We start from the raw sequence: 57,671 nt of genomic DNA, 5'->3' as shown, positions 1-57,671 counted from the left end.
CACAGGGCAGACCTTTATATAAGCTAGCCGATACCAAGAATATGTTTTTGCGTGCCTACATTGTTTCCACACAACTGGAAAGTATCAAAATCGGGCGAGAGGTAACCGTTTTTATCAATTCGGCTGATGATACTCAAAAACCCTATAAAGGAATTGTTTCGTGGATATCCGATAAAGCGGAATTTACACCTAAAACCATACAGACACAAGATGAACGGCAGAATCTGGTATATGCAGTGAAAATTACAGTGGAAAATACTGATGGATTGATAAAAATAGGCATGTACGGCGATGTGGATTTCAAATAATGAGCCAATGTGCCAATTTGAAAATTAGCAAATTAGCAAAGCGACAAAAGCTAATGGCTAAAATAACTTGTAACTATTATAAAAATGAAAACAACTATATCCATCAATAATATATCCAAAACTTACACAGGCAAACAACCTGTTCATGCATTGGATAATATAAACCTGCGAATAGAAAAAGGTGAATTATTCGGGCTGATAGGTCCCGACGGAGCCGGAAAAACATCCCTTTTCAGAATATTGACCACTTTATTGCTTGCCGACATGGGAACAGCTACTGTCGATTCTACCGACGTAGTGGATGGTTTTCGTGAAATACGCGACAAAATAGGTTATATGCCCGGACGCTTTTCCCTTTATCAGGATATGACAATAGAGGAAAATCTTAACTTTTTCGCAGATGTTTTCAATACCTCTGTCGAGGCTAACTATAATCTTATAAAAGATATATATATACAGATAGAACCTTTCAAGAAGCGGCGCGCAGGCAAGCTATCGGGAGGAATGAAGCAAAAGCTGGCTTTGTGTTGCGCCTTGATCCATAAACCGGATGTTCTATTTCTGGATGAACCGACAACCGGGGTAGACCCTGTATCACGCAAGGAATTCTGGGATATGCTGAAGAAGCTGAAAGAGCAAGATATAACAATAATGGTATCCACTCCGTATATGGACGAGGCCGGTATGTGCGACCGCATAGCGCTGATACAAACAGGCAAAATATTATCTGTAGACACACCTCGACAAATAGTCGCCAACTATCCGCATAAGTTGTATGCAGCCAAGTCAAAGAATAATTATCATCTATTGGAACAATTGAAAAGTCAACGAAACATCAACCTATGCTATATATCGGGTGAATATCTGCATGTTATTTTCAACGGGGATGATATCAACATAGATTTCCCTGACTATGAACTGAAAGAGATAGAACCGACTATAGAGGACTGTTTTATACAACTGATGAGCCATGAAAGTAATTGAAGCAAAAAACTTAACAAAAAAGTTCGGTAGTTTCAAAGCCGTTGACAGCATCTCTTTCGAGGTAGAACAAGGTGAAATATTCGGTTTCCTCGGAGCTAATGGCGCCGGAAAAACTACAGCTATGCGGATGCTATGCGGATTATTGAGCCCGACATCAGGCGAAGGAAGTGTAGCAGGATATGATATATACAAAGAGGCTGACAATATAAAAAAGAACATCGGCTATATGAGTCAGAAATTTTCCCTTTATGAAGACTTGACAACACGGGAGAACCTGCGGCTTTTCGGCGGAATATACGGGATGAGTGATAAAGAGATTAAAAATAAAACCGAAGTCGTAGTCAATGATTTGAATCTCAAAACCGAACAGAATGCTTTAGTTAGTTCTTTACCTTTAGGAATAAAACAAAAAGTCTCGTTTGCCGTATCTACTTTCCACTCTCCTAAGATAGTGTTTCTGGACGAACCTACCGGAGGTGTAGATCCAATGGCGCGGCGAACTTTCTGGGAAATGATATATAAGGCCTCGGACGAAGGTATTACTTCTTTTGTGACAACGCATTACATGGATGAATCAGAATATTGCAATCGTCTTTCTATTATGGTAGACGGACAAATACGGGCATTGGGTTCCCCTTCCGGACTAAAAACAGAGTTTAAAGCAGAATCGATGGATGAGGTATTTCAAGCCTTGGCAAGAGATACAAAAAGAAACGGAGAATGAAACAACTCATCAGCTTTATAAAAAAGGAAGTTTATCATATTACGCGTGATCCGCTGACATTGATAATCATGTTAGTACTTCCGGTTGTCTTACTGATGATATTGGGTTTTGCCGTATCAACAGAGATAAAGAATACGCCATTTGCCATATTGGACGAATCGAAATCGGCAGAATCCCATAAGTTGATAGAAAAAATCAGTAATAATAAATACTTTAGTTTGACCGGTTATTTGAATAGTGCAGATGAAATAGAAAAAACATTTCAGAAAGGGAGCTGCAAAATGGTCATCATCATTCCTTCACAATTCAGCAACGATTTATTGCATACAAATAATACAGATATACAACTGATGGTAGATGCATCGGATCCGAATGAGGCCTCTACCCTGGTTAGCTATTTCCAAATGGTCATGATGCAATATCAACAAGAAATATCTAAAGGAATGCAAAATGCCCAATTTATTAATGCAGAAGTAAAAATGCTATATAATCCACAGATGAAGAGCGCTTATAACTTTGTACCGGGCTTAATCGGATTGATCATGATGATTATTTGTGCAATGATGACATCCATATCCGTTGTCAGGGAGAAAGAATTAGGAACAATGGAAATTCTGCTGGTATCGCCTCTCAAACCGACCACTATTATTCTGGCCAAAGCTGTGCCTTATCTTATCATTTCCATTCTGAATGTCATATCCATCCTTCTTATGTCATACTTCATCCTCGATGTGCCTATAGCAGGTAATGTATTCCTGATTATGCTGTTAAGCATTATATTTACTTTTTCGGCACTTGCTTTGGGTTTACTCATTTCGTCGGTAACGCAAACCCAGCAAGCGGCAATGATTGGTTCGGCAATAGGGCTCATGTTACCGTCAATGTTATTGTCCGGATTAATATTCCCTATTGAAGGAATGCCTGCCATACTCAGGGGCATATCGTATATTATCCCTGCCCGATGGTTCATCGAAGCACTTCGGGACGTAATGATAAAAGGATTAGGATTCAGCGCCATTTGGGTGCAATTTTCAGTATTATCGGTTATGACTATTATTTTGCTGACTGTAAGTATCAGGAAATTTAAAAACAGATTATGAGAAGATTAAAATATTTACTGCAAAAAGAGTTTTTACAGATAATCAGAAATAAAGTTCTGCTGCGAATGATTATTGCTATGCCGGTAATACAACTTCTTATTCTGCCATGGGCTGCTACATTCGAGCAACGCAATATTTCTTTGAGTGTTGTCGATAATGATAAAAGTTCCTATTCTCGTAATTTACTGGAAAAAACTACTTCTTCCGGATTTTTCCAATTGACCGATTATTCAGCTTCATATAACAAAGCTATAGATGCAATAGAACAAAACAAAGCGGACCTGATCCTCGAAATTCCTCAAAATTTTGAAAAAGATTTTGTAAATCGACAACCACCCACCCTTATGTTATCCATCAATGCTGTAAACGGGCAGAAAGCCGGTCTGGGGCTTTCTTATATTACACAGATTATAAACGATTATAATTCGGAAATTCAAAATACTGAAATATCAGGCGGAATAAGTATAAAACCGTACTACAGATATAATACGACAATGAACTACCGTAACTTTATGGTTCCCGGAATATTAGTTATTCTGGTAACTCTGATGGGTGGAATGCTTTCTTCAATGAATATTGTACGTGAAAAGGAGGTAGGTACTATGGAACAAATAAACGTAACTCCAATTCCCAAGTTCATTTTCATTTTAGGTAAATTGATTCCATTTTGGGTTATAGGGCTGTTACTTCTGACGGTAGGGATGATAGTAGCCTGGTTGATATATGGTTTAATTCCCCTCGGGCATATGATCAATATTTATATATTTGCTTTTTTCTATTTGCTGGCTTTCACAGGCTTTGGACTGATGATATCCAACTTTGCCGGCACACAGCAACAAGCTATGTTTATGATATTTTTCTTCCTTATTATATTTATTCTTCTTAGTGGTCTGTTCACCCCTATTAGCAGCATGCCTAAATGGGCACAAATAGTTACATTCTTTAATCCATTACGTTATTTTGTAGAGATTATTCGTATGATATATATGAAAGGAAGCGGATTTACAGATATATTACCAAATCTTGCCAAGATCATAGGTTTTGTAGTTGCTTTCAACATCTTTGCCATACTTAGTTATAAAAAAACAACGAGTTAATTCTTTTTTAAATTAAAAAGCCCCTAATCTTCAATTAGGAGCTAACATATAAAACCTAGTAGAATTTCAATAACTTATTTACAATAGAAAATAAACCACTATGGATTGGAAATCCATAGTGGTTTAGTTCACCTGATTTGATAAATTCGTTCAGCCGTTCCTTTGTCAGTACCAGGGCCATCAGGTTCTGTTCAATCGAATCCTCGTAAGACACAAAATGCACCTGTGTCCGGTCTCTGGAATCGAGCCGGATAAAGCGGAAGTAAAACTGTTCCATCTTCGGGATATTCCATTGCAGGGATTCGAGTATCACATCGTTGCAGGTCGGGATATTCGCCGAACTCTTCAGCGATTGCTGCGTACAGATAAGGATGCCGTTCAAAGTATCCTCAAATTCGGTAATAATATTTTGCCGTTTTTTGAATGTGACATCACCCTTGATGATAAATACGGGCCTGCCGGGAAATTGTCCGGATATATACTGCCCGTACATATCCAAAGCGGCCAAAGTAGTACATCCGACAGTAACCTTGCCGGGTATCGCCTTTATCATATTCCGGATATACCTTGTTTTGTTCGGATACGGGTCGCCGAAGTAGCCGTCTATCAGGTTGGGAACGGAACAGGCTTTAATCAATAGTTTTATTTGCCTCATCAGGCGCAATCCGGCTTCCTTTTTTGTGTCTCCGGTACTGTTATAGTATAATTCGCATATCCGGCAGAATTCCTCGACAATGACGTGGTAGACCTCCCGTTCACCATCGGTCGGGGTTACGGAATGGGTTTTTACCTCATATTTCTCCCCGGCAAAGTCCTTGAACTTGCGGGTAATAATTGTTTTTCCGATCAGCTTGAACAGTTCCTCCTTATTGTAAATATCCTGGTTCTGTTTCTCAATACCGAATACACTGGCCTTGCCCGGACAGAAGCAAGCCTTGAACAGGTTATGTCCCTGGTATGCAGGAAAGGGTTCGCCGTAACAGTCATTGACCTTTCTTACAATATCCCCGCCTTTATCCTGGTGATAGATCCTGTCGCACCAACACATCATATTGATGGAGTTGTTATACAGCAGCTCAAACTGGCTGTATAACTCGGTGATGTGGTTCCGGGTGGTGGTTCCCGTATCGAGTATTTTGTAATTCAACCTTCGGAATATACTCAGCGCCGCTTTGGTCCGTTGTGATACCGGATTGGTGATCTCATCCGATTCGTCGAATATCAGGCAAAGTTTTTTGGAATTCTGCTTTATAAACCGGCTCAAATCCCGTTTCAGCTTACCGAGCATGGATATACTGACCACAAGGAAAACTCCTTCGGGGATGTTCCTGAAGTCCTTATAGCTCCGCAAGGTATAATACCGCTCCCTGTTCACTTTCAAAAATGTTTCCCATGTGAGATTGGTTGCTATTGCCGGGGCCAGCACGATCGCATTCCTTACTTTCCGGTATTTGAGCAGGTATTTCGCATAATGGTATACTGCCGCCGTTTTACCCGAACCCTGCTGCCAGTTCAACAGGGAGTATCTTTTTTGAAGGATCAGGTTCAGGTCATGTTTCTGTAAATTAGTAAACCGGCAAACCTCCCGTTCCTTATTGATAAACCTCGCGTTATCCAGATAGTGTTGAATTTCGGGATCGGTATCCATTTCAGAGAATATACGGCTCTGAATCTCATATTCCCGTTGCTTTTTACGAATCAGCTTTTTTGCGGCTTTTATCTGCTTTCTTATTCATTATATAGTAGATTTAGAAATAACAATTCTATATATTTGTAAAATGTTATCCGATGGGGAATGCAAACGATAGCAAACCTCAGTCAGAAGAACTGTTACTAAATCATTACCTCTCTAAATTTTGCTCTCCGTAATCCATTGATAAAGAGTGATAAAATTCAACAGAGCTGCTATTTGAAAGAAATTACAACGATATGCGGAATTGATAAGCCTGTCACCTGCCACGTTGCCAGACATAGAATTCAGTCTTTCATTCTGATAACAAGCAAGCTATAGAAAATATTTTCTTGATAAGTAACGATTTAGAAACGAGCTATCATTATTCGCTGATTGGCTTCGTTTTCAACAATATATTAAGAGCGACTTAATAGATACAAAGATACGCAATTATCCCCATATTGCCAATATTCTTATACTAATGGAATTTTCCCCCTACTATTGAGGAATATATTCTTTTATTTCCCCCTTCAATAATTTTCCTTACAATAGATATTATATAGAATAAAGATTTATGGATTTCATAAACAATAAATTAACCACAGAGTTTACGGAGTTATGGTTCACGGTGTATCACGGTGTAACTCCGTGATATTTAACTCGGTGCAACTCTGTGGTTAAAAAATCAACTATGTATAAACACCTGTAAATAAATAGAATAATCTTTTATTAAATATAAACTCTAATATATACAAGGGAAAACAGGGACATATAAGCAGTCCCTCTTTTTATCTTTACATTTTCATACATGGCAATCACTTCGGGCAATAATTTGACACCTTTTGCGTAGTCCGTTTTCTTTCCCGCTTATTTGAGCCACAGGCTGCCCTCTTCATCCGTAAACAGCAAAGGTTACTAATCCAAAATATGTCAAATATAAGAATAAGGACATCTGTCAGATTGTTTGCTTTGCTATTAAACATGGAAATAGACAGAATACTCAAAATAAGGAATTGTATTTATGAAATAAGGCGCAAGCCCTGCAACAACGAAGTTTTCTCAATTAAACAGCTTATTGATATTGGCTTCAAATGACGCTAACTTATCCACTTCCCCGGCAATCCATACTACATCGTTTTCATGAAATACAAAGCCCGCGCTGAAATTCGTTATGGATTCATTTCCCCGGTCTATCCCTATAACCATGCATTCGGTTTGCTCCCTGACACTTAGCCGGGCGATACTTTTATCTATCATTACCGACCCTTCCCCGACAGGATATTGGGAAAGGCTGATATGATGCTGTACGGCATCGCTCATTGCCGGTTCTCCATTATTCCGGTTCTCGACCGATTCTACAAACCTCATTATTTCGTCGTCCGATCCGCAAATAATAATCCTGTCGTACGGATACAGGCATGCTTTGCCGTCAGGAATATTTATTCTCCTGTTTCCCCGTATGATCGTGATAATATTGACGCCCGTGGTTTGCCGGTAATTGAGTTCGGACAAGGTCTTGCCTACGCTTGGCGAACCGGGCGACACTTCAATTTCTTCGATATGTATATTTTTGGATAACAGCCCTTTTGCTACCGCGGATGATATTGCCGCGTTTTTTTCCTTACTGTTGAAGTTGTCGATAAACCTTTTCTCTATCCTGCGTGACTGGATTTTCACCCCTTTTATGAAAACGATAGCGGCAAGGTAAACGATAGCAATGATTATTGCCGTTATGGATGAAGACGGGAACAGTATATGCAATTCGAATATGACGGCAAAAAAACACAAGGCCACACGGAATATGATGAGGATAACCAGGGCCACACGGTTCGTAAACTGTTTGTTCCACAATTTCCGAAACTCATCCGACCTGTTTTTCTTCATTATTATAGCACGTAGTAACGGGGCCATGCATGTCAGCGTTAACGCGGCAGCCAGAACTTTACCCCAAACACCCGGAATATGTTCTATAATGAACGGGTTTATAAACAGTTTGAACAGTTGTATGACGGCTATGCTTATCATCAGGTACACGGCGACAAATGTGAAAACTTTTTTCAGAAGGGCACTCCATGCTTTTTCCTCTGTAACTGTATTGTAAGCCGATGATGCATAGCCTTCTATCAGCCTTTCCCATTTAGGCGGTATCCGTTTTATTATCCAGTCGGCAAAAGGATCTGACATTTTCAGCATGTATGGAGATATGAAAGTCGTAATAACCGCTACCGCTACAATAATAGGATAAAGCGCTTTGCTTATCACTCCCAGACTTGTACCCAATGTAGCGATAATGAACGAAAATTCTCCGACCAGAGCCAGGCTGCACGCGGCTTTGACAGCAACCTTCAATCCTTGTCCCGACAATAAAATACCGATTGTGGAGAACAGGGGGCGTCCGATAAGGATCACACAGGTAAACAGCGCTATATACACCCCGTATTCCGCTATTACCTTAACCTCGATCATCATACCGACCGATACGAAAAAGATAGCCCCGAACAGATTCTTCAGAGGCAGCATCATATGTTCTATATGCTTGCCTTCCAATGTTTCGGATAAAATGGACCCCATGATAAATGCGCCTAATGCGGCCGAAAACCCAACGTATGTGGCAAACAATACCATTCCTAAGCATAAACCGACCGATATGATAAGCAAAGTCTCGTCATTGAGGTGTTTTTTCAATTTCTTCAGGAATGTAGGGATAAGGTATATACCGCCCACAAACCATATAACAATAAAAAAAGTGAGTTTAAAGATTTCGTATATCAGCTGAGTCCCTTCGAAGTGTTTGCTTACTGCTACCGTACTCAGCAAGACGAGCATTAAGATGGCGGCAAGGTCTTCTACGATGAGCATGCCGAAGGCAATACCCGCAAACCTTGTTTTCTGTAAGGACATATCGTTGAATGTCTTAATAACAATAGTCGTAGAAGACATGGACAGCATACCTCCCAGAAAAAGGCTGTCCATATGCGACCAGCCCAACAGCTTGCCGATGGTATAGCCGACAGTTACCATACAGGCCATGTTGAATAATGTTGCAATGGATGCCGTCCCCCCTACATCCATCAATTTCTTGAAACTGAATTCAAGCCCCAGCGCAAACAGGAAAAAAATAATTCCGATCTCCGACCATGTATGTACACTTTCCAGGTCAGTTATAGATGGAAAGAATGTTATATGGGGGCTGATGAGAAGCCCGGCAATGATATATCCCAATACGACAGGCTGTTTGAGCCATTTACATATAATAGTGGCTATCCCTGTAGTGATAAGGATAAGAGCAAGATCGTTCACAAATCGTGGTAAGTGTTCCATTGTTGTAATTATTTAGTTTATGTTATGCCGCACTTCGCAACCTAAACCTGTCATTTTCAGTTTCAAAAAGAATACAAATGTACCGATAAAAATGAAGTCCATTGCAAACTGGAATCCAACATCAAAAATATATACAGAATTTGAAATTCCGGCAAACTTTTGCTGTGATTTTTCAGGAAAATTATCAAAAGAAAAGACTAACTCTCTTCCAGTTAAATAGTATTTTTAGCAGCTAATAAAAAAGATGATCAGAAAAGATGTCTGAGAATATCCTTGAAAGAAACCTGTGAAAATTAGCACAGCCCCATTGCAGCGTTTAAACTTTCAATAATCCTCATTTCCTCATTATGTCCATCGGTTGATAATCTAAGCAATGGAAGCCTGATAATTTCTAAAATATGATTTTTCTTGTTATCTCTTTCCTGTTGCAGCTCATTGTCATGGAATGACATACCATCCACCTCAATAGCTAAAATAGGAGTCTTGTCTATTTTGTTGTACAACAAAAAATCGATTCTTGAATTATTCTTTATGAACCGGATTTCATCTTCAGTGAATGATTCAAAATTCCGGACTAGGTCTCTAAGCCGGTATTCTCTAACCATATCAATGGATGAGAATTGAGCATTGTTTTTCAATATCTTTTCATTCAATAGCTTATCAATAATAATCTCTGCGGCAGATCCTTTTATATTTTTGTTTGATGAAAGAAACGAAATAAAGACTTTGTTGTATTCTTTGTATAGAAGGTCAAAAACGGAACAGATGCTACCTTTAACAATTGTTTCATCCGGATCGGTGGTATAACATATATAGCGTATCATATCACCAATATTTGTTCCGTGAGGAAGCTCCATCGATTCAGGTTTTACCACAATAAATTCGTTAACAGCTCTTGATACGGCAACATTTATAAGATTAGGATTATCAATAAACTCCCCTATCTTGCTTCTGACCGTATTGAATATAATCACATCTTTCTCACGCCCCTGAAATTTATGTATGGTGTCGGCTTCCGCACCATCCGGCAGTTGCTTTTGCAGCATATCGGCATGCTTTCTATAGGGAGCGACAACTCCGACTTTCGTATAGTCCGCTGAATAGTTTTCCCGAATATAGAAATCCGTTTCATCTATCTGTCTTTGATTGTAATTATCTCTCCCTCCTGATATGCTTGTCTCAATGATTCTGAACGGATGATTATTCCCGTTAGTCATAACAACCAAATTGTTATTGTAGTACTTCTTATTACAAAATCCAATAATAGTAGGATGGCATCTGTAATGTTCTTTTAGCAGAACTGACTTTACTTTATGCCCATACAAGCTTTTCAGAGAGTTCAGAATATTCTGTTTGACATAATCATATGCAGGAGAAATGTTGTACTCAATTAGAAATTGTTCCGCTGCTTCTTGACTTTGTTTATCTACAATATGAGTTAGTTGCATGCTATCTCCGACAACAACCACATTTCGACAACACGAAAAACATACGGCAGACTTTATAATATCTACCTGAGAAGATTCATCTATAATCAGATAGTCGAAAAGATACCCTTTGGGGATACTTGTGTGAAGCGACAGCGTAGAACTCAGGATTACCGGATAACGCCTTGTAAAATCATCAAACTGCTTACGATAATCTTCAACATTAAACGTTGATTTTCCTAAACGGTTATATTTTTTAAATAATACACCATTGAATATCTCTTTAGATGTTTCGATAAAATGCTTAAGATTAGCCTTTTCATTATTATAAGTTAACCAATTTTCAATGTCCGAGATTTCGTTTTCTATTTTTGCTATGTATAATTCATAGAATTTGTGATTTGCATAAACGGGGAATTCTTCACTATACTGGCTAATACTATTCAGATCAAATAAGCCATATTGTAAAACAAACCGCAACTTGTTTATGATTGACAGCTTGTTCTTAATATCAACGAACGATAGTAAATCTTTCAACTTCAACGTCTTGCTAAAATTCCACTTACGATGGAACTTCTTATCGAGTATGGATTTTATGTTTGGCTCGAGTGGCTGTTCTGCTTCTATATGGCTAAATTCTATCTCGGCATCCGATAATTCCGTTTTTAAGGTGGCTAATTTATTCCGGTACTGAAAGCACTTCGTTAATGTGGAATCTAATTCCTGAATCTCATGCTTTATTCTTTTTAATCGCTCTTCCGAAATCTTAAAATCCGGATTGATTGTTTGCTCTTCAATATTGTCGAAGAATGAAGCCTTATTTTCGTTATTACCAAGTGATGCGACAACCATTCCATAGCCATATTTCTCTAACTTCTCCCGCACATTGAATACTGCAGAGTTGTTGTTCGAAACAATTGCTACCGTTTTATTCTGTACTATTAGATTGGCTATTATATTCAGGATTGTTTGTGTTTTGCCTGTTCCTGGGGGACCTTCTATGATACTTATGCTATTTCTTAGCGTAGTTTCAACTGCCAGTTTCTGGCTTTCATTGCATCCGAAAGGGTAGATAAGGGTTTCTTTAGAAGTGCTAATCGCAGGGTTAGTTCCATCAATATAGTTAGATAGTGCCGACCTTGATTCGAATACATCTATACCCTCAAGAGCCTTGAGCAATATTTCGGAGCTTATTTGATTTGGATTTTTATTTTCTGTTTCTTCTGCTGGAATGTCAAACGATACTCCTCCTGATTTTTTCAATATATCTTTAAAATAATCGATAATTGATTCCGCTTGAGCTGTGTTCTTTTTTATATCACAGATTTCAATATCAGCATTATTTTCAATTGGATAAGAACAGTTGTCGCCATCCCGAAAAATCAAATAACGACCATAATTGTCTACTGTATTATACGTCTTATTTAGTTTGCTATTTTCATATATGCGAACATCTTTTCGTGTTGAAATAAGCGGATAGTATTGTACTTTATCATCTCCGTAATTATAGCTTCTTCCATTATTAAATGTAATACGATATCCATTGTCGGTACGAACAACAGTTGAAACATCGCTTTTGTATTCGAACTTCAGTGATGTTTTATTTTTTAAGTATACTATGAACGGGAGCTTCATCAGTCTCTCTTATTATGCTACTACATATCATCCATAGATAAACCCCTTAATTCAACATCATATTTCGCAAGTTCCTTTTTTATTGAACCGACTTTCACCTGAAGCAAATTCTTATCGATTTTCTTCGGATTACGTTTTACTTCTGCGACAATAGCTGTTTTGTCCAAATCATTCAGAGCGATCAAATCTATTTCATTTTCACCTTTACTATCCCAGTAGCTACCGATAGCGGTTATCCTTTCCTCTTCCGCTATTTTTGCCCGAAAATATTTTTCCAAAATGGAACCACTGTACTGCTCATAGTTCTTATCAATATATTCACGAAGCAATTCGTATTTTCCCATTTCAATCAACGACTGGTTTGGAAAAATGAAACGGAACCAGAAACACAGATAATTATCATTTAGACTCCAACGGTTTTTCCGACTTTCCGGTTTTGAGAACATGGGTTTGTTTTTTGTAATAAGGGAGTATTCCTTCTCTAAATTTACCAGATAAGCCCCTGTGTTTTTCTCTATAATGGAATCTATTTCACTTTGGGTAGTTTTTCCGGAAGCAATTAATTGCAGGATAGAAAAGTAGGTTCCATACTCTTTTCCGAACTCGGAAATAAGTAATTCTTTGCCCTCTCCAATAAAAGGAGAATCAGGGCGTGTAGCCATATCCAGTATTTTATCCTTGGTTACAGCTCCGGCCTCCATCAGCAGGTCAATGTATTTGGGAACTCCACCTGTCAGCATGTAGAGACATAAAAGATCTTCCGATGTATATTCAGGGTTATAATCGTTCAGGATTTCTTTTATTACGCTAACAGTGAAAGGTTGCAATGTTATTTTTGAGGTAAGCCTACCGAATAACGGCTCTTTCCTATTCTCAAAAATCTTCATCATCATTGAATAAATAGAACCGGAAGCAATAAAGTTGATTTTAGTTTTGTCTTTATATTGATCCCAAAGATTTTGAACGTCACTAAATATAGATGGATTCACATTGTCAAATTCCTGAAATTCATCAATAATAAGTGTATAATGTTCTTTTGTGGCAAAAATCAATAACTGCTCAAAAAGGTCTTTAAACCGGGTGATTGTACCGAAAATTTGTAATCCTAGTACATCTGCCGCATTTTTTTGAAATTGCTCGCAAAGAAGTGGTTCGCTTTTGCGTGAAACAAACAAATAAAGATATTTCTGCCCTTTTACAGATTCCAGTAAAAGGGAGGTCTTACCAATACGGCGGCGGCCAACCATAACTGTAAAGCAAGAATTTTTCTTCGATTGCTCCAATGTACGGGCTAATATCTCTAACTCCTTTATCCTGTTATAAAATTTCATACTTTATATTATTTAATGTACATTATCTTAATGGTAATTACAAAATTAAAACAATTTATTTAATTCGACTCAATTGCCTTGAATTAATTTAACCACAATTAAAATAATTGTCATTAAAATATAAACAAGGTGGAAAATACAAATTTTATACATCATAAGATATATTCTCATTATCCGGTCGGTCATACTAAAGGTTAATACGTGAGTCATATCTATCGCGAGCCGAACCTTTTATAGTTGAAATGCGTTAGAAAATAAAACAATGAATTATAGCGAATAGAAAACATGGAAACAAATTCAGGATACACTGCCAGAAGAATATCATTTTACAACGGATTTCTCACCTGAGTAATCATAGTGGGACTACCGAGGGGCATGAAACAAGTAGAAACCCAAAATCGAAAGTTTCAACAACCGAAAGAGAATCAGCGGAATAGCCTAACTGTGGTGGAAAGGTTAGAAAAAGAGACTTCATAACATACATGCTTTTGTTGTACAATTGTTAGACCAGGGAACCAAACCCAAAACAATTGACAAGAAGATGAAAGCGACACTAAAAATCTTACAGAGAAAGAATTACCGGACAAAAGAAGGTAGATACCGGATTTGCCTGAGATATATAGCCTATAGACGTCCTACGTTTGTAGGCTTTAATGTTTCAGTACATCCCAGAGACTGGAATGAGAACAAGAAGCAAGTAAAAGCAACGGAACCCCGCCATATCCTTTACAACAGACTCATCAAAGAACAATACCACAAAGCCGAAAGCATCATCTTGGATAACTATCTGATTCCTTTAACAGCACAAGAGTTTATAGAAAGATTTAAGGATAAGCATTCCGGCAATGCCGACTTTTATGTCTTTATAGAACATGAATTGGAACTCTTGAAATCTACCAGAGCCAAACAAACTCTCTCCAACTATCGCAATCTGATTAACAAAATGAAAGAATGGAAACCTACTTTAACCTTCAAAGAAATTACCTTGGAATATATCCAACGTTTCCATGACTATGAAATCAAGGCAGGCAATCTGCTTTCTACCATCTATAAGAAACATGCCAATTTTAAATTCCTGCTAGGACTAGCCATTGATAAAGAACAACTGGAAAAGAACCCTTATGATAAGTTTGAGATTAAGAAGATCACGAAGGCACAGAATAACGATATACTGACCGAAGAGGAACTCGATACACTGCAACAAGCTTACAACAGCAACACATACACCGGAGGCAAGAAAGAAGTGTTAAGGGAATTTCTTTTTAGCTGTTATACCTCATTATCCTATGCAGAATATCATCATGTGACTTATGGAGATTTAAAACCCATTACACTAAAGGAGAAAGCAGATGATAACAAACAAAAGCCAGACCAAAGCCAAAATATAAATACTACAATCCACTATCTTCTCTGCAACTACGATTCAGATATTCGCGTATGCGCTACGGCTGTTTCTTTCCCGCCACAAAGACAGGGTAGCTCTCAATATAGAGATACCACTCTTTGCGGTCTTCAACTTTGCGAAGCCTTACAGTTACTTTGGTGTTCGATAACTCTTTCATTTTCTTGCGGATATTTTATCTACTTGTTCTTTAGGTACATAAACGAATTTACCTGCCTGCCTCTTGGGTATGGGTATGCTATTACGACGAATGGTATTGCTCACTGTTGAAAGAGAAACGCCGAATTTTTCTGATACTTCAGCAATGGTATAACATTCATTTGGCTCATATTGTAATTTGACAGGCTGCTGCTTCTACGGTTTCTCTTCCGGCAGCGCAACAGCGGTAAACATGGATTCTATATGTGTACGGCTTACCCTTGTAAGACGTTCGCCCAAATTAACAGCAGGGATTTTACCCGCTTTAATCAGGCGACGGATAGTATCTTTAGAAATGCCAAACATGATAGTTGCTTCTGATATAGAAAGAAAAGGCCGTGTTTGCATTTGTGCAATTTTATCAGCCGATTGTTCTAAAATAGTTTGCTTGTGTTCGGCTTCCTTCGCTTGTTGCTTTTTCTCCTTTCCTGATTTATTTGCACAATTAGGACTGCAAAAGCGCGTGATAACGGTTTTAGCCTCAAAAGGCTTTTCCGCAATGCTCACATACTTTCGATAATTTCAATTTACTAACTCCCATATTGTTTTCTTACATCCGTTACTTTATCGTCAATTAAGGCACGTTAAGACATAATAAGCATGAATAAGACTCACTTTATCGCCAATTAACGCGCATAATAAATATGGTACATATGTATGATAAAAAACAATAGAATTCAATAATTTACTCAAAACAAAATAGGCTGTAAACACTTGGTATACAACCTATTTTGCTAATTATTGATTATCGTTTCTAACCCCCTTTTATTTCACTTCCTCAAAATCCACATCTGTAACATTATCACCACCATTATTGGATGGTTCGGATTGCTGATTTGGATTTGGCCCAGCCTGTTGCTGTTGATTGTACATTTCCTGACTCATTGCGTGAAGAAGTTTTTCCAGTTCGCCCATTGCAGTATCTATAGCCGGAATATCCTGTGCTTTGTGAGCATCTTTCAGTTTATTCAAGGCTTCTTCAATAGGAGCTTTTTTGTCAGCAGGGATCTTATCTCCCAACTCGCTCAATTGTTTTTCTGTTTGGAAAATCATCGAATCAGCATGGTTCAGCTTATCTATTCTTTCTTTTTCCTTTTTGTCCGATTCGGCATTTGCAGTAGCTTCATCTTTCATCCGTTGGATTTCGGCGTCGCTAAGACCGGAAGAAGCCTCGATACGGATCGATTGTTCTTTTCCTGTTGATTTATCTTTAGCCGATACGTTCAATATACCATTCGCATCTATATCGAAAGTAACTTCAATTTGAGGCACTCCACGTGGAGCGGTAGGTATACCATCCAGGTTGAATACTCCGATTTGCTTGTTATCTCTAGCCATTGAACGCTCACCTTGCAATACATTTATCTGTACCGATGGTTGATTATCGCTTGCTGTAGAAAATGTTTCACTCTTCTTGGTAGGGATTGTTGTATTAGATTCAATCAATTTGGTCATCACACCACCCATAGTTTCTATACCCAAAGAAAGAGGAGTTACATCAAGTAAAAGAACATCTTTCACTTCTCCTGTTAATACCGCACCTTGTATAGCCGCGCCTACAGCAACTACTTCATCCGGATTCACACCTTTAGAAGGAGTTTTTCCAAAGAATTTTTCTACTTCAGCTTGTATGGCAGGTATACGGGTAGATCCTCCTACAAGAATTACTTCATCTATCTCAGAAGCTGAAAATCCTGCATCGGACAATGATTGACGACATGGATCAATACACTTGCGGATCAGACTATCTGCCAATTGTTCAAACTTAGAACGGGTCAAAGTTTTCACCAAGTGTTTTGGAATGCCATTCACCGGCATGATATACGGCAGGTTAATCTCGGTAGAAGTTGTGCTTGAAAGTTCAATTTTAGCTTTTTCAGCAGCTTCTTTCAAACGTTGCAACGCCATTGGATCTTTACGAAGGTCTAAACCTTCTTCTTTTTGGAATTCTTCAGCCAACCAGTCTATAATAACCTGGTCAAAATCATCACCACCCAGATGCGTATCACCATTTGTTGATTTTACTTCAAAAACACCGTCTCCAAGTTCTAATATAGAAATATCGAATGTACCTCCACCAAGGTCAAATACAGCGATCTTCATATCTTTATGAGCCTTGTCCAACCCATAGGCAAGCGCTGCTGCTGTTGGTTCGTTCACAATACGTTGAACTTTCAGCCCTGCAATTTCTCCGGCTTCTTTTGTAGCCTGACGCTGAGAATCGCTAAAATACGCGGGTACTGTAATTACCGCGTCAGTAACTTCCTGACCAAGATAATCTTCGGCAGTTTTCTTCATTTTCTGAAGTATCATAGCCGAAATTTCCTGTGGAGTATACAGACGTCCGTCTATATCTACACGAGGTGTACTGTTATCTCCTTTTACCACTTTGTATGGCACACGTACAACTTCGGTCTGTACTTGATCCCAAGTTTCACCCATAAATCTTTTTATGGAGTATATTGTTTTTTCAGGATTAGTTATTGCCTGACGTTTTGCGGGATCACCAACCTTACGTTCGTTTCCTTCAATAAAAGCAACAACCGATGGAGTTGTCCTTTTTCCTTCATTATTGTTGATAACGATTGGCTCGTTACCTTCCATAACGGCAACACAAGAGTTTGTGGTACCTAAGTCTATTCCGATTATTTTTCCCATTTTATATTATTTATTTATTTGTTATTCTTCTATTATTTATATTTTTCCACCTTTCGGTGACACTACTATTTCTTCAAATGCTATGCCAAAAATGACCTGATATATGAGATATGACAAAATATGACTATTTGGCAGCATTTAAAAGACATCTATTTTCATTCATCAGCTAATATCTATTTAACGGCAAAGCAAAAAATAACAAATTATAATTATATTTGAAAAAAATAACAACTATGAAAAAGGCAAATCTAATGCTATTATTACTGATAGCAGTATCCAGTTGTACATCAAACAGGTATCTTCTATCTGACACAGGAAAAGATAAAACTTTCTTAGCCGATTACATTAATGAGTTAGCTAAAAGCAAACAAATAACTAAAAAACCAATGATTGTAATTGACGGAAAAGAATACAAGTACGATATAGAGCTAAAAAAAGAAAAATTACCTATATCCAAAAATGATATAGACAAAATAGATCTATTGAAAATGGAAAAAGCTTAAAAAATATATAGCGGTGGTATTCTATTGATAACAACGAAATCAGGCAAAGATAAAAAATCTAACTAGGCAGATATTAAGCATCTAATAGACAAAGAAAAGGATGTGTCTCAAAAGCGAGATGCCTTCTTTTTTTGTCAGCAGTGTCGATTCTTCTTATATTTGAGATGATATGATGATTAGTTCTTTTGTTATTCATAAAAAGTCTACAAAGGGACAGTATTTTAGTCAAAAGTCGATTAAAGACAGCTGTATTCGTCCATTTTCTCAAGTTATGAGCAATAGGCACCAGAGTAAACTCTAATTTCACCTTCTGTAATCCTCTTAACCTTAACCTGTTGAACTGATGATTGTGTTTTATCCGGGCAAATACCGCTTCGGGTTCTATACAACGCTTACCGCGATGGTAAATCCCCTGTTCGGATAAGAGACGTTCCCTTGCTTTCTTTTTATATTCATTCAATTTGCAGTTTATTTCCATGACTCTGTTTGATTTAGATTTATGGCACAAACACCTGAGAGGGCAACCATCGCAGTTCTGTGCCTGATAACGGGTTAGGGTGGAGATGTATCCCAAATCGGATTTGCTGTTCTTGGTTCCAATATTGGTTAACCTTTGTCCCATCGGACAGATAAAACAGTCATTGTCTTTATTGTAGTACAGGTTCTGGACGGCAAAAGGATTCTTGGTTCATGCCCGTTTTTGTTCTTTATGGAAGTAGTTATATTTAACATAAGCTTCCATGCGGTTATCTTCCATAAATTCATAGTTCTCTAATTGATCTTCATATTTTTCTAAACGGGGCAGGTAATCTTCTTGAAGCTGTTTAACCTGTTTACGCTCTATCTTATCCATCTTTTCCAAACGGGAGTTCAGCTCCTTGACTTTAGCCCGAAGCTGATCGCTGTCAATGGGCTTGGGAACTTCTTTTACCTTTGATTCCTGTTTGTCCTGTTCAATATGCTTGTCTTCCAATGATAATACCTGACGGATTTTGTCTTCCAATTTTTCCCTTGTATTTTTCAACTGAACCACGCCATACAAAGGTATACCGGTTAGATGCCGACTCAATCTTCGTCCCATCAATATATTGGACTTCCAGACTCACATAGCCTGATTCTTGCAATAAGAGGACTAGCTGTGTGAACACCTCCTTTATATCCTCTTTTAATCCATCGCCCCGGAAACGGTTGATGGTGCGGAAGTCTGGACAACTGTTCCCTGAGAACCACATGAAATAGATATTCTCCTCTAAAGATTTGGCTATCTTACGACAAGAGTAAATATTACACAGGTAAGACTAATACAAAACAACTTTTTGACGTAATATCCAAATACATTTGAGGCTGTCCCATACTTTTGGGACAGCCTCTTTTATTTCTGTTATAATGTCTGATATTATTCTGCTCCTTCAGCTTCTTCGTTTACGGGTGCAATCAGTTTGTAACCTTTACCGTGTATATTGATGATTTCAATACGGGGATCAGGTTTCAATAGCTTACGTAATTTAGTGATATACACATCCATGCTGCGTGCATTGAAATAGTTATCGTCTACCCAGATTTGTTTCAGAGCATGGTTTCTTTCCAAAATATCATTTGCATGAGCGCAAAGCAGAGCCAATAATTCAGCTTCTTTGGTAGTTAGTTTAGTGCTTTCACCGTTGATGGTCAGAATTTGTTTCTGAGTGTCGAAAGTCATATTACTAAACTGATAAATCTGTTGTTCTTTGCTTCTCTTGCCTTTTACACGGCGGAAAATAGCTTCAATACGAAGAACAAGTTCCTCCATGCTGAACGGTTTAGTTATATAGTCGTCAGCGCCGGCTTTAAATCCTTCGAGAATATCGTCTTTCATATTCTTGGCTGTCAAGAATATGATAGGGATATCTGTATTGATAACTCTGATTTCTTTTACTAATGTGATTCCGTCCTTTTTAGGCATCATCACATCCAATATGCACAGGTCATACTTTTCTTTTACAAAACCTTTATATCCGACTTCACCGTCAGTGTATAGGTCTGTGTCATAACCTTTTGCCTGAAGATACTCTCTTAGTAACATACCAAGATTTTCATCATCTTCACATAAAAATAATTTTAATTTCTCTTCCATAATAACTTACTTATTTACAATTATTCTTGATCACTCTTACTTTTCATTATAGGTAGGCAAATAATAAATTTGGTACCTTTACCTTGTTCGCTTTCCGCTTTTATAGTTCCTTTATGGTCTTCTATAATTTTTTTTACATATGCCAGTCCAAGCCCGAAACCTTTTACATCATGCCTGTTTCCTGTAGATACGCGGTAAAACCGTTCAAATATTTTTTTTACGTATTCTTTCTTTATACCTATTCCGTTATCTTCTACCGATATATATAGTTTGTTGTTATTATTCCATGTTCGTATCATTAATTCCAACGGTATATCTTCTCTTCTGTACTTAACGGCATTGTCCAGCAAGTTAAATAAAACATTTGTAAAATGCATCTTATCTGCTTCAATAGCCGATTCGGTCGCTTCGAGATCAATATCGAGGTTTCCTCCGAATTTTTCAACTTTTATCTGAAATGTATTTGCTACACTTACTACTATATCATTGGCATCCAGCTCTTTTAGTTTTAGAGTTGCTTTTTGTTTTTCAAACAAAGACATTTGCAACACCTTTTCTACCTGAAAACTCAAGCGTTCTGTTTCATCGTTTATAACTCCTGATATATGTTTAAATACATCCGGTGATTTGGTTATTGACCCGTCTTTAAGCATCTGTGCGGCCAGCGATATAGTCGATACCGGGGTTTTAAGTTCGTGTGTCATATTGTTCATAAAATCACTTTTCATTTCCGACAAACGCTTCTGGCGGAATGTGATGTATATGATTATAATGAATGTGACCAAAAGTATGAACGTAAACAATATTGCCGGGTATAGAAAATAAACTTCACTGAAAAGAAATTCGCTTTTTTTAGGAAAATAAACTTTCAGATAATAATTTGCCGGATCATTCGGGAATAATACTTGTTGGTATTCATTTTTCTTCTCCTGCTCCAAAAATCGAGCCTGCCGGTATACGGGTTTATTATTTTTATCTACAACCTCGTACTGGAAGGCCAATTCAATATTGTTGTTTCTTAATTCACTTTTTATATTTGTTTCCAGATCTTTAAAGTTTACACGATCTTCGATGGGAGTATTACTACTCGATTTGAATTTTATATTCAGAGCTTCTTCCATCAAATTTTTGTCATAAATATAACTTTTCATCTGTTCTTCCTGTAAGTCAAAGAACTTTTTGGATATGGCATTCGTACCATCTTTCCTTGGGGATTGGAATACCTGTTTTGGCTTTTGTACTGTTGTAACGGACATGCTACTTTCCCAATTCAATTCCGAACCATCAGCTATAGTAACTTTATCTTTTTGCTGATAAGTTACAGTTTTCTCCTGCGGTTGATTGGCTAAAGCCAAAGACCGTTGTTTGTACGCAGCTTCCTTTTTCTGGCTTTCGGTATACGCTTCTTCCAAATATTTTCTCACCTGATCTATTTCCAGGTTTCTGGAAATTTGAGATAAACTCCGGTTTACAGCTTCATTAAACTGATCTCCCCGCATTCTTGTAGATTCCCGGAGATAAGTTATTTGTAAATACAATAGACCAAAGAATGCGACAGCCATTATAGCAGCTAATATCCATATTGTCGACCTTTTCATAATTTTTCTTTAGTCTCCCTAGCCAAATTCATAAGTAATGTACATAAAAAACTAGTTTCCGTCTTCCAAACAATCATTTAACAATTGATAATAAGATTTTGTTTAACATTTGAAGAAATAAACTTAGTGGATTTTTTTATTTTATGCAAGTATGTAGCCTTTTTTTATTGTATAAGTGTAAATTTTAGGCTTATTCCCATATTACTATTTGTCGTGGGATAGGATAAAGATATCAAAGGTTTGTTCAATATACGGTCATAAAATGCCCTTAAAGTCAAGGCTCTGCTTAGTGTGTAGTCCGCTGATAACTTAAGTGTAAAGATTGTTATTCCGTTTGTTGCTTGTGTAAAGTTTTCTTCTATTTTTCTTAGAAGGGTTTCTGTTGTTTTATGAGAAATACCGGCTTTTATGTTCAAATCGTTATTGAAGTTTTTAGGTGTTTTGGATGTCAAACCGATGACTCTGTTAAATTCGTTAATGCGATAGCCGAAGTCAAAGGTAAATTCCTTTTCGAGAGATTCTATAAGTTGGTATGAAGATACATTGAGAGTAAGGATTCGCGAATTATTATAATCCAGATTTACTTCCATATTATTATTGAGGCTGGCATCGACACCAATCAGAGGTCTGAATATCTCGGTGATATTTACAGACGAGACATTATACGGAGATGATGGAATGGGGCTTCCGGTCAGTACATCGCGGATGAATCCCAAGTCGTCATTGCTTGTTCCTCCGGCTTGTACCCAGCTGGAAAAAGAACCATAGCTGCCGATTTGATACCTGCATTCATAAGAATGATTTAATTGCAGGTTTCTGAATTTTTCTTTTATAAATGGAATTTTTTGTAATCCGGTATATGATATTGACCAGTTTGGTAACATCGAAAGTAAAGAAGGAAAGGCGGATAGAGAAATACTTCCGGCATCACGTCCTGTGTATGCAGCTATAAATGCAGGAATAAGCACATCACTCGAGTTACGATTGACTCCGCCGGGTTGATATTCGCCACCTTGATATTCCGTTCCTCTATATGTATCTTCTAGCCTATTGGAAATGACATCCCGGTTTTCAAGAAATTTACTGAATGCTTTTGAATAATAATTATTTTTAGAATTACTGCTTTTCAACGAAGTGGAAAGGGCGATTGTGGTTATAGAGAAACTTCCTCCTAATGAGCGGGGCATACCATCGAACATATATTGTATTTCGGCTCTGTCATTTTTCTCCCTTGCTACATTCAGATTAATGATGAAATCCTTGAATGGTACAATCTGAGACTTCAATTCAAATTTTTCAGCATTATTGTATATGGCCGGAGTGATATTGTTCTCATCCATTACCAGCCAGTCCCTGCCCTTTGACTTTTGAATGAAATCTTCACCTCCTTCAAAGCCGAAGGCAAAACCTAACCCGGGTACAAGTCCATATTCGGAATCTTTTTGTCCGAACATGTCTCCTATTCCCGGCCTGAATCCCGATACATATGTGTCCCTTCGTTTCGAGTAGTTGAATTCTATATTTCGTATTGCCATTAATCCTCTGACCGAGTACTCGGTAATATCGGTAAAGAGTTTGGATGAGTTTGGATCTTTTACTTTAGTTTCTATACTAACCTGAATATCAGCAGAATCTTTGTTTGTAATTAGAATTGACTTGTCATCTAATTTTTTAAACTTCAGAGAGTAGGCTTTTCCATCTTTCCGTGCTAGAACCTGTATATCTTTAGTCCCCAAATTATGAGTCAGGGTATACGTTGTATCTTTTTTTAATGTAATATTTTGTGTGTATCTCTTTCTTTCCGGTTGCTGTTGGCGTACTTGTTGCTGTTGTCGCTGCGTAGGTGATTGTCTCCTTTGAGTGTCAAATCTTTGATTGGCTTTTTTAAGAAATCCGGATTTGTTATATAAAGCTGCTAAGTCAAATCGTCCTCTTAGTTCTAAAGTAGCGTCATTACTTATCGTATTCCCTATTTCCACTTCTTCTACATAAGCTCCCCGATCCCATTTGTATCCGGCAGAGTAGGTTACATTGGAAGAGCCTATCCAATCTAAGGCCGGAATGTTTTTGAAAGGCAATTCATAGCTTAACCTTGCTCGTTGTGAATAGCTGAGAGGCGAACCTAAATTCCAAATGCTGTGCATAACAGAGTCTTTCCATATTTCGTAATCATCTCTGTTCAGCTTTTTATTAACTTGTAGATATGGTTCCTCTATTTCGGCTCTTGTTCCCGATTGAAAGGTAAACTTGAGGTTGCGTGTAAAATCCCAATTGATATTAAAGTCTCTATCCCACAGAAAAGATTGGCTCCACGAAAGGAATTCATTATTGTTAGTACCTCCTATGCTATAACTTTCTATATCCCGTGTCAGGGTTTCTGTATAATACCGGTGTATTTTTGAATCGAACGATATACTGCCCGGTAGATAATTGATGCCGATAGAACGTGCGAATTTAGCGCTACCGGATTTACTTTTTGTTTTTTTGAACGGCTCCCATGTTTTAATTAAAGGAGCGTACATGTAACTGAAATTAGCATTATAATTTTTGACCAAGTCGTATACTGTACCCGGATTTTTTGACTCCGTCTCACTAAAAGAGTAACCAAAATTAAAATTTGCCGGGTCGTAAGGCATAGGAGTCTTACTTTGTATATTCACTTTTATATTGTTGAGGCTAATACTCTTTGTTGTTGATTTTTCCTGAGCAAGGCTTTTAATAGAATCTTTTTCCACTTTGTTTTCTACAATACTAAGCGATTCTTTCAGGGTGACATCCTGATCGAATGGGTCGTATTTAGGGGTGGTGGTCTGGTTCGAGTATGAATAATAAAGAGGTAAACTGACTTTTGCTTTTTCAGGAAAGAATTTTCCTAATTCTACACTGGCCGCAATGCTATAGGTATGGTAGTCACTGTTTCGCCTTTCCATCAGGCTCTGATCTAAAGCTCCGAAACCACTTGTTTCTTTCCTTCCCGAAACATTGATTGTTCCCAGATCAGATAATGCAATATTCAGATTACCTTGTGCCGCCCATCCGCCTTCGTCGTCAAAGTCGGTCAGCCGTAATTCGTTTATCCATACTTCCCCCGATCTTACAATTCGTGAGTTGTTTCTGACACCTATCATAATGACGTAGACGTCCGATAATGACGGGTTCCCGATTACGCTCACTTTATTGTTCGCATTTTCGGGGTCATAAGTCGAATATAAAGTTGTATAAGACACGGTAGACCCGGCTTTTCGTTTTTCCCTGTTACGTTCCAGTTTTACATCTTTCAATAAATCCAACGGGAAATCGAACATATTCTCTTTAGGCCACACGGCATATTGACCGGTTGTGTTATCCGGATATCTGCTTGCGGGTGTGACAACCAGAGGTATTTCGTATTCATAATAGTTGTTTTTGTAATCGGATCCCAAACGCATAAAGACGGTGAGTTCCCCTCTTTTAAGCCCGTCAAAATCATTTTCCATATCTTCGGCATGTGTGAAGAGCTGTATGCGTTTGTAACGTCTCAGGTCATGTGTTGTGTTTTTGTATATAGCGCGTGCATCTGACGGGTCCAGGTTCGTAACACGCATCGATAATGATTGCTCGTTTTCTTTTATAAGTTGGGCTTGTTGGGGGTCGTTTGTCCTGCTTATGCCCGGAGGTAATAAATAGTTAACAGGTTTACGCTCCGAATTTTCTTCGATATTCACTGTGGAAATGTCAATTGTCCCGTTTCCGCTGGTATCGTCTTTGCCCAGAGCTTGCTCATATACCCGCCAATCGCCGCGCACAAGTTGTAATGTTCCGAAACGCAGATATGTCGACTGTTCAAAGTTTGTCATAAACATTCGCATGAAACGGATACTCTTAAAGTCCTGTATGTTTCCTACCCGTTTGTCGTACTTGCGGATGGGAACTTTAAATTGATACCATTTAATTTTACCCTCTGTTCCATCCCTAAGTGGTACCGTTCTTTCCTGCATGTCGACAATGTAGTTTTCGCCGACATTCATTTTATCTTTATTAAGCTCTATTTTGTACTGGAAGTAAGACTCATTTTCATTAAGAGTATTATCCTGATCTATATCTTCGACATCCGGCACATTACGCGCTGCGGTAGAATATCTTTCATCAGTCTGATCTGTCGACGGAGAATTTCCTTCTGTGTTATTATAATATTTATATCTGTCAAGGATACTTGTTTGTTGCTGATCGTAATCTGCTCCGCGATAGAAATGATAAATATCCCCGGCCGGATCTCTTAGCGGAGAAAAAGGATTATCTTCCAGTTCTTGTATTGCTGAAGGAGATAGCCTTGAACGGTATTCTGTCAGGTAATCTCTGTATGTCTGAAAATCAAACTCTTCTGCTGTGCTTAGCCCATTGAACCCGACGTCTTGTTTTTGCCTTGCCAGGGCACCCAGATTATCGTCGAACGCATATACAGTAGATTGCCGTGTGGGCACTTTTCCCCATATGGTATATTCATATGCGGTGGGATCGTCGTTTACAGGTAAACCGTTTTCGTAAAATTTTTTCCCGTCTTTGAGAATATCTTCCGATATTTCTCCCAGATTAAAATAAAGATCGCCACCCCGGGTGTGGTATTCAGGTTTACCGGCATCGTTGTTGTATACAAAAGGATCCATCAACCAAAACTCAATATATTCTATATTGGAGGCTTCAAAATCACGGACATCCATCTTCCGGGTAATTCCGGCCCAGCGTGTTTTTGGGTCGCGAAGGCTGCCATCTGCATTTATTTTGGTTGCATCCAGGTTATAAGGGCCTCTCTCATTCGGATAATATGAAAGATTTAATACCGGTAATGTCGCGGATTCTGTATTATTAAGATCCTTGTTCGGATATAATTCCCATATATTGATTTCGCGTACAAAGTGATTGGAAAGCTGCTCCTTGTCATTTCTTATATGATCCGGCGTAAGGGAATATCCTTTGCGTGTAAACAGCGGGTCTATCATAAACCACGATAGCATAGCCCTGTTCTTTCCGTAATCTATGTCATTGGTCTTTCCTGCTTCCGGAAACAGGGCATTCGCCGATTTATCAAAAGGTGTGGATGCGAGAGACCACGCATAAGGACTCTTTATATCTATTCTTGATTCGGAAGACTCAAAATCGTCCAGATATGAGTAGCCTCCGGCATCTTTACTTTGATAGTGTCCCGCGATCATTTGAGCAAATTCGGCGGAGAAATTGATATGAGATGGCTGCGTGGCATTTACAAATGGAATTTTATCGATAAGATTGGTAAGCCACATGGATTCGGTTTTGAAAGAAGTGTTTAGTCCCCACAATGTGTTTTTTACCGATTCGTCTCCTATAACTGTTTTTGTTGTCAAGGGTTTTTCATACATATGCATAATAGTTCCCCCTATATTGAAATTCTTGCTTATGTCGTAGCTCAGGTTGAGACCTAATAATGTTTTACGCTGCATACCCAACGCTCTTTCTTCCAGCGAGGTTTGTATATTTGCATCCGAGTCCAGTAAGTTCTGGTTGATGATGGTCACTATACCCGACATATAGTCTACAATATAGTCGACGCCTTCGGCAAGGGTTACTCCATTTGCCGTGAGTTTTACCGATCCTTGAGGAATATTGGTTGCATTCAGGTCTATTTCGGCATTGTTGGTAGACGATCCTCTATACGAACCATATATTTTGAACTTGTTTTTTTCTGCAATCTGACGTGCTACGGTCAGTGTAGAGTCGTAAAGTTGTTGATATACATATTTTTCCGCAATAGAAGGATTGCCTATCTTCTTTGCCAAATGCTTTCCGAACGGTTCCACTACCGGAAAGAAAACACGTCCTGTTTGAGATTTGACCGTATATCCCTCTACAAAATCAAAGATACCATCGCCTCTGTTCCCTTTATTATCCGACACTGCCTGATTGTTAGAATTGAGATTATCGAGATTCATCACCTTAAGCAACATTTCATTTTTGATGTTTCCTTCAGGCAAATAGGTGATATATCTGCCTACAGTATCCGACTGATAAGATATATTCAATCGGAAGCGATCCTGTTGTATGCTGGAAGCTCCCAGATAATATACGTTTTTCATCATCAAATCCCATGTATATGAACGCGGAGACAAGGAGACCGGTTTTAACAGGCGTACAAACAATGCACCTGATTTGTTGTTTGAGCTATCATAATTGCCGGCAATGTCTGTCGAGAACTCTCCAACCTGATAGGTTGTGCCGCCCATCGTATATTCGTATGCGATGGCTAAGACTTCATCAGCTTGTAACGCAGAGGCTAAGGAAATATATCCTAGTTGAGCATTATAAGTATACTCCGAAGAACTCAGCAAACGAGCACTCTCTATTTTTTCGTAATCCAATCCATTTTCGATATAGTTATTAAACAAGCCCGTTACCTGTGTAATATCCCGGGCTGCCTGAAAACTGCTTGTTATGATTTGATATAGGTTGTTTGCATTGTTATATGGAGCTTTTACGGTACCCGATCCTGTCCATCTTGAGGTGTTTTTTATTACATCCCGTTCTGCCATATCAGCAAAAGCAACAATATTCCGCGATTGGGTGTAATCTGATTTCTTATTTGTAATCCAGACTTCCATACGGGTAATATTGATCGGGGACTGGACGTATGGTAATTTACTCATCGCTTCATCATAGGTATCTCTGAAATAGTGGGCTAAGAAGAAATGCCTGTTTTCGTCATACTGGTCCGCTTTAAACTCGTATTGGTTGGTTTGCACACCTCCTTTTGTGTTTAGAGTTTGAGATTGAGATTCTTGTTGCGATATTACCGTATTAATCCGGAGTTTACCAAATTGGAGCTCTGCATTTATTCCGAATAATGCAGTCCCTCCATTTATGAGCGAATTGGTCGTGCTCATACTTACGTTACCGGCTTCTATTCGCTTTATTATTTCGTCTTCTTTCCCCTCATAACCTAATTTTAGTTTTTTTGAGTCGAAGTCGAATAGAGCTTTGGTATCATAGTTCATCCCGAAGTTGATCTTGTCACCCACTGATGCCGTCACATTCATCTGTATGTCTTCTTTAAACTCAAAAGTAGTCCGGCTTCGGTTTTGCTCAGACAGGGTAGGGTTGTCGGTACTGTTATGCTTCAATTGCATAGTGGCCTCTATATATCCCTGTGTCCTGACCTTTACACCTCCCGGTCCGAATAACTTATCGGCCACATTCAGGTTCAGATTTATATCTTTTAATGAAAAATCATCTTTTTCATCTTTCTTATCGTAAGCTTCAGTATTTTTGGTTCTGAAATAACCTGACATAGTTTGCTTGAGCGTGTAGTCTTTATATTCGTCTGCACTCAACGAAAACGGGGTTACAATTTCCGTATCCCCTATCTTTGTGCGAAATATGTATAAACCACTAGCCGGATCATATTCTATTTTTCTAACTACATTACTTGGGTCTTTAAGATCGACCGGAGGGTTTGTTTTCAGATCTTTATAAGTCTCTATTTGTGTTTTCTTTACCGGATAACGGGGTACAGTGTCGTTAGGTTGAGGTTGTCCGGATAATATTATATCAGATTCCGTTTTCCATGTAATAAGGGAAAACGAACTGACAGAGCTTACGAGGAGTACTGTTATGATTAGATATTTGGAGTACTTTTTCAACCTGATAAAGAAAATTAAAGCATTTTTAACGCTGTTTTTATGATCTGTTCAACGGTGCTGTCAGGTTTATCTTTTAATATTTTCGCAACAACTTTTTGAGATGGCTGTCGTGTAAATCCCAACATGACCAAAGCAGCAATGGCTTCTTCTCCTGCCGGATTAGCCGTAGCAAACATTTCAACCGGTTGTATTCCACTGACCTTAATTTTATCTTTTAAATCAACTATGACACGCTGAGCTGTTTTCAGCCCTATCCCTTTTACGGTTTTTAGCATATCGGAGTTCCCGGACGCTATAACGTTGGTTAATTCGTGCGGGTTCATCGAAGATAATATCATACGTGCAGTGCTGGCTCCTATGCCCGGAACACTTATTAAGAGCAAAAACAATTCCCGCTCTTGTTTGTCGAAGAATCCAAATAGCTGGTGGGCGTCCTCCCTGATAGCTTCGTATATATAAAGCCTTGCGTTTTTTTGTCCCGAAAGATTTGTATAAGTATTCAATGAGATATTTATGAAATAACCGATTCCATAAGTTTCAATAGTCACAGAAGCTGGTGTTAATTCTGTAATTTCTCCTTTGATATAGTCAATCATAGCCCGAATGTAATTTCTAGTTAATTTATAACGGATAAATATTAAAAAAAGTATATCAAGTTTGTGAACTTTTTGTATACCGTACTCCTTTATTGATCGGCAAAGATATAACAATTGAATTGTTTTTATACCTTTGCTTATATCTAACTGAACTTTTAAATGAACGACTATGCAAATTAAAAATATAGTAAATGAAAGTAATCGCCTGTTAGCGATGCGTGCATCGATAAGAAGATATGACGATTTAGTAAAAATCGATAGAGAGGAAATGAGAAATATATTGCAGGATACTATGACAGCCCCTTCTTCTTTTAATCTTCAACCATGGCGCTTTTTCGTTTTCGACACTCCGGAAAGTAAGGAGCTGATAAAACCATATATGATGTTCAATCAATTACAATGGGAAACGTCATCAGCTGTAATTGCTATTTTTGGAGACATGGATAGTTATTCTGCAGCAGAAAAAATATTATCAGCGAATGTAAATTTCAGTTTGATGACAGAGGATTATAAAACTCAAATGCTGGAAATTATTTCTTCATACAGAGATAGCTATACCGATGAGAGGCTCAGAGAATCTATATTGCTCGATTGTGGTTTCGTAGCCATGCAATTGATGCTTTCGGCTAAAGCGTATGGTTATGATACAAATCCGATAGGAGGCTTTATGAGAAAAGAATTGACTCAGGCTTTGGAACTCGATGAAAAGCGATATATTCCTGTTTTACTCGTATCGATAGGTAAGGTTGCGGAGAAAGCTAAAGATACAGTCCGGTTTTCTGTCGACGATATAACGGTTTGGAGATAAAAACTAATTATATAGCCTATTTATTTTATGAAAAAGAAAATACTATTTGTTTTATTTTTTGCATTAACGATGAATTTAATTCAAGCACAAAATCCGTTTTTCTCGGCGTATAAGACGCCATACGATACACCTCCGTTCGATAAGATTAAGAACGAACATTATGAACCTGCAATAGATAAGGGAATAAAAGAACACCAGGCAGAGATCAATAAAATTGTACTGATAAGGGCTGTTCCTACTTTCGAGAACACAATACTACCGTATGAAGAATCCGGTAAATTGCTGAGCAGGGTGACTTCCGTCTTTTTCAATTTGATGAGCGCTGAAAGTGGTGATGAAATGATGGAGATAGCACAGCGCGTTCAGCCTAAGTTGTCTCAACACTCAAACGAAGTAACTCTGAATGAAGGTTTGTTTCAAAAAATAAAAGCGGTATATGATAAACGCTTTGAGTCGAATCTGAATCCTGAGCAAATAAGGTTAGTAGAAAAGATATACCAGAGTTTCGAGAATAGTGGGGCTACGTTAGTTGGCCAGGACAGAGATAAGTATAAAGAATTATCATCCAAGCTAAGTCAACTTACTCTTACTTTTGGGCAGAATGTACTAAAAGAAGGGAATAAGTTTGAGATGATTCTTACCGGTGATGCAGATTTGGCAGGTTTGCCTCAAATGGTTAAAGATGCAGCGGCGGCTAAAGCAAAAGGGAAAGGTAAATCGGGGTATATGTTCGATTTATCGGCTCCCAGTTATGTTGCTTTTATGAAATATTCGTCACGTCGTGATCTCCGCGAAAAACTTTACATGGCATATAATACAAAATGTGTTGTCGGAGGCGAATTTGACAATCAGGATAACGTAAAAGAAATAGCTAAAACCCGTATGGAGATAGCCAAACTTCTCGGCTATCAGGACTATGCGTCATATATTCTAAAGAATAAAATGGCAAAAGACAAACAGCATGTTTACAAGCTTTTGGACGATCTGCATAATGCATACGGACAAGCAGCTCGCGAGGATGTAAAGTTGGTAGAAGGCTTTGCTGTGGGAATGGAAGGGCAGGCTATCGATTTGCAACCTTGGGATTGGGCTTACTATTCAGAAAAACTGAAAGATGCAAAATATAGTGTCAGTGACGAAGTCGTACGTCCGTATTTTGAACTGGAAAATGTGAAGAAAGGGGTGTTCGGCCTGGCTACCGATCTATATGGTATCACATTCCGTAAAAACACGAAAATACCGGTGTATCATCCGGAAGTAGAAGCCTTTGATGTGTTGGACGAAAACGGAAATTTCCTTGCCGTCCTTTATACAGATTTCCATCCGCGTGAAGGAAAAAGACAAGGGGCTTGGATGACTGAATATAAAGGACAGTATATAGAAAAGGGTAAAGATTCGCGCCCTCATGTATCTATTGTAATGAATTTTACGCGTCCGACAGCTACCGAGCCGGCTTTGCTGACATTCGATGAGGTGGAAACGTTCTTGCATGAGTTCGGGCATGCCCTTCATGGTATATTGACTAAATGTACATACGAATCATTGTCGGGAACGAATGTGTTGCACGATTTTGTGGAATTACCGTCTCAGATAATGGAAAACTGGCTGGCACAAAAAGAATATCTGGATAAATTTGCCGTGCACTACAAAACAGGGGAGAAAATTCCAGCCGGATTGGTTCAAAAACTAGTTGATGCAGCCAATTATAATGCCGGCTATTTATGTTACCGCCAATTGTCCTTCGGCTATCTGGATATGGCTTGGCATTCACTGTCTCAACCATACACCGGAGATGTGAAAGAGTTCGAACGTAAGGCTATGGATAAAACAGCCTTACTGCCTGTTGCTCAAGATGTGAATATGTCAACCTCTTTCTCTCATATATTTTCGGGTGGCTATGCAGCCGGATATTATGGCTATAAATGGGCTGAGGTATTGGACGCAGATGCTTTTGCTTTGTTCAATGAGACAGGGATCTTTAATAAAGAAACTGCGCGGTCGTTCCGGGAAAACGTTCTGCAACGAGGAAATACCGAAGAACCTATGAGCTTATATATTAAGTTTAGAGGGCAAGAGCCTAGCGTAGATGCCCTGTTGAAAAGGAACGGAATTAAGAAATAATAATGAGTTAAATAAACCATCTCCTGAAGGTGGTTTATTTTTTATTTAAAATGCAGTTGTATATGAAAATGTTTCTGTTTATTATCCTTTCTTTAAATTGCTTTCAGTATGATGATTTCAAGTTACAGACCGGAGATTTGATTTTTCAGGAATCGTGTACTGGAAATATGGGCAGTGCGATAAAGGAAGTTACCACAAGCGCCGAAGAATATCAATTCACCCATGTGGGTATAGTTTACATCGATGAGAATGATAGTGTATTCGTTATAGAAGCGACGCGGCCAAAGGTAACTAAGACTCCTTTGCGTGAATATCTTTATCCTGAAAATGAAAAAGAGTGTCCGCCTGTATCTGTAGTCGGACGTCTGAAGCCGGAATACCGGCATTGCGTACCCAAAGCTATTGAAGAGGGTTTGTCCCTTATTGGGAAAGAATATGATAACGGCTTTGTATTGGGTGATGATACGTATTACTGCTCCGAACTGGTTTATGAAATTTTGTTGAAAGCAAATGATGGAAAACCTGTTTTTCCTCTTAATATAATGACCTTTAAATCTCCCGAAAGTGGAGAAATCTCAGCCGGATGGATAGAACATTTTAAAAAATACAACAAGCCTGTTCCCGAAGGGGAACCGGGTATCAATCCGGGGGCAATGTCCCGGTCTGATGTAATTGAAATAGTACACCGTTATTAATGTTATTTTTATTCCGGAATTTCACCAATTTTACCGATAAACAAGATGACTCCGGTGCTGTTTTCTTTGATGGTAAACAGGAAAGGCTGATTAACAGAGAAATTTATTGGCTGAGGATTTCCGACCGATGTTACTCCCACTTCTACCGATGTTACTGCTGCGGCCTCTGTTCCTTCTTCGTTTACTTCCACGAAAGTTTTATGTTTGACCTTTGAAATAAAAAGGCCTCTACCTTTATTGATTCCTGTAAAATCGGCGAGACTACGATTGAAAGCTAATTTCATGCCCATATCCGGCAAGATGGTTTTTTCCATATCATAATCACATTCTAACTTGAATTGTGGTAATTGCAAGTTGATTGATCTCACTTGCATATTTTTTGTCGCATAATTCCACGAATCACTGTTTATATTCTGAATTACATTTTTCAGGTCTTTTTCGGGTTGGGGTAGTGCAATGATCATACTGAAAGCCTTGTTCCCATATGGCATCTCCAGATAACGGGCATTCTCATCAGCTGTGTAGCCTAGATTTTCTGTCTGACTCATCATTTTAACATCCTGAATTGTACCATTCTCCTTTGTAAACGGTAAAACCTGTGTATACTTTTTATCAAACTGATATTTCCAGATGCCTTTGAAGTAGATTGCATTAATGAGGTACATTACTGCATTAGAAGGGATGGTCTCTATTATCTCAGTGATTTTATTATTTGTGTTCGTCGCGCACCAATTATTGATTTCTTTGACTGCGTTTGGCGAGGAGAAATCTAAGGTTTTCACTTCTGCATTGTAGTTTGTTTTATTCACATCAATAAAAGGTTGTTCTAGGTTGAAGCCGGATCTAGTCCAGATCGAATTGGCGATAGCCAGTTTAGTTGAAGGATCTGCATTTATTAATGCCTCGCGTAACGTTTTAGCATATTCGTTGATGTCTTCTGCTGTATAACCTTGATTGCGTAATGCTGCCTGCATTTCTGTTTTTGTTTCTCCTGCGGCGCCATTCCATGTCATACCCAAAGCCATATCTACACTTAGAGGAGAAATAAAAATATTGGTTTTATTTTCATTTTTATAAGTAGCCTTAAACAGGTCAAAAGCGAACATATTATTGTTTTTCAGTTTATTCTCAAATTGAGCTTTCATAACTATTGGCTTGGCATCCGGTAATTCAGGAATGGATGCGTAGTCGGAAGAGCATGATAGCAAGATAAAAAAGAATAAAGGGATAAATTTAAAGGTTTTCATAATCTTTGATATTGAAGGTTATAATATATAGAAGAAAAACATAAACAAAAAGCTGCAAACTCTATTCTGATAATTTGTATATTTGCGACTTATTTTTATATCATAATTATGCCGAAAATTTCGCAACGAGGATTGGATATGCCGAGTTCTCCTATCAGGAAGCTGGCTCCCTTGTCGGATTCAGCCAAAGCCAGAGGGTTGAAAGTTTATCACCTGAATATAGGTCAACCGGATTTACCAACCCCGCAAGAAGCCATAGACGCAATACGCAATATTGACAGAACTATTTTAGAATATAGTCCAAGCGATGGTAATCGCTCTTATAGGGAAAAACTAGTTGGTTATTATGCAAAGTACAATATAAATGTATCGACCGATGATATAATTGTAACCACAGGTGGCTCTGAAGCTGTGTTGTTTGCATTTTTGGCATGCCTTAACCCTGGTGATGAAATTATTGTTCCCGAACCTGCATATGCTAATTATATGGCTTTTGCAGCATCCGCAGGCGCTGTGATTCGCACAGTGTCTTCTTCTATTGATGAAGGTTTCGCTTTGCCTCCGGTCGAAAAATTTGAGGCTCTGATTAATGAACGTACAAAAGGTATTTTGATTTGCAACCCGAATAATCCCACCGGGTATTTGTATTCGCGGACAGAAATGAACCAAATAAAGAACATTGTGCAGAAATATGATCTGTACTTGTTTTCGGATGAAGTATACCGGGATTTTATTTATACCAATTCTCCTTACATTTCAGCTTGTCACTTGGTGGGGATAGAAGAAAATGTAGTTTTGATAGATTCTGTTTCAAAGCGTTATAGTGAATGCGGTATACGTGTTGGCGCTCTGATAACAAAGAACAAAGAGCTTCGAAAAACAGTAATGAAGCTATGCCAGGCACGATTGAGCCCGCCTTTGATAGGACAGATTGCTGCTGAAGCTTCGCTGGACGCCAGCCTCGAATATATACAGGGTACTTATGACGAATATGTGGAAAGGCGCAAGTTTTTGATAGATACGCTAAACCGTATTCCGGGCGTATATTCGCCAATCCCTATGGGGGCGTTTTACACAGTTGCCCGTTTGCCTATCGACGATGCGGACAAATTTTGCGCTTGGTGTCTTTCGGATTTTGAATATGAGGGTCAAACTATATTTATGGCTCCGGCTTCGGGGTTCTATACAACTCCTGGACTAGGAAAGGATGAGGTACGTATTGCCTATGTGCTGAATAAGGAAGATTTGGGTAGTGCCCTTACAGTGCTGGAAAAAGCTTTGGAAGCATATAATCAATTGAAAAAATGAAAAGAAAACTGGTTTTTGCAACTAATAATGCCCATAAGTTAGAAGAAGTAAGAGACGTAGTCGAAGATAATTTTGAAATACTCAGCCTTAAAGATATTGGTTGCAATGAAGATATAGAGGAAACAGGTACTACTTTGATCGATAATGCCTTGATTAAGGTACGGTATGTGAAGGAAAAATATGGCTACGATTGTTTCGGGGATGATACAGGCCTCGAAGTTGAAGCCTTGAATGGTGCCCCCGGCGTGTTTTCGGCTCGTTATGCAGGCGATGGACATGATGCTAAAGCCAATATGAAAAAGCTGTTGAAAGAATTGGATGGTAAGACAGATCGCAAAGCTTGTTTTCGTACTGTAATAGCTTTGATATTGAATGGCGAAGAGCATTTGTTTGAGGGGCGTATAGATGGAGACATCCTGACGGAAGAACATGGTACGGCAGGTTTCGGATACGATCCTGTTTTTCGTCCTGACGGATATACCCAGACTTTTGCTGAACTTGGTCTGGATATTAAAAATGAAATAAGCCACCGCGCATTGGCTGTGAAGAAACTGTGTGACTTCTTATCAAAATTATAAATGTCGTAATATGAAAAGATTATTAATTATAGCAACCCTTATAATAGGAATTGCGTTGCCGCATGAATTATTAGCATGGGGTACAACGGGGCATCGGGTTATAGCTCAGATAGCGGAAAAAAATGTAAAATCGAAAACGAAGAAGAAAATCGATAAGTTATTGGATGGATATCCAATGGCGTATTGGGCTAATTGGGCTGATTTTATCAAGTCTGATACTACCGGACAATGGAAGCATACGCATATATGGCATTTTGTAAATGCTCCGGGAGGATTGTCTAAACAGGATTATATAAATCACATCAAAAATATATCGCAGGAGAATACTTATAGCGAGATACCTAAGCTGGAAGCTATACTGAAAAACAAAAATTCTTCGGATAATGATAAGAGAATAGCTCTCTATTTCCTTGTGCATTTGGTGGGAGATGCTCATCAACCTATGCATGCCGGCAGAGAAGAAGATTTGGGTGGAAATAAAATTTCGGTAACATGGTTTAGAAGCCCAACAAATATACATTCGGTATGGGACTCTAAGATTGTAGATAACGAAGGGTACAGTTATACTGAATATGCCAATATATTAAACTCTATAAAAAAGGAAAAGAAGCAAGAACTCCAAGCCGGAACATTGGACGATTGGATGTACGATACTTATGTCCTGGCAAACGATATTTATGCTAATATCAAAAATGGTGATGAGTTATCATACGGATATAGTTATAAATACAAGTATGTGATGGAGTTGCAACTGCAAAGAGGAGGGCTCCGCCTCGCTAAGATATTGGATGAAGTTTTCAACTAATTGATAGAATGGCAGCTGGAAAAATAGCTGCCATTTGTTTTATATTCGCGGGAAAAAATAAAAAATGTTTTATTCTGATAAAAGAATTAAATTTAGTAATTTTGCCCGCTGAATTTTAATCGCTTATAAACTATTAAATATTTAAAATGAAAGCATTTGTATTTCCGGGGCAAGGAGCTCAGTTTGTAGGAATGGGTAAAGATTTGTACGAAACATCTCCTGTCGCCAAAGAAATGTTTGAAAAGGCAAATGAAATTCTTGGATTTCGTATTACAGATTTAATGTTTGCCGGTACGGACGAAGATCTTCGTCAGACAAAAGTTACTCAACCTGCAATTTTCCTTCATTCAGTGATATTAGCTAAAACTATGGGTGTTGACTTTAAACCGGATATGGTAGCCGGTCACTCTTTGGGTGAATTCTCCGCGTTGGTAGCAGCAGAAGCTTTATCGTTCGAAGACGGATTAAAGCTTGTATATAAAAGAGCTTTAGCTATGCAGAAAGCTTGTGAACTAAATCCTTCGACTATGGCTGCGGTACTTAATTTACCGGATGCTAAAGTAGAAGAAGTATGTGCTTCTATATCAGGCGAAGTGGTTGTCCCTGCCAATTATAACTGTCCGGGGCAAATCGTAATCTCCGGTTCAAATGCAGGAATAGATAAGGCTTGTGAATTGCTACTCGCAGCGGGAGCAAAGCGTACTCTTAAACTGAAAGTGGGCGGAGCATTCCATTCTCCTTTGATGGAACCTGCTAAAGTGGAATTATCTGAAGCGATAGACGCTACTATAATAACAGCGCCGGTATGTCCTGTCTATCAAAATGTATCAACAAAAGGAGAAACAGATCCGGCTACTATAAAGGCTAATTTGATAGCGCAATTGACTGCTCCTGTAAAATGGACTCAATCTGTTGAGCATATGGTTGCTGATGGTGCTGTTGAATTTGTAGAACTAGGGCCGGGTAACGTGCTTCAAGGTTTAATCAAAAAGATATCTACGGAAGCTGTTACAAGCGGAAAGCAATAAGAAAACGAAAAGTGAGAAGTGAATCATTGCTCGGTGCTGGTTTTATCTATAATAGACAATTTGAAAATGAGAAAATTAGCGAATTTGAAAATTAGCAAATTAGCAAATGGCGCAAAGCGACAATAACAGTCAACAGTTATCAGCCATCAGTCAACAATGGCGCGAAGCGACAAAGGCTATAAGCTAACGGCTAACAGCTAATGGCTAATTGACTGTAGAAGTTTGTTACTTTTTAGTTAAAAAGCAGGAGTTAAAAAGTTCTGAGCGCTCACTACTAACTACTAACTACTGTTCACTGTAGAAGTTTGTTACATTTTAGTTAAAAAGTTCTAAGTTCTAAGTTCTAAGTTCTGAGCGCTCACTACTGACTACTGACTACTGTAGAAGTTTGTTACTTTTGTTGTACTATTATCACATTGTTTTTTGTGGTAAGTTTGCGGATAATCATTTTCTTTAATAAAATTATAATGGCTTTTTTCTCAGGAAATAAACAAACTGATGATCAAGATGAAACTGCGAAAAATATTTTTCAGTTCGAACTTGTTCAAAAAAATATACTCGTAACCGGATCTAACGGTCAGTTGGGTAGTGAAATCAAAAGAGTTTCCGCGCATCACGAAGATAATTTCAAATTCTTCTTTACCGATGTAAATGAACTTGACATTACAAATCGCGAAGCTGTAGAATATTATTTAAAAGAGAATAACATAAAGTATATCGTCAATTGTGCTGCTTATACTGCGGTAGATAAAGCAGAGGATGATGTAGATTTATGTTATAAGATCAATTGCGATGCTGTGGCTAATTTAGGTATTGCAGCAACGAACAATGGAGCCAAAGTTATACATGTTTCCACAGATTATGTATTCGACGGAACGGCTTCAAGTCCATATAAAGAGACAGACGCAACAAACCCTCAGTCTGTTTATGGACAATCGAAGCAAGAGGGAGAGAAAATCTTATTAGAAACCTGTCCCCAAAGTATTATTATCCGCACGGCCTGGCTATATTCTGTCTTTGGCAATAACTTTGTGAAAACGATGATAAGATATGGAAAAGAACGCGATGAATTGAATGTTGTAGCCGATCAGGCCGGAACCCCGACTAATGCGGCCGATTTGGCCCGTACTATAATTAAAATACTTGATTTTAGTGAAGCTAATGGGTTTGAAGCGGGTATTTACCATTATTCGAACGAAGGCGTTATTTCATGGTATGATTTCACAATTGCCATACATAAGTATGCCGGTATTTCCTGTAAAGTAAATCCTATTACGACGGAGCAATATCCGACAAAAGCTAAAAGACCGCAATATAGTGTCCTTGACAAAATGAAGATAAAGTCTGTATTCAATTTATCTATTCCGGATTGGGAAGATAGTTTAAACATTTGTATAACAGAATTGTTATCTTGTTAGAAACATTACAGGGCAATAGCTCGCTACATAAATGAAAAAGATTTGTTTTTTCAGTTCTATATTTCTTGCTATTTATTTCATGCCAGCCCAAATTGTAAAATAACATAGCAAGAAGTACTGTCCCTGTTCATTTGAATGATCTGGATGTAGTTATTGTAGATACAGCTTTGGGGAATGATCTTGAAAATATTGACTTTGATAATCTGCCAAGAATGTATCAAATTACTCCTGAATTTAAATTTGCTGTAATTAATTAGTCTATTACATAACTTATTCTTATTTTTGCATAGCTTTGTTCCGCAAGGATGAAAAGGGAATCAGGTGCAAATCCTGAACAGACCCGCTGCTGTAAGCTCTGAAAGGCTTGTATAATAACCACTGATAAAAACGGGAAGGTGTACAAGTTGGAGTAAGTCAGAAGACCTGCAAAGTGAATATTCGGACAGCTTTCGAGGAATGAAGCTTAAGAAACACTGCAAAGATATTTCTTTTCTCTGTTCTTCTCGAAAGCAATTGTTTAATTGAATTGCTTTGCGCGGATGAGGTTTTCAATTCTTCTATTCATTTTCTTTTCATTGGTTTGCACTGCTGTGCAGGCACAGGGTAATGATACTATTAAAACTCAGAATCTATCTGAAGTAGAAATTTCTGCTAACACGAAACCTTCCATTTCCCGTTCTACAAATTTATTGCAGGTAATAACCAATGATGATCTTTTGGAGCAAGGGATACAATCAGTTTCCGATGCTGTAAAAAGGTTCAATGGTATCGTGTTGAAAGATTATGGTGGGATAGGAGGGCTCAAGACGGTTTCCATTCGTGGTATGGGCGCTGAATACACAGCAGTGAGCTATGATGGGGTTCTTGTGTCCAATATCCAATCCGGACAGGTCGATATAGGGCGTTTTGCTTTGGATAATGTGTCAATGATATCCCTCGATATAGGTCAATCGGATGATATCTTTCAAACAGCCCGGGCTTTCTCTTCTGTAGGGGTATTGAATCTGGAAACCGTTGTACCTGATTTCTCGGATAAAAGATATGCAGGCTATGCAAAAGTGACAAGTGGATCTTTCGGGCTGTTCAATCCGGTAATAGACTACAAATACAAAATAAATAAAACATTTGCCGCGACAGCTAATGGAAGTTGGCAACGCGCGGATGGGAACTACCCTTTTAGCGCGGGGGAGTATGACAAAATAATACCTGATAGAAAACGTAGAAACAGCGATGTGGATATATATCGGACAGAATTAAACTTCCTTAGCGATTTTGGGAAGTCGGGACAACTGAAAACTAAAGTTTATTACTTCGATTCCGAACGCGGCTTACCGGGAAGTATTGTTGTCGGCGAAGATTATGCCGCCGAGCGTTTGTGGGATAAAAACTTCTTTGCCCAGATGTCATATAAAAAGGACTTTGGTCGAAGATTCAAACTAAAGACGCAGGCCAAATATGATTACAACTATACCCGCTATGAGGATATACATGAGAAATATCAGGGAGGTAAATTGACCAATAAATATAAAGAGCAGGAAGTTTATCTGTCGAATGTTTTGTTGTTTCAGTTAAATGATAGAATAGATTTCTCTACTGCTGAAGATTTATCATACAATAATCTGAATAAAGAGGCCGATCAGTTTGGTGATAACCTTGCCGATCCTAGTCGCTATCATTCTTATACGGCATTCGCATTTAAGTATAAACCGGATAGACTGACTATTACTTCAGGTTTGTTGGCTACTTACATTTCTGAAAAGGTAAAAAATAATAGTGGTAATACTGTCTATAAAAAATTATCGCCGTCAATGGGATTGTCATATCAGCCTGTCGAATCGGCAAACTTACGTGTAAGAGCTTCGTTTAAACATGTATATCGCGTGCCGACATTTACGGAGTTATATTATCCATCAGTGGAAAAGAAACTGAAAGCAGAATCTGCAAAACAATTTAATCTCGGGCTTACATGGGTAGGCGAATTTGGCGGAACCCCTGATAATTATGTCAATGCTTCCATAGATGGTTATTATAACAGGGTGGGGGATAAAATTATAATTACTCCAAGTATGTTTCTGGCTACCACATCGAATGTAGGCGATGTGGAGATAAAGGGTATTAACTTGCGGTTGGCGGCAAACTCTCAAATAAAGAAAGAGATGGGGTTGAATCTGGTTATCACATATAATTATACGCAGGCACAGGATATGTCTAAGTCTGAGCCGACTTATAAAAACCAACTTCCTTATACGCCTAGGCACTCGGGTGCAGCAACCTTGACTTTTAACAATCCTTTGGTGAATTTTTCGTACACAATGATAGCGACAAGTGACAGGTACTCGAAATTGACAAATTATAAAGAAAATGAGGTGAAAGGTTATACAGATCATAGTATATCCCTGTTCCGAAAATTGAAATTGAAAGATAATGAATTAATTATACAAGGTAATATATTAAACTTATGGAATGAGAATTATGATGTCATCGCATTTTATCCTATGCCAAGACGGTCATTAAAATTCTCAGTATCGTACAAATTTTAACTAAATAACAATTATAAGATGAGAAAATTATTATTACAGGGAGCTCTGTTCTCCCTCTTAGCACTTGGCTTTACATCATGTGAATCTGATGACAATAATGAGCCATGGATAGAACCGGAAGTTACTACTACCGGAATTTATATCCTGAATAATGGAAACTGGGGAGATAATGATGCGAAACTTTCATACTACAATGTAGATACAAAAACTGTTACAGCAGATGTTTTTTATAATAAAAATGGCCAGATTCTTGGCGATCAGGGACAGGATATGACTATATACGGTTCTAAGATGTATATAACCGTAACTGGTTCAAATAAGATATTTATTACAGATCGTTCGGCTAAATTGTTAAAAACAATTGACCCGAAAAATGGAGATCAACCGATGGAGCCTCGTTTTACAAAAGCTTATAATGGAAAAGTATATGTAACTACGCAGAGTGGTTATGTATTACGTATAGATACTACATCGATGGCTGTTGATAATCAGGTAAAATCCGGTTCTTTTCCAGAACAGATGGTTATAGTTAATAATAATCTTTATGTTACCAATTCCAGAAATAAAAGTGATTCTATCTCGGTGATTAACTTGGCGACATTTACTAAAACCGGAAAAATAAAGGTAGGCATCAATCCGGATCTAATCGCCAATGATAAGTATAATAATATTTATGTTATTTCTAAAGGTGATTATGGTACAGTAAGACCTGTTTTACAAAAAATTAATCCGGAAACAAAGGCTGTATCTGTGATAGGAACAGATATTGCGACTCAAATGGCTGTAAGTGGAGATAAACTTCTCCTTAGTTATACCGATCCAACTGATTATTCATCTACTGTCGCGGCAAAGCTATATTACTATGATATTACTAAAGGTGAAGTTGTAAAACAAAGCTTTGTGACACCTCCATCGGCAACAGCTTTAGATAAGGCAAGTGTAATATCTGTCGATCCGGGCAATTCAGATATTTATATATCGACAACAGATTATGTGACAAAGGGATCGGTATACGTATTTTCTTCAAAAGGAGAATATAAAACCAAATTCAGCAGTGAAGGACTCAATCCAATGGGAGCTTTTTTCCTGACCGAAACGAAGTAAAACAACCATGGTAAGACTATATCTTTCTATTATTTTTATCCTGATATTGGCAGGCTGTAATAGTAAGCCTGCCAATCAGGACGGTAAGTCGGTAAAGGATAGTTATGAGATACACTATGCCAAGGGCTTTCAGGTAAAAAAGTTTACTGATTATACAGAAGTTTCGGTTGTAAATCCTTGGGATACAACCAAGCTTCTTCAAAAGTATATTTTGGTGAAAAAAGACAGGGAATTACCCGCTGATTTGCCTAAAGGTACAGTGGTTAGAGTACCTTTGAGTAACGTGGCGGCTTACAATGCAATCCATTGCTCTACATTGAAAGAGCTTGCTTCTATTGGTATTGTTAAAGGGGTCTGTGAGCCTCAATATATTAAAACAGAAGAGATAATTGAAGGTGTTAAGGCTGGGGCGATAACAGACTTGGGCATGGCAAGCAATCCCGATGTGGAAAAGATTATTATGTTATCTCCCGATGCAATTCTTACATCCCCAATCAGTGGACAGGCATATGGTAGTGTAACTAATACCAATATCCCCATCATAGAGACTCCCGATTATACAGAACCTCATCCATTGGGACGAGCCGAATGGATCCGTTTCTATTCACTTTTTATAGACAAGGAACAATTGGCGGATTCTCTTTTTAATATTACTGTGACTAATTACAATAATATAAAAAAGCTTGCATCTGAAGCATCAAAACGTCCGGCGGTATTCACCGATATGCGTTATATGGGAAGCTGGAATATGCCCGGAGGGAAAAGCTATATGGCTAATATGCTTGCCGATGGAGGAGGTGATTATTTGTGGGCCGATGATAATACGGCTACATTCCTTCCTCTTTCTTTCGAGGCTGTTCTTGATAGAGCCGGAGAAGCAGATGTTTGGTTGATCAGGTATTTTGCATCCGATGATATTACATACAATAGCTTGGAAAAGGAATATAAACCATATTCTTATTTCAGGGCTTTCAAAGAAAAGAATATATATGGATGTAATACGTCATATTCGACCTACTATGACGATCTGCCGATTCATCCCGATTATATATTGCAGGATTTTGCAAAAGTGTTCCATCCGGATCTTTTTCCCGATTATCAGTTGAAGTATTATAAGGCACTGGAATGATTGGCTAAAAATAAAAAGAGGCTGTATCAAAAGGGCTTTTACGCGTCATTGGTAGGGCGGTACACTTGCGAAGCTAAGGATAATATTTGATAAAAATCAAATAATTAGAATTCTAAGAAATTACTTATTATACGGATAAAGAATAACCCATTGTGATACATCTCTCTGATATACAAATGGGATATCTTTATTTTTATCATTGATATCTACAATATTATTTGAGCGATTTAATATAAAGAGAGTATTAGCCTTTAAATATATTGAATCCGAGACTTCATGATTAATCTGAGGTGTCACGCTTTTTGTGTGTCTCATGTATCGCCATAATGGATACTCCCATGTATCGCCGCCTATAATAAGACCTATATCAGTCGTGTTCGTTTTGGAAATGATGTAACATGCACTTGTGTAGTCTTGATATGTACCCGGATAATTATAGAATACCAATTCATCCCGGCTTGTATTCCAGAACATTTTATTTAAAGTCCATTCTTCAACTATTGGAATAGCTTGAAAAGATAACAAAGGTCGTGTTCTGTTAAAGAATAATGGCAATAAGGAGAAACCGCAAAGCATCAGCAAACAAAATGTTTTTAATTTCGTATATCTTATCCTGTTGAACATAAATGCGAAAAGAGGTGCAGATAATGCGAAAAGTGGAGTTTGTAATCGTGTTATCCATGGCTGCCACGGAATGCATAGTACGAACATGCCCCAACAAGCCAGAACTATTAATGAATACTGGACATATCTTTTCTTTTTTATATAAAAAACAGAAATAAAAGTAATAATAATAAAGATTGTATGAAACGTATTCTTCATAAAATCTTCATGAAAAAATGGCATTCCTCCACGTTCTTTTAGCCATTTATCCTTAGAATAGACATATATACTACCATAAGGATAAATATTTTCATCAACCTTAAATAATTGTTCATTGATTTCATTAGACTTAGGCACAGGGATAGAGATATTCACATATATATTTGAGAATAGGCTTATTAAAAAGGATTCGATTGAAGGTGAAGCCATTGTTTTATCAGAAGCTTCAATCGGGTTATTAAAAGTAACATAGTTCCTGATATAATGAGGTACATTCAACATTAAACAAATTATTGCCGCACATAATGCCCCGATTAACTTAGTTCGATATTGTCTTATACTCATTATAGCATATGCAACGACAAAAGCAAAAGCGATCGGATAAGCTGTTCCCTTTGTACAGATAGCTAAACCTAAAGCAATACCAAAATCAATACTATAGTGTAGTTTAGGCTCTTTCCGCCAAGCTAAAAACCTTTCGGCTAAACAAATAATCCATAATGTTTCCACTAAGTCGTTTTGAGTACTCGAAGCCTGTAATATTGCCATCGGTAAGGTGGCAAAAAAAAGAGCTGCAATTATTTGTGATTTTCTGTTTAAGCCAAAATCGGCTACTATTTTTGATATTCCTATAATGGCTCCTAAGAATGCAAACCACTGAGCAAGATTCATGAGCCAATCATCCCCGGACAATAGCCTACCGTGTAATATAACGATTTCTGAAAATGGAGCCGAGTATAATTGTCTGGGTATTGATGTATTATAATGACTCAAACTCATATTCTGAATCCAATGTTCAATCCTAGGTAAATGATATGTCATTGAGTCCCAATTGCTAGGAGGGTAGATAATCGCCAGAAAGAAAGTAGTTATTAACAAAATGCCAATAAAATAAAACTCCCAACACTTTAAGCAAGTTAATGATATTTTAGGTGTTGATAATGATTTGTTTTTGTATTTAGTAAAGAGAAAAGACAGTATGCCTACATCGTAAAATATCCATCCGCATATAACTCCGTTAAAATTTAGGATATTAAATAAGCTAAGAAACTCTGTTAATCCCCATATGAAAACACCTAAATAAAGAGCCGCTAAAATAAAAGATTCACGCCAATCTTTTTTATAACTGTATACAGCCAGATACATTATGAAAAAGTTGAAAACGCCAAATATAAAGACACTCAGGCTTGTCATTTTTGTAATTTTAGTTTGTTGTGGATAAACAAATTAGATTTTACCTCCAAAGATAGAGATATTTAAAGTTATGTAGAGGGTGTTCTACATAATAATGAACTTTGCCGCTTCTAAAGACAAATATAAGCCGCCTTAGTTAGCGACTTATATCAAATGTTTGTTTTTGTTGGGTGAAAGACGGGGTTCGAACCCGCGACCTTCGGAACCACAATCCGACGCTCTAACCAACTGAGCTACGATCACCATCTCGCAATTGCGGTGCAAATATAGGCAAAATTCTTATATTGACAAGATACGAACCGAAAAAACTTCAACTTTCTTGCATACCAAGTAATTTTTTGGAATTAATTGCTATTATTCATAATTCATAACTATTTTTGTCTCTTCAAATTAAACTAATCGATGAGTATTTTAAAGAACTATGCATTTACGCTAATTCTCCTTTGCGGCATTCTTATCGGAGGACTATGCGGAATTTTCTTTGGAGAGGCCACTGCCGTTGTGAAGCCTATAGGAAATCTCTTTCTTAATCTAATGTTTGCTCTCATAGTACCTCTTGTTTTATTGAGCGTTTCCTCGTCTATATACAACATGAGGAAATCCAATATGGTAGGCAAAGTAATAGGCAATATTATTTTCGTATTCATGCTCACTGCCATTATCGGCGCTATTGTTGCATATGTTTTCACATTGATATATAATCCCCTGGGTGGAATCGATAAGTCCGATCTGATGGCATCTTTGCCCGATCAATCCATCAAACAATTGTCTTCGGCCGAAGTCTTTGTCAATTTGTTTACAGTATCCGATTTTCATTTGCTTTTCACGAAGTCTAATCTGTTGCCATTAATCATATTTTCTACATTTCTGGGACTTGCTACTTCATATTCTAAAGAAAAAGGCAAGGTCGTTGCTGATTTTTTAAATTCGGGAGCTTCTGTTATTATGAAAATGATGGGAATTATTATGAAGGCTGCACCATTAGGGCTGGGATGTTATTTTGCCGATACGGTAGGTAGGCTGGGAGGACAAATATTGAATGGATACATGCATGTCTTTATTCTTTATCTTATCCTCACTGCTATTGCATTTTTCGGATTAAATTCCATATATGTCCTATTGGCGGGAGGGAAAAAAGGGTTTCTCGCTTTTTGGAAAAATATATTGACACCCTCGCTTACTGCTATAGCAACATCTTCCAGTGCGGCGTGTATCCCTGTGAATATTGAAGCATCGAAAAAGATGGGAATACCCGATAGTATTGCCGAGACAGTTATTCCCTTAGGTACTAATATTCATAAAGATGGTTCAGTAATGGCAGGTGTGCTGAAGATAATATTCCTGCTTACTATTTTCGGACAAGAGTTGACTACTTCTTCAAATATTTTTATGATTATTGGTGTAGCCTTGTTGGTAGGAGCAGTAATGGGCGCAATACCCAGCGGTGGAATGACGGGAGAATTATTAATTTGCTCTGTTTTTGGTTTTTCTCCTCAGCTTGCAGGAGCATTACTTATCATTAGTGCAATAGTGGATATTCCGGCTACACTGCTCAATTCAACCGGAAATGTTGTATGTGCGATGCTTGTAACACGGCTAACGGAAGGAAAAGATTGGGTTAAGAGACGGATTGTAACTGTAGAATCGGACTAATATTATTAAAAGATGAAAAGAACTGTATCTTTTGTACTCATTGCATTGGTATGTATCTGTTTTGTGAAGGCTCAGGATTTGACTGGGTTATATAAGCTGACAGATTCTGAAAATGTAAGTGTTAAAGCAAAATATTCTCCACTTATAGGCGTATCTGCCAGTAGGAGTAAGAGTGGAGGATCGAGCGTTCCCGGAACATATATTCAGGCAATACTCAGGGCCGGAGGAACTCCTGTAATTATTCCGGCGATGACGGATAGTAAAGTATTAAGGAATATTGTCAAGAATCTTGACGGACTTGTTATGACAGGTGGTGAAGATTTTAATCCATCATATTATAAAGAGGATGTTATTCCTGATATGAATGATATAGACTCTATACGGGATATCTACGATCTTGTTTTGTTGAAATTGGCTACAGACCGTAATATTCCGGTTTTGGGTATTTGCCGTGGCGAGCAAGCTATTAATGTTGCTTTTGGTGGTACGCTTTATCAGGATATACCTTCCCAGCATAAAGATAGCATAATCAAACACCGGCAAACAGAACCAAAAGAGCAAGGAACACACCTTGTGTCTATTGCAAGGGATTCGGAATTATTTAAAATATTAAATACAACGGAAGTTCTTGTTAATTCATTTCATCATCAGGGAGTAAAAGATGTTGCTCCTGATTTTAGGACTGTAGCATATGCTCCAGATGGAATAGTTGAAGCTATAGAAGCCTATCCAAATCGCACTATTTTGGGTGTACAGTGGCATCCGGAAGGACATATTGCAGGCGGAGATATAACTATGTTGAAAATATTTGATCATATTGTTAAGCAGGCAGGATTATATCATCGGGCTAAGGAGCTACACCAAAATATGTTATCTGTAGATACCCATTGCGATACTCCTTTAGAATTTAAAAAAGAAGGATTTGATATAGGTAGAAGGGAGAATAATCAGGTCAATATCCCTAAAATGGAGGAGGGCATGCTCGATGCGATATTCTTTGCAGCCTATACAGCACAAGGCCCAAGAGATGAAATTTCTTCACAAAAGATCGTGCAAAAAATAGATGGTTTGATAGATGGCATATATACTCAGGTAGAAAAAAACAAGGATGTTTGTGGCATTGCATACACCGCGGACGATCTTGTAAGGCTCAAAGCTGAAGGAAAGAAAGCTATATTCATAGGTATTGAAAATGGATATGGAATAGGTAAGGATATTGCCAACGTTGCCCGGTTTAAAGGCAGAGGTGTAAATTATATCACTTTATGCCATACCAAGCCGAATGATATATGTGACTCGTCTAGCGATCAGCCGGAATGGAACGGATTGAGCAGTTTTGGCAAGAAAGTGGTAAAGGAAATGAATCGCGTGGGTATTCTTGTCGATATATCACATGTGAGTGAGAAGACATTTTATGATGTGATTGCATTATCTACTCAACCTATCATTGCATCACATTCTTCTGTAAAGGCGCTGTGTGACCATGATCGCAATCTCACCGATAAACAACTACAGGCTTTAGCCAAAAACGGGGGTGTCGCGCAAATTTGCCTTGTCGACTTATTTATGAATAAAGATAAAAGCAAGGCTAGCCTGATGGATGCTATTGAACATATCGATCATGCAGTCAGAGTAGCAGGTATCGATCATGTAGGTATTGCGTCCGACTTTGATGGCGGTGGGGGCATTATCGGTTGTAATGGCAGCAACGATATGATCAATATAACAGTCAAGTTGTTAGAAAGAGGCTATTCGGATGAAGATATAGCAAAAATATGGGGGAAGAATTTTCTTCGCGTTTTATCCACAGTACAGGCTGCTGCAAAAAAATAAGAAGGTTTCAAAATTATATATTGAGAGGGTGAATCTATCGGTTTATCCTCTGTCTTTATGTGTAAATAAACTGAACAAAACCGGAATTAAGGTGTTAATAATTATAATAGTAGAGAACTAACATTTTGCAGAATAAAAAACCTTAAACCATGGAAGAGAAAAGAAAAAGAATGACAACCAATCAAGGTATTCCTGTAGATAATGATCAAGCATCTGTTACCACTCAAAATCCTCACTTAACACTTTTATCCGATACTCATTTGGTAGAGAAGTTATCACACTTCGATCGTGAGCGGATTCCGGAACGCGTTGTTCATGCAAAGGGAGCGGGTGCTCATGGATATTTTGAAGTGACGAATGACCTGACAAGATATACTCATGCTGCGTTTTTATCTCAGGTGGGAAAGAAAACGGAAGTATTTGTACGTTTCTCTACGGTAGGAGGCGGACGTGGTTCTGCGGATTCGGCAAGAGATCCTCGCGGATTTGCGGTTAAGTTTTATACAGAAGACGGAAACTATGATATGGTAGGGAATAATACCCCTGTATTTTTTATCCGTGATGCTATTAAATTCCCTGATTTTATTCATACTCAGAAAAAGAATCCGGCCTCTAATCTGGATGATGCGGATGCATTCTGGGATTTTATGTCTTTAACGCCCGAAAGTGTGCATCAGGCAACTATTTTATTTACCGATAGAGGTACGCCGTATTCCTATCGTCATATGCATGGCTTTACGAGCCACACTTATATGTGGTATAACGAAAAAGGGGAGCATTACTGGATCAAGTTACATTTCAAAACCGACCAGGGTGTGAAAAACCTGACACGACAAGAAGCAGCCGAGCTGGCGGGAACAGATCCCGATCATGCCACACGCGACTTATTTGATAGTATAAAGAGAGGTGAATTTCCGTCATGGAGCGTATACGTACAGATAATGAAACCCGAAGAAGCCGCTCAATATAAGTTTGATGCATTTGATGTAACAAAAGTTTGGTCTCAAAAGGATTATCCGTTAATCCCTGTTGGCAAGATGGTGTTGAACCGTAATCCTGAAAATTACTTTTCGGAAGTGGAACAAGCAGCGTTTTCACCGGGTAATCTCGTTCCGGGAATTGCCGTATCGCCGGATAAGATGCTTCAAGGCCGTGTATTCAGTTATCCGGACACACACCGTCATCGATTGGGAACTAATTTTGATATGATCCCGGTAAATGCCCCGAAAGCACAGGTGAACACATATCAGCGCGATGGTGCTATGAATATGCATAGTTATACCGGACCAAATTACTATCCGAATAGTTTTGATGGCCCTGCACCGGATAAAAAATATGCCGCGCCTCCGGTTGATGTTGCGGGAATGGCTGCACGCCATGAATATGTCGTGTCTGATGTCGATTATGTTCAGGCCGGAGATTTATACGGAAGGGTTTTATCCGATTACGACAAAACGAATCTGGTGGGTAATATTGTTGCTCATATAAAAAATGCTCATAAACGTATCCAACTTCGCCAGGCAGCTATATTTTACAAGGCTCATCCCGAATACGGTACAAGAGTTGCGGAAGGATTAGGGCTTGAAATTAACGAAGTGAAAAGATTGGCAGCTATGTCTCATGAAGAAAGAGTGAAAGCAACGGCTCTATAATTAATTTTTGGATATTAGTAGAAAAACCTTTCGATTTTCGTTCGAAAGGTTTTTCTTTGCATTTTATTTTAAGAATAATGACTGTTTTATACGAAGATAATCATATCATTATAGTCAATAAGACTGTATCGGAAATTGTACAGGGCGACAAGACAGGAGATAAGCCCCTTTCGGAGATTGTGAAGGAATATCTGAAAGAAAAATACAATAAACAAGGGAATGTATTCTGCGGTGTTACACACAGGCTCGATCGTCCCACAAGCGGTATCGTCGTGTTTGCCAAAACGAGCAAGGCTCTTGCCCGGCTGAATGATATGTTTAAGAATAAAGAAATAAGCAAAACGTATTGGGCTGTCGTAAAAGAAGCGCCAAAACAGGCAGAAGGAACATTGAAACATTACTTGGTGCGGAACGAAAAACAGAACAAGTCGTATGCCTATGACGCGGAGAAACCCAACTCTAAACTAGCTATTTTGCATTATAAGCTAATAGCCCGTTCCGATAAATATAATATGCTTGAAGTCGATTTGGAAACAGGTCGCCATCACCAGATACGTTGTCAATTAGCAAAAATAGGCTGTCCGGTTAAAGGAGATCTTAAATACGGGGCAGACCGTTCCAACCCTGATGGAGGTATCAGCCTGCATGCCCGTAAAATATCATTTATCCATCCTGTATCGAAAGAACCGGTAGAAATTATAGCTCCTGTGCCCGACGATAATTTATGGCGGGCTTTGGAGAAGGGTGCTATTTAGAACTTATAGCGGTTAATTTGCCTGTTATTATATCTGAAATATATGCTTTGAGCGAGGTATATTTAGGCGTTGTGCCCGATACTTCGTCTGCATAAATATATTCTGTCCCGTTTTTTGTCATGGTAAAAGTATAGCCATTTTTGGAAATACTTTTTTGGAGAATGGTTTCACTTATATTACCATCGCTGTCCACTACATAAAATATTTTTTTTATTACCGGTTTAGAAGCAAATTCTTCATACCGCTCATAGGCGACAATCTCCTTATCTTCGATTTTGAACTGGTCGAAACAAAACTGATCGGATATACTTGTCGATTCGAGTAATCCGTTTTTATAAGCTGTATATAGCTTTGTTTTCTGCAAATTGGCTTTACCTATCTGATTCAGTCCATAGTAACATTGTATTAGTTTTTCGTAGGAATAGTAGTCATCCGGAAAATAGGAGAGTAAATCATTATATGCATTGATTGCTTTTTGATACGAACCTTTATCATATTCCATTTTGCCTATATTGTAAAGCACTGTGACATAGAGTTCTTTGTCACTCGTGATTTTTGCTTTTGCTGTATAAAATTCATTTAAAGATTCATTCTCTTTGCCTTGAGTAGCATGTATAGTGGGAATCATAAAGAATGCTTTTTCCGAAGCCGGTTTCAGAAGAGTAGCCTTTTTATAATGGGATAGTGCTTCTTCATAATTTTCCTGTCCATAATATGAATCACCCAAAGCTGCATAATAATTGGCTTCTTCAGGAGCGAGTTCGATAGCCTTTTCAAGACTCGTTATGGCGTTATTATAGTCTCCATTAGCGTTGTAAAGCACACCTGTGACGAAATAAACCCTTGCATTGTTTATTTCTTTTGAGGTAGCCATATGTGCATATGTTAACCCACTCTGTATATCTCCCAGATTCATATAGGACTGGGCTATATACATTAAATCTTCTGAAGACAGTGTTTGGGAATTATTTGCATATAAATCTATAATTCCCTGATACTGATCATCTTCAAACATCTTTTTTATGTTTTGAGCTGATATGAACTGGATGCTTAACAAAGTCGCAGCAATAATAAAAATTATCTTTTTCATATGATAATAATTTTGATTTTAGTTGCCATATGGAACTCGCATGATTTTTATTATCATGGACTTTGGTGATTTGATAAAAATCATGCTTCGTTTCATATGTTTAAAGTTTATATTTTCCTAGAACCATTTTTGTTTTTTCATCCAGATATACGTAAATAATGCGATCAATGCAAGAATGATCCAGGCAAAGATATATCCGTAAGGCCATTCTGTTTCAGGCATGAATTTGAAATTCATTCCCCATACGCCTACCATGAAGGTTAAAGGGATAAACATAGTGGATACAATAGTAAGGCGTTTGATTATTTCGTTTAGCTTTAGATTATTATTGTTGTAATATAGATCGAGTAATGAACTTAACGATTCGTAAAATGAAGCCAGATCCCCAAGTGTTACACGCATCCGGTCGTCAAAGTCGTTGAAGTATACTATGTTTTCGTCTTTGATAAGCTTATTCGTATTGTGTAACAAATTAACATATTCTTCCCGCAACGATATAACCGATCTTTTTATATGAGTGTAGCTCACTCTGCTATTGTGGAGAAACTGGAGTATGTCTACTGAGGCTTTTCTTTGTATAAGATCTTCTTCTGTATCGGCCAACTGATCCTCTAATGACATTACGGTGTTGATATTGATGGTGTTGATTGCGCTCATCATAATGTAGAGCAGAAAGTCCACACTCTTTTGTCTGATCAGGATATTGTTATCTTCGATACTCTTTTCTATCTCGTTGAAAACCGGGATATCTTCCTCTTGCAGGCTGACTATGAAGTTTTTTCCCAAAATGAATGCTATTTGCATATCGTCTATATCACCTTCTTCGTTGATATAGAAAACCGGAGTCAGTATATAAGAAATACTATCATAAGTAACGGCTTTTACTACTTGTTGGTCTGCAAGTAAGTCTTTTACATCGAAGCCATGCAAACCGAGTTCGCGGTAAATTCTGTTTATTTGAACAACATCTGATATTCCTTTTATTTTGAACCAGTTTACTTTTGTCTTATCTATCTGATCATTTATTGAAAATTCTACGGGTAAAGTCTTTTTCCCGGTCTGTGTTTCATCAAACTGGATAAGTTCTACCGACATAGGAATATCCCGATCTCCAAAATATGTGGGTTTTGAAAGATAATTCCTATGAACCAATTTACTTTTTTTTGATATCCTTTTACTCATTCCCGGTATTAATTTATATCAAAAATAAGAATAAAATAGTATATTTGCCTACTTCATAGACAAAGTTTTGTGATATAACATATGAATGAAGTTTTAACTATACTCAAAAAGAAGAAAATGCAATTTTTCTTTCTTTTCTATATATTGATGTTATTGCCCATGTTTAGTCCTATGGCGCAGAATCTTACACTCTTGGATAAATTGGCTGTGTTTTTAGTTTGCGGTTTACTTTTCGCCGCTATATCCACCTTGTCTCTATTTATCAGTTCGAAAGCCGAAAAAATTATATATTCCATTCTTTTGGCTATTTCTATAATTCCGGGCGCTATTTATCTGGCTTATCTGCTCTTTGCTCATGTGTTGTTGGAACAAAATAGTGTTACCAGCCTGTTTGAAACTAATCCGGAAGAGAGTAAAGAGTTTGTTGCATATTATTTGAGTTTATGGGTTATTGCGGGGGTGATTTTATATGCAGCTATCCCGATTGTTATGATTTGTACGATGAAATCGTTCAAATCTCTGAGCATAAAGAAATATAAATTTATTTTTGTATTAAGCATTCTTATTATTGTATCGATTGTTGGCATAAACAGGGTATCGCGGTCTGTCTATTTTGTTAACTTCTACAAAACATTTATAAGCTATAAACTAAGAACTACTTACGAAAAGAAGGCGATAAAAGCACGCCAATGCGAAAATTATGAGGTTTCTATAATAAAACAGGATACAATACCTCACGTGATTGTTGTTGTGGTTGGTGAATCTCTGAATAAGCACCATATGTCTCTATATGGTTACTCCAGAGAAACCAATCCTTTGTTGTCTCAATTGGGAGATAGCTTGATGATTTATCAGGATATGGTTGCTCCTCAGGTACATACAATTCCGGTAATACGTTCAATATTGTCAATGTCTGATATAGATCATCCTGCAAATTTTACCCAAAAACCTTCACTTTACGAATTGTTTAACAGGGCCGGATATGGTACATATCTGATAACTAATCAGGAGTATAGCGAAGATTGTAAATCCAGCTATGATATACTTCTTACCTTGGCCAATAAAAAATATAATCTGTCTCAGTATAAACAACATGACGATATTGTGTTGCCTGTATTGGATACCATACTGAAAGAGCCGCAAAAAAATAAGCTTATTCTCATTCACCTGATAGGTAATCATATGGCATACGAGTTCAGGTATCCGAAAGAATTTATTGTTTTTAATAATAAAAAGGATGGCTTGGTGGCAGATGCTCCATACCGGGATGACAAAGCGAAGAAAGCAATAGACAAGTATGATAATTCGGTACTGTATAATGATTTCATCGTTAGTAGTATAATACAAGCTTTAAAAGATCTCCCCTGTCATGATGCGGCAATGGTCTATTTTTCCGATCATGGGGAAGAACTCTATGATTACAGGGAATTTGCAGGTCATGCGTATGAGAAAGTTTCTCCGGTTATGTGTGAAATACCTTTTATGGTTTGGATGTCTCCTGTATATCGGAGATTCCGTTCCGATTTGATATTTGATAAAAAGCGTAAGTACTCAACCGAAGATTTTATATATTCAATCTCCGATTTAGCCGGTATCAGCTATAAGGATTATGACGACGCCCGCAGCCTTTTTTCCGCCAATTTCAATTCGCGGGAACGTTATGTCGGAGAGAAAAAATATGAACATATCAAAGAGCGATTTGAGAATCAATAAATCATCTTATATCCTATTCCTCTGATGTTTATTATCTGGATTTTTGGATCTGGCGATAATATCTAACAGATAAGTGATTATATTCTTTGAAAAACAGGATTCTTGAAATTCCTCAAATATTTCATAACACCCTTATATAAGGAGATAGTCAATAAGAAATAAAAATAAGAAACTATATAATTTCAGATTAAAATGTAAATGTTTAATCGAAAGACCATCAATGATAAAAGATTGACGGCTTCCTTGTTCTTATATGATGCTATCATTCACTTAACTTAGCACTGAACGCTTATTATATAAATTATATTATTAAATTACCCAAATAAGTTATATCTTTGTAGTCTTACTGATTAAACAGAAAGACAATGGGACGTAAGGTAAAACAACTAAAGAATTACACTACCGAACAGGTAGAGGCGATCTTTGAAAGCGATGAAAATAATATTGTTGGAGTGAAGCTGTATGCCATTATTCAACTGACAAGAGGTTACAGTACCCGCAAGCTGGAAGAGTATTACAGGGTAACTCATAAGCAAATCTGCAATTGGGCAGACCTCTTCGACGGTGAAGGCATTGACGGGCTTCGCATGAAACAAGGCAGAGGCAGGCACCCGTTTATAACGGAGGAACAAAAAGAACAAGTGAAAAACGACTTATTGAAAAGTCCCGAAGAATTTGGGTAT

At 37.9% G+C, this 57,671-nt stretch carries 37 protein-coding genes, 1 tRNA gene, 3 pseudogenes and 1 riboswitch (1 of these 42 running past the window's edge); of the genes and pseudogenes, 24 read left to right on the top strand and 17 right to left on the bottom strand.

The window, feature by feature from the left end; all coding sequences use genetic code 11:
- The 5 genes from ACYPZI_RS01350 to ACYPZI_RS01330 form a co-directional block, all read left to right on the top strand.
- Positions 1-308, top strand: partial view of an HlyD family secretion protein gene (locus ACYPZI_RS01350; protein ID WP_459597859.1) — the final stretch only. 589 nt of this gene lie to the left of the window's left edge; only the last 308 of its 897 coding nucleotides appear in the window; its start codon lies beyond the left edge, outside the window; its stop codon occupies positions 306-308.
- An 84-nt stretch (positions 309-392) separates the two neighbouring features.
- Positions 393-1,292 (top strand): ABC transporter ATP-binding protein, encoded by a 900-nt coding sequence (locus tag ACYPZI_RS01345; RefSeq protein ID WP_459597857.1) that lies wholly within the window; start codon positions 393-395, stop codon positions 1,290-1,292.
- Positions 1,279-2,016 (top strand): ABC transporter ATP-binding protein, encoded by a 738-nt coding sequence (locus ACYPZI_RS01340; protein ID WP_459597855.1) that lies wholly within the window; start codon positions 1,279-1,281, stop codon positions 2,014-2,016. The genes ACYPZI_RS01345 and ACYPZI_RS01340 overlap by 14 nt, the downstream gene beginning before the upstream one ends.
- Positions 2,013-3,116: an ABC transporter permease gene (locus ACYPZI_RS01335; protein WP_459597853.1), complete on the top strand. Its 1,104-nt coding sequence runs from the start codon at positions 2,013-2,015 to the stop codon at positions 3,114-3,116. Before ACYPZI_RS01340 ends, ACYPZI_RS01335 begins: the two co-directional genes overlap by 4 nt.
- Positions 3,113-4,213, top strand: a complete 1,101-nt coding sequence (locus ACYPZI_RS01330; RefSeq protein ID WP_459597851.1) for an ABC transporter permease — start codon at positions 3,113-3,115, stop codon at positions 4,211-4,213. The genes ACYPZI_RS01335 and ACYPZI_RS01330 overlap by 4 nt, the downstream gene beginning before the upstream one ends.
- Before the next feature lie 55 nt (positions 4,214-4,268).
- Here the strand turns inward: ACYPZI_RS01330 and ACYPZI_RS01325 are convergent.
- From ACYPZI_RS01325 to ACYPZI_RS01310, 4 genes and pseudogenes are all read right to left on the bottom strand, one after another.
- Positions 4,269-5,939: pseudogene (locus ACYPZI_RS01325) on the bottom strand (helicase-related protein); the annotation flags it as partial.
- Between the two features lie 1,005 nt (positions 5,940-6,944).
- Entirely contained in the window at positions 6,945-9,206 is a 2,262-nt protein-coding gene (locus ACYPZI_RS01320) for a cation:proton antiporter domain-containing protein (protein WP_459597849.1), read from the bottom strand.
- 293 nt (positions 9,207-9,499) lie between these two features.
- Positions 9,500-12,268 carry an AAA domain-containing protein gene (locus ACYPZI_RS01315; protein ID WP_459597848.1) on the bottom strand — a complete coding sequence of 923 codons (2,769 nt, stop codon included), beginning with the start codon at positions 12,266-12,268 and terminating at the stop codon, positions 9,500-9,502.
- Positions 12,269-12,288: 20 nt separating this feature from the next.
- Positions 12,289-13,599 carry an ATP-binding protein gene (locus ACYPZI_RS01310; protein WP_459597846.1) on the bottom strand — a complete coding sequence of 437 codons (1,311 nt, stop codon included), beginning with the start codon at positions 13,597-13,599 and terminating at the stop codon, positions 12,289-12,291.
- 541 nt (positions 13,600-14,140) lie between these two features.
- Between ACYPZI_RS01310 and ACYPZI_RS01305 the strand changes: the two are divergent.
- Positions 14,141-14,725: pseudogene (locus ACYPZI_RS01305) on the top strand (phage integrase SAM-like domain-containing protein); the annotation flags it as partial.
- Positions 14,726-15,157: 432 nt separating this feature from the next.
- Here the strand turns inward: ACYPZI_RS01305 and ACYPZI_RS01300 are convergent.
- The 3 genes from ACYPZI_RS01300 to dnaK form a co-directional block, all read right to left on the bottom strand.
- Complete coding sequence (locus ACYPZI_RS01300) at positions 15,158-15,265, bottom strand: hypothetical protein (RefSeq protein ID WP_459597844.1); 108 nt, start codon at positions 15,263-15,265, stop codon at positions 15,158-15,160.
- Positions 15,266-15,355: 90 nt separating this feature from the next.
- Complete coding sequence (locus tag ACYPZI_RS01295; RefSeq protein WP_459597842.1) at positions 15,356-15,706, bottom strand: helix-turn-helix transcriptional regulator; 351 nt, start codon at positions 15,704-15,706, stop codon at positions 15,356-15,358.
- 258 nt (positions 15,707-15,964) lie between these two features.
- Entirely contained in the window at positions 15,965-17,857 is a 1,893-nt protein-coding gene (gene dnaK / locus ACYPZI_RS01290) for a molecular chaperone DnaK (protein WP_459597840.1), read from the bottom strand.
- Positions 17,858-18,090: 233 nt separating this feature from the next.
- Between dnaK and ACYPZI_RS01285 the strand changes: the two genes are divergently transcribed.
- Positions 18,091-18,360, top strand: coding sequence for a hypothetical protein (locus ACYPZI_RS01285; RefSeq protein ID WP_459597838.1), 270 nt, complete (start codon positions 18,091-18,093; stop codon positions 18,358-18,360).
- A 259-nt stretch (positions 18,361-18,619) separates the two neighbouring features.
- On the opposite strand, the pseudogene ACYPZI_RS01280 reads toward ACYPZI_RS01285, so the two are convergent.
- From ACYPZI_RS01280 to ruvA, 5 genes and pseudogenes are all read right to left on the bottom strand, one after another.
- A pseudogene (locus ACYPZI_RS01280) lies at positions 18,620-19,631 on the bottom strand (transposase); the annotation flags it as partial.
- A 125-nt stretch (positions 19,632-19,756) separates the two neighbouring features.
- Positions 19,757-20,473, bottom strand: a complete 717-nt coding sequence (gene rprY / locus ACYPZI_RS01275) for a response regulator transcription factor RprY (protein ID WP_459597836.1) — start codon at positions 20,471-20,473, stop codon at positions 19,757-19,759.
- Positions 20,474-20,493: 20 nt separating this feature from the next.
- Positions 20,494-22,071 carry an ATP-binding protein gene (locus ACYPZI_RS01270; RefSeq protein WP_459597835.1) on the bottom strand — a complete coding sequence of 526 codons (1,578 nt, stop codon included), beginning with the start codon at positions 22,069-22,071 and terminating at the stop codon, positions 20,494-20,496.
- Positions 22,072-22,235: 164 nt separating this feature from the next.
- Entirely contained in the window at positions 22,236-29,723 is a 7,488-nt protein-coding gene (gene sov / locus ACYPZI_RS01265) for a T9SS outer membrane translocon Sov/SprA (protein ID WP_459598152.1), read from the bottom strand.
- Between the two features lie 8 nt (positions 29,724-29,731).
- Positions 29,732-30,313 (bottom strand): Holliday junction branch migration protein RuvA, encoded by a 582-nt coding sequence (ruvA, locus tag ACYPZI_RS01260; RefSeq protein WP_459597833.1) that lies wholly within the window; start codon positions 30,311-30,313, stop codon positions 29,732-29,734.
- Positions 30,314-30,482: 169 nt separating this feature from the next.
- Here ruvA and ACYPZI_RS01255 point away from each other — a divergent pair, with 169 nt between their 5' ends.
- The 3 genes from ACYPZI_RS01255 (at position 30,483) to ACYPZI_RS01245 (ending at position 33,937) form a co-directional block, all read left to right on the top strand.
- Positions 30,483-31,121, top strand: coding sequence for a nitroreductase family protein (locus ACYPZI_RS01255; RefSeq protein ID WP_459597831.1), 639 nt, complete (start codon positions 30,483-30,485; stop codon positions 31,119-31,121).
- Between the two features lie 27 nt (positions 31,122-31,148).
- Entirely contained in the window at positions 31,149-33,242 is a 2,094-nt protein-coding gene (locus ACYPZI_RS01250; protein WP_459597829.1) for a M3 family metallopeptidase, read from the top strand.
- Between the two features lie 62 nt (positions 33,243-33,304).
- Positions 33,305-33,937, top strand: a complete 633-nt coding sequence (locus ACYPZI_RS01245) for a YiiX/YebB-like N1pC/P60 family cysteine hydrolase (protein ID WP_459597827.1) — start codon at positions 33,305-33,307, stop codon at positions 33,935-33,937.
- An 8-nt stretch (positions 33,938-33,945) separates the two neighbouring features.
- Here ACYPZI_RS01245 and ACYPZI_RS01240 read toward each other — a convergent pair whose 3' ends face one another.
- Positions 33,946-35,184, bottom strand: a complete 1,239-nt coding sequence (locus ACYPZI_RS01240; protein WP_459597825.1) for a serpin family protein — start codon at positions 35,182-35,184, stop codon at positions 33,946-33,948.
- Between the two features lie 108 nt (positions 35,185-35,292).
- Here ACYPZI_RS01240 and ACYPZI_RS01235 point away from each other — a divergent pair, with 108 nt between their 5' ends.
- The 8 genes from ACYPZI_RS01235 (at position 35,293) to ACYPZI_RS01200 (ending at position 45,094) form a co-directional block, all read left to right on the top strand.
- Positions 35,293-36,492, top strand: a complete 1,200-nt coding sequence (locus ACYPZI_RS01235) for a pyridoxal phosphate-dependent aminotransferase (protein ID WP_459597823.1) — start codon at positions 35,293-35,295, stop codon at positions 36,490-36,492.
- Positions 36,489-37,070, top strand: a complete 582-nt coding sequence (locus tag ACYPZI_RS01230) for a non-canonical purine NTP diphosphatase (protein WP_459597821.1) — start codon at positions 36,489-36,491, stop codon at positions 37,068-37,070. The genes ACYPZI_RS01235 and ACYPZI_RS01230 overlap by 4 nt, the downstream gene beginning before the upstream one ends.
- A 10-nt stretch (positions 37,071-37,080) precedes the next feature.
- Positions 37,081-37,875 carry a S1/P1 nuclease gene (locus ACYPZI_RS01225; RefSeq protein WP_459597819.1) on the top strand — a complete coding sequence of 265 codons (795 nt, stop codon included), beginning with the start codon at positions 37,081-37,083 and terminating at the stop codon, positions 37,873-37,875.
- A gap of 146 nt (positions 37,876-38,021) precedes the next feature.
- Positions 38,022-38,903, top strand: a complete 882-nt coding sequence (gene fabD / locus ACYPZI_RS01220; RefSeq protein WP_459597817.1) for an ACP S-malonyltransferase — start codon at positions 38,022-38,024, stop codon at positions 38,901-38,903.
- Positions 38,904-39,370: 467 nt separating this feature from the next.
- Positions 39,371-40,321: a dTDP-4-dehydrorhamnose reductase gene (rfbD, locus tag ACYPZI_RS01215; protein WP_459597815.1), complete on the top strand. Its 951-nt coding sequence runs from the start codon at positions 39,371-39,373 to the stop codon at positions 40,319-40,321.
- Between the two features lie 276 nt (positions 40,322-40,597).
- Positions 40,598-40,766: riboswitch (cobalamin riboswitch) on the top strand.
- Positions 40,767-40,860: 94 nt separating this feature from the next.
- The gene (locus ACYPZI_RS01210; protein ID WP_459597813.1) at positions 40,861-42,861 is read left to right on the top strand and encodes a TonB-dependent receptor plug domain-containing protein; all 2,001 of its coding nucleotides are present in this window, start codon (positions 40,861-40,863) and stop codon (positions 42,859-42,861) included.
- An 18-nt stretch (positions 42,862-42,879) separates the two neighbouring features.
- On the top strand, positions 42,880-43,965 hold the full coding sequence (locus ACYPZI_RS01205; RefSeq protein WP_459597811.1) for a YncE family protein: 1,086 nt from the start codon (positions 42,880-42,882) through the stop codon (positions 43,963-43,965).
- A 7-nt stretch (positions 43,966-43,972) separates the two neighbouring features.
- Entirely contained in the window at positions 43,973-45,094 is a 1,122-nt protein-coding gene (locus ACYPZI_RS01200) for an ABC transporter substrate-binding protein (protein WP_459597809.1), read from the top strand.
- Positions 45,095-45,214: 120 nt separating this feature from the next.
- Here the strand turns inward: ACYPZI_RS01200 and ACYPZI_RS01195 are convergent, their stop codons facing one another.
- On the bottom strand, positions 45,215-47,110 hold the full coding sequence (locus tag ACYPZI_RS01195; RefSeq protein ID WP_459597807.1) for an ArnT family glycosyltransferase: 1,896 nt from the start codon (positions 47,108-47,110) through the stop codon (positions 45,215-45,217).
- Between the two features lie 168 nt (positions 47,111-47,278).
- Positions 47,279-47,354: transfer RNA gene (locus tag ACYPZI_RS01190), tRNA-His, on the bottom strand.
- 158 nt (positions 47,355-47,512) lie between these two features.
- On the opposite strand from ACYPZI_RS01190, the gene ACYPZI_RS01185 reads away from it, so the two are divergent.
- The 4 genes from ACYPZI_RS01185 (at position 47,513) to ACYPZI_RS01170 (ending at position 53,003) form a co-directional block, all read left to right on the top strand.
- Positions 47,513-48,763 (top strand): dicarboxylate/amino acid:cation symporter, encoded by a 1,251-nt coding sequence (locus ACYPZI_RS01185; protein ID WP_459597805.1) that lies wholly within the window; start codon positions 47,513-47,515, stop codon positions 48,761-48,763.
- 12 nt (positions 48,764-48,775) lie between these two features.
- On the top strand, positions 48,776-50,596 hold the full coding sequence (locus ACYPZI_RS01180; RefSeq protein ID WP_459597803.1) for a membrane dipeptidase: 1,821 nt from the start codon (positions 48,776-48,778) through the stop codon (positions 50,594-50,596).
- A 149-nt stretch (positions 50,597-50,745) separates the two neighbouring features.
- The gene (locus ACYPZI_RS01175) at positions 50,746-52,248 is read left to right on the top strand and encodes a catalase (RefSeq protein WP_459597801.1); all 1,503 of its coding nucleotides are present in this window, start codon (positions 50,746-50,748) and stop codon (positions 52,246-52,248) included.
- Positions 52,249-52,325: 77 nt separating this feature from the next.
- Positions 52,326-53,003: an RluA family pseudouridine synthase gene (locus tag ACYPZI_RS01170; protein ID WP_459597799.1), complete on the top strand. Its 678-nt coding sequence runs from the start codon at positions 52,326-52,328 to the stop codon at positions 53,001-53,003.
- Here ACYPZI_RS01170 and ACYPZI_RS01165 read toward each other — a convergent pair.
- Both ACYPZI_RS01165 and ACYPZI_RS01160 read right to left on the bottom strand, forming a co-directional pair.
- Entirely contained in the window at positions 52,996-54,093 is a 1,098-nt protein-coding gene (locus ACYPZI_RS01165; RefSeq protein ID WP_459597797.1) for a tetratricopeptide repeat protein, read from the bottom strand. The two genes, ACYPZI_RS01170 and ACYPZI_RS01165, sit on opposite strands and share 8 nt — an antisense overlap.
- Before the next feature lie 117 nt (positions 54,094-54,210).
- Positions 54,211-55,275, bottom strand: coding sequence for a CorA family divalent cation transporter (locus tag ACYPZI_RS01160; protein ID WP_459597795.1), 1,065 nt, complete (start codon positions 55,273-55,275; stop codon positions 54,211-54,213).
- Between the two features lie 81 nt (positions 55,276-55,356).
- On the opposite strand from ACYPZI_RS01160, the gene ACYPZI_RS01155 reads away from it, so the two are divergent.
- On the top strand, positions 55,357-56,988 hold the full coding sequence (locus ACYPZI_RS01155) for a sulfatase-like hydrolase/transferase (protein WP_459597793.1): 1,632 nt from the start codon (positions 55,357-55,359) through the stop codon (positions 56,986-56,988).
- Positions 56,989-57,353: 365 nt separating this feature from the next.
- Positions 57,354-57,671, top strand: a 318-nt coding sequence (locus ACYPZI_RS01150; protein ID WP_459597791.1) for a COG3415 family protein, incomplete at its 3' end; no start/stop codon positions are given.

Source organism: Dysgonomonas reticulitermitis (assembly GCF_054601275.1).
The sequence above is the reverse complement of the archived record's forward strand: the minus strand, read 5'-3'. Positions and strand labels throughout refer to the sequence as shown.

Bases quoted from the DNA above. Each gene is read 5' to 3' on its own strand.
- ACYPZI_RS01345 (WP_459597857.1), top strand. From the start codon at position 393: ATGAAAACAACTATATCCATCAATAATATATCCAAAACTTACACAGGC.
- ACYPZI_RS01340 (WP_459597855.1), top strand. From the start codon at position 1,279: ATGAAAGTAATTGAAGCAAAAAACTTAACAAAAAAGTTCGGTAGTTTC.
- ACYPZI_RS01335 (WP_459597853.1), top strand. From the start codon at position 2,013: ATGAAACAACTCATCAGCTTTATAAAAAAGGAAGTTTATCATATTACG.
- ACYPZI_RS01330 (WP_459597851.1), top strand. From the start codon at position 3,113: ATGAGAAGATTAAAATATTTACTGCAAAAAGAGTTTTTACAGATAATC.
- ACYPZI_RS01320 (WP_459597849.1), bottom strand. From the start codon at position 9,206: ATGGAACACTTACCACGATTTGTGAACGATCTTGCTCTTATCCTTATC.
- ACYPZI_RS01315 (WP_459597848.1), bottom strand. From the start codon at position 12,268: ATGAAGCTCCCGTTCATAGTATACTTAAAAAATAAAACATCACTGAAG.
- ACYPZI_RS01310 (WP_459597846.1), bottom strand. From the start codon at position 13,599: ATGAAATTTTATAACAGGATAAAGGAGTTAGAGATATTAGCCCGTACA.
- dnaK (WP_459597840.1), bottom strand. From the start codon at position 17,857: ATGGGAAAAATAATCGGAATAGACTTAGGTACCACAAACTCTTGTGTT.
- ACYPZI_RS01285 (WP_459597838.1), top strand. From the start codon at position 18,091: ATGAAAAAGGCAAATCTAATGCTATTATTACTGATAGCAGTATCCAGT.
- rprY (WP_459597836.1), bottom strand. From the start codon at position 20,473: ATGGAAGAGAAATTAAAATTATTTTTATGTGAAGATGATGAAAATCTT.
- ACYPZI_RS01270 (WP_459597835.1), bottom strand. From the start codon at position 22,071: ATGAAAAGGTCGACAATATGGATATTAGCTGCTATAATGGCTGTCGCA.
- ruvA (WP_459597833.1), bottom strand. From the start codon at position 30,313: ATGATTGACTATATCAAAGGAGAAATTACAGAATTAACACCAGCTTCT.
- ACYPZI_RS01255 (WP_459597831.1), top strand. From the start codon at position 30,483: ATGCAAATTAAAAATATAGTAAATGAAAGTAATCGCCTGTTAGCGATG.
- ACYPZI_RS01250 (WP_459597829.1), top strand. From the start codon at position 31,149: ATGAAAAAGAAAATACTATTTGTTTTATTTTTTGCATTAACGATGAAT.
- ACYPZI_RS01245 (WP_459597827.1), top strand. From the start codon at position 33,305: ATGAAAATGTTTCTGTTTATTATCCTTTCTTTAAATTGCTTTCAGTAT.
- ACYPZI_RS01240 (WP_459597825.1), bottom strand. From the start codon at position 35,184: ATGAAAACCTTTAAATTTATCCCTTTATTCTTTTTTATCTTGCTATCA.
- ACYPZI_RS01235 (WP_459597823.1), top strand. From the start codon at position 35,293: ATGCCGAAAATTTCGCAACGAGGATTGGATATGCCGAGTTCTCCTATC.
- ACYPZI_RS01230 (WP_459597821.1), top strand. From the start codon at position 36,489: ATGAAAAGAAAACTGGTTTTTGCAACTAATAATGCCCATAAGTTAGAA.
- ACYPZI_RS01225 (WP_459597819.1), top strand. From the start codon at position 37,081: ATGAAAAGATTATTAATTATAGCAACCCTTATAATAGGAATTGCGTTG.
- fabD (WP_459597817.1), top strand. From the start codon at position 38,022: ATGAAAGCATTTGTATTTCCGGGGCAAGGAGCTCAGTTTGTAGGAATG.
- rfbD (WP_459597815.1), top strand. From the start codon at position 39,371: ATGGCTTTTTTCTCAGGAAATAAACAAACTGATGATCAAGATGAAACT.
- ACYPZI_RS01210 (WP_459597813.1), top strand. From the start codon at position 40,861: ATGAGGTTTTCAATTCTTCTATTCATTTTCTTTTCATTGGTTTGCACT.
- ACYPZI_RS01205 (WP_459597811.1), top strand. From the start codon at position 42,880: ATGAGAAAATTATTATTACAGGGAGCTCTGTTCTCCCTCTTAGCACTT.
- ACYPZI_RS01200 (WP_459597809.1), top strand. From the start codon at position 43,973: ATGGTAAGACTATATCTTTCTATTATTTTTATCCTGATATTGGCAGGC.
- ACYPZI_RS01195 (WP_459597807.1), bottom strand. From the start codon at position 47,110: ATGACAAGCCTGAGTGTCTTTATATTTGGCGTTTTCAACTTTTTCATA.
- ACYPZI_RS01185 (WP_459597805.1), top strand. From the start codon at position 47,513: ATGAGTATTTTAAAGAACTATGCATTTACGCTAATTCTCCTTTGCGGC.
- ACYPZI_RS01180 (WP_459597803.1), top strand. From the start codon at position 48,776: ATGAAAAGAACTGTATCTTTTGTACTCATTGCATTGGTATGTATCTGT.
- ACYPZI_RS01175 (WP_459597801.1), top strand. From the start codon at position 50,746: ATGGAAGAGAAAAGAAAAAGAATGACAACCAATCAAGGTATTCCTGTA.
- ACYPZI_RS01170 (WP_459597799.1), top strand. From the start codon at position 52,326: ATGACTGTTTTATACGAAGATAATCATATCATTATAGTCAATAAGACT.
- ACYPZI_RS01165 (WP_459597797.1), bottom strand. From the start codon at position 54,093: ATGAAAAAGATAATTTTTATTATTGCTGCGACTTTGTTAAGCATCCAG.
- ACYPZI_RS01160 (WP_459597795.1), bottom strand. From the start codon at position 55,275: ATGAGTAAAAGGATATCAAAAAAAAGTAAATTGGTTCATAGGAATTAT.
- ACYPZI_RS01155 (WP_459597793.1), top strand. From the start codon at position 55,357: ATGAATGAAGTTTTAACTATACTCAAAAAGAAGAAAATGCAATTTTTC.